The sequence below is a fragment of the Pikeienuella sp. genome (assembly GCF_046290545.1).
Classification (GTDB): Bacteria; Pseudomonadota; Alphaproteobacteria; order Rhodobacterales; family Rhodobacteraceae; genus Pikeienuella.
Genome location: NZ_JBKAGV010000013.1, coordinates 56,001 through 108,065 on the forward strand (window position 1 = coordinate 56,001; position 52,065 = coordinate 108,065).

At 69.8% G+C, this 52,065-nt stretch carries 55 protein-coding genes and 3 pseudogenes (1 of these 58 cut by a window edge); 28 read left to right on the plus strand and 30 right to left on the minus strand.

Features of this window, described 5'->3' with window-relative positions; genetic code table 11:
• Window positions 1-241 carry the 5' portion of a hypothetical protein gene (locus ACE37J_RS11225; RefSeq protein WP_409711340.1) on the minus strand. Its footprint begins 182 nt before the window's first position, so the window shows 241 of its 423 coding nt (coding positions 1-241); its start codon is at window positions 239-241; its stop codon lies off the left edge, out of view.
• A 253-nt stretch (window positions 242-494) separates the two neighbouring features.
• Between ACE37J_RS11225 and ACE37J_RS11230 the strand changes: the two genes are divergently transcribed.
• Window positions 495-725 carry an alpha-hydroxy-acid oxidizing protein gene (locus tag ACE37J_RS11230; protein WP_409711341.1) on the plus strand — a complete coding sequence of 77 codons (231 nt, stop codon included), beginning with the start codon at window positions 495-497 and terminating at the stop codon, window positions 723-725.
• 267 nt (window positions 726-992) lie between these two features.
• Complete coding sequence (locus ACE37J_RS11235) at window positions 993-1,877, plus strand: ParB/RepB/Spo0J family partition protein (RefSeq protein WP_409711342.1); 885 nt, start codon at window positions 993-995, stop codon at window positions 1,875-1,877.
• Between the two features lie 113 nt (window positions 1,878-1,990).
• On the opposite strand, the gene ACE37J_RS11240 is transcribed toward ACE37J_RS11235, so the two are convergent.
• From ACE37J_RS11240 to ACE37J_RS11255, 4 genes are read right to left on the minus strand one after another with little or no spacing between them, the layout of a single operon-like run.
• The gene (locus tag ACE37J_RS11240; protein ID WP_409711343.1) at window positions 1,991-2,737 is read right to left on the minus strand and encodes an HAD family hydrolase; all 747 of its coding nucleotides are present in this window, start codon (window positions 2,735-2,737) and stop codon (window positions 1,991-1,993) included.
• On the minus strand, window positions 2,730-3,665 hold the full coding sequence (locus ACE37J_RS11245; protein ID WP_409711344.1) for an aminotransferase class IV: 936 nt from the start codon (window positions 3,663-3,665) through the stop codon (window positions 2,730-2,732). Before ACE37J_RS11245 ends, ACE37J_RS11240 begins: the two co-directional genes overlap by 8 nt.
• Complete coding sequence (gene maiA, locus ACE37J_RS11250; protein WP_409711345.1) at window positions 3,662-4,294, minus strand: maleylacetoacetate isomerase; 633 nt, start codon at window positions 4,292-4,294, stop codon at window positions 3,662-3,664. The genes ACE37J_RS11245 and maiA overlap by 4 nt, the downstream gene beginning before the upstream one ends.
• 59 nt (window positions 4,295-4,353) lie before the next feature.
• Window positions 4,354-5,571, minus strand: a complete 1,218-nt coding sequence (locus ACE37J_RS11255) for a divergent polysaccharide deacetylase family protein (RefSeq protein ID WP_409711346.1) — start codon at window positions 5,569-5,571, stop codon at window positions 4,354-4,356.
• A gap of 150 nt (window positions 5,572-5,721) precedes the next feature.
• Here ACE37J_RS11255 and ACE37J_RS11260 point away from each other — a divergent pair, with 150 nt between their 5' ends.
• Both ACE37J_RS11260 and trpD read left to right on the plus strand, forming a co-directional pair.
• Window positions 5,722-6,312, plus strand: coding sequence for an anthranilate synthase component II (locus ACE37J_RS11260; protein WP_409711347.1), 591 nt, complete (start codon window positions 5,722-5,724; stop codon window positions 6,310-6,312).
• Window positions 6,312-7,328, plus strand: a complete 1,017-nt coding sequence (gene trpD / locus ACE37J_RS11265) for an anthranilate phosphoribosyltransferase (RefSeq protein WP_409711348.1) — start codon at window positions 6,312-6,314, stop codon at window positions 7,326-7,328. The genes ACE37J_RS11260 and trpD overlap by 1 nt, the downstream gene beginning before the upstream one ends.
• A gap of 7 nt (window positions 7,329-7,335) precedes the next feature.
• On the opposite strand, the gene ACE37J_RS11270 is transcribed toward trpD, so the two are convergent.
• Complete coding sequence (locus ACE37J_RS11270; RefSeq protein WP_409711349.1) at window positions 7,336-8,112, minus strand: hypothetical protein; 777 nt, start codon at window positions 8,110-8,112, stop codon at window positions 7,336-7,338.
• 52 nt (window positions 8,113-8,164) lie between these two features.
• Here ACE37J_RS11270 and ACE37J_RS11275 point away from each other — a divergent pair, with 52 nt between their 5' ends.
• On the plus strand, window positions 8,165-8,581 hold the full coding sequence (locus ACE37J_RS11275; RefSeq protein ID WP_409711350.1) for a DUF4864 domain-containing protein: 417 nt from the start codon (window positions 8,165-8,167) through the stop codon (window positions 8,579-8,581).
• A 22-nt stretch (window positions 8,582-8,603) separates the two neighbouring features.
• Here ACE37J_RS11275 and ACE37J_RS11280 read toward each other — a convergent pair whose 3' ends face one another.
• From ACE37J_RS11280 to ACE37J_RS11305, 6 genes are all read right to left on the minus strand, one after another.
• Complete coding sequence (locus ACE37J_RS11280) at window positions 8,604-9,092, minus strand: peroxiredoxin (RefSeq protein ID WP_409711351.1); 489 nt, start codon at window positions 9,090-9,092, stop codon at window positions 8,604-8,606.
• Window positions 9,093-9,155: 63 nt separating this feature from the next.
• Entirely contained in the window at window positions 9,156-10,778 is a 1,623-nt protein-coding gene (locus tag ACE37J_RS11285) for a DM9 repeat-containing protein (protein WP_409711352.1), read from the minus strand.
• Window positions 10,779-10,832: 54 nt separating this feature from the next.
• A complete protein-coding gene (gene rsmD / locus ACE37J_RS11290; RefSeq protein ID WP_409711353.1) occupies window positions 10,833-11,402 on the minus strand; it encodes a 16S rRNA (guanine(966)-N(2))-methyltransferase RsmD in 570 nt (189 codons plus the stop codon).
• Window positions 11,403-11,479: 77 nt separating this feature from the next.
• The gene (locus ACE37J_RS11295; protein ID WP_409711354.1) at window positions 11,480-12,142 is read right to left on the minus strand and encodes a VPLPA-CTERM sorting domain-containing protein; all 663 of its coding nucleotides are present in this window, start codon (window positions 12,140-12,142) and stop codon (window positions 11,480-11,482) included.
• A 160-nt stretch (window positions 12,143-12,302) separates the two neighbouring features.
• Window positions 12,303-13,295 (minus strand): MDR family oxidoreductase, encoded by a 993-nt coding sequence (locus tag ACE37J_RS11300; protein WP_409711355.1) that lies wholly within the window; start codon window positions 13,293-13,295, stop codon window positions 12,303-12,305.
• A gap of 99 nt (window positions 13,296-13,394) precedes the next feature.
• The gene (locus tag ACE37J_RS11305; RefSeq protein WP_409711356.1) at window positions 13,395-13,703 is read right to left on the minus strand and encodes a hypothetical protein; all 309 of its coding nucleotides are present in this window, start codon (window positions 13,701-13,703) and stop codon (window positions 13,395-13,397) included.
• An 87-nt stretch (window positions 13,704-13,790) separates the two neighbouring features.
• Between ACE37J_RS11305 and ACE37J_RS11310 the strand changes: the two genes are divergently transcribed.
• From ACE37J_RS11310 to ACE37J_RS11380, 15 genes are all read left to right on the plus strand, one after another.
• Complete coding sequence (locus ACE37J_RS11310) at window positions 13,791-14,459, plus strand: carbonic anhydrase (protein ID WP_409711357.1); 669 nt, start codon at window positions 13,791-13,793, stop codon at window positions 14,457-14,459.
• Window positions 14,456-15,292 carry a LytTR family DNA-binding domain-containing protein gene (locus ACE37J_RS11315; protein ID WP_409711358.1) on the plus strand — a complete coding sequence of 279 codons (837 nt, stop codon included), beginning with the start codon at window positions 14,456-14,458 and terminating at the stop codon, window positions 15,290-15,292. Before ACE37J_RS11310 ends, ACE37J_RS11315 begins: the two co-directional genes overlap by 4 nt.
• 108 nt (window positions 15,293-15,400) lie before the next feature.
• Entirely contained in the window at window positions 15,401-16,057 is a 657-nt protein-coding gene (locus ACE37J_RS11320; protein WP_409711359.1) for an outer membrane beta-barrel protein, read from the plus strand.
• Between the two features lie 156 nt (window positions 16,058-16,213).
• Window positions 16,214-17,002 (plus strand): 30S ribosomal protein S2, encoded by a 789-nt coding sequence (gene rpsB / locus ACE37J_RS11325; protein ID WP_409711360.1) that lies wholly within the window; start codon window positions 16,214-16,216, stop codon window positions 17,000-17,002.
• A gap of 99 nt (window positions 17,003-17,101) precedes the next feature.
• A complete protein-coding gene (gene tsf, locus ACE37J_RS11330) occupies window positions 17,102-17,992 on the plus strand; it encodes a translation elongation factor Ts (protein WP_409711361.1) in 891 nt (296 codons plus the stop codon).
• 112 nt (window positions 17,993-18,104) lie between these two features.
• Window positions 18,105-18,869: a UMP kinase gene (pyrH, locus tag ACE37J_RS11335; protein ID WP_409711362.1), complete on the plus strand. Its 765-nt coding sequence runs from the start codon at window positions 18,105-18,107 to the stop codon at window positions 18,867-18,869.
• Between the two features lie 45 nt (window positions 18,870-18,914).
• Window positions 18,915-19,481 carry a ribosome recycling factor gene (gene frr, locus ACE37J_RS11340; RefSeq protein WP_409711363.1) on the plus strand — a complete coding sequence of 189 codons (567 nt, stop codon included), beginning with the start codon at window positions 18,915-18,917 and terminating at the stop codon, window positions 19,479-19,481.
• Window positions 19,482-19,521: 40 nt separating this feature from the next.
• Window positions 19,522-20,268: a polyprenyl diphosphate synthase gene (gene uppS, locus ACE37J_RS11345; protein ID WP_409711364.1), complete on the plus strand. Its 747-nt coding sequence runs from the start codon at window positions 19,522-19,524 to the stop codon at window positions 20,266-20,268.
• A gap of 7 nt (window positions 20,269-20,275) precedes the next feature.
• Window positions 20,276-21,100: a phosphatidate cytidylyltransferase gene (locus ACE37J_RS11350; RefSeq protein WP_409711365.1), complete on the plus strand. Its 825-nt coding sequence runs from the start codon at window positions 20,276-20,278 to the stop codon at window positions 21,098-21,100.
• Window positions 21,100-22,266, plus strand: a complete 1,167-nt coding sequence (gene dxr, locus ACE37J_RS11355) for a 1-deoxy-D-xylulose-5-phosphate reductoisomerase (protein ID WP_409711366.1) — start codon at window positions 21,100-21,102, stop codon at window positions 22,264-22,266. Before ACE37J_RS11350 ends, dxr begins: the two co-directional genes overlap by 1 nt.
• A 29-nt stretch (window positions 22,267-22,295) precedes the next feature.
• On the plus strand, window positions 22,296-23,624 hold the full coding sequence (rseP, locus tag ACE37J_RS11360) for an RIP metalloprotease RseP (protein ID WP_409711367.1): 1,329 nt from the start codon (window positions 22,296-22,298) through the stop codon (window positions 23,622-23,624).
• A 73-nt stretch (window positions 23,625-23,697) separates the two neighbouring features.
• On the plus strand, window positions 23,698-26,097 hold the full coding sequence (gene bamA, locus ACE37J_RS11365; RefSeq protein ID WP_409711368.1) for an outer membrane protein assembly factor BamA: 2,400 nt from the start codon (window positions 23,698-23,700) through the stop codon (window positions 26,095-26,097).
• On the plus strand, window positions 26,098-26,646 hold the full coding sequence (locus tag ACE37J_RS11370; RefSeq protein WP_409711369.1) for an OmpH family outer membrane protein: 549 nt from the start codon (window positions 26,098-26,100) through the stop codon (window positions 26,644-26,646).
• Between the two features lie 84 nt (window positions 26,647-26,730).
• On the plus strand, window positions 26,731-27,204 hold the full coding sequence (gene fabZ / locus ACE37J_RS11375) for a 3-hydroxyacyl-ACP dehydratase FabZ (protein ID WP_409711370.1): 474 nt from the start codon (window positions 26,731-26,733) through the stop codon (window positions 27,202-27,204).
• A 75-nt stretch (window positions 27,205-27,279) separates the two neighbouring features.
• Window positions 27,280-28,791 (plus strand): YifB family Mg chelatase-like AAA ATPase, encoded by a 1,512-nt coding sequence (locus tag ACE37J_RS11380; protein ID WP_409711371.1) that lies wholly within the window; start codon window positions 27,280-27,282, stop codon window positions 28,789-28,791.
• A gap of 4 nt (window positions 28,792-28,795) precedes the next feature.
• On the opposite strand, the gene ACE37J_RS11385 is transcribed toward ACE37J_RS11380, so the two are convergent.
• Together ACE37J_RS11385 and ACE37J_RS11390 are read right to left on the minus strand one after the other, a co-directional pair.
• Window positions 28,796-29,716 carry a TatD family hydrolase gene (locus ACE37J_RS11385; protein ID WP_409711372.1) on the minus strand — a complete coding sequence of 307 codons (921 nt, stop codon included), beginning with the start codon at window positions 29,714-29,716 and terminating at the stop codon, window positions 28,796-28,798.
• A complete protein-coding gene (locus ACE37J_RS11390; RefSeq protein WP_409711373.1) occupies window positions 29,713-30,432 on the minus strand; it encodes an EboA domain-containing protein in 720 nt (239 codons plus the stop codon). The genes ACE37J_RS11385 and ACE37J_RS11390 overlap by 4 nt, the downstream gene beginning before the upstream one ends.
• Before the next feature lie 120 nt (window positions 30,433-30,552).
• Here ACE37J_RS11390 and ACE37J_RS11395 point away from each other — a divergent pair, with 120 nt between their 5' ends.
• From ACE37J_RS11395 to ACE37J_RS11405, 3 genes are all read left to right on the plus strand, one after another.
• Entirely contained in the window at window positions 30,553-31,938 is a 1,386-nt protein-coding gene (locus ACE37J_RS11395; protein WP_409711374.1) for an alkaline phosphatase family protein, read from the plus strand.
• Window positions 31,935-32,300, plus strand: coding sequence for a hypothetical protein (locus tag ACE37J_RS11400; protein ID WP_409711375.1), 366 nt, complete (start codon window positions 31,935-31,937; stop codon window positions 32,298-32,300). The genes ACE37J_RS11395 and ACE37J_RS11400 overlap by 4 nt, the downstream gene beginning before the upstream one ends.
• A 397-nt stretch (window positions 32,301-32,697) precedes the next feature.
• Complete coding sequence (locus ACE37J_RS11405) at window positions 32,698-33,567, plus strand: bile acid:sodium symporter family protein (protein WP_409711376.1); 870 nt, start codon at window positions 32,698-32,700, stop codon at window positions 33,565-33,567.
• A gap of 160 nt (window positions 33,568-33,727) precedes the next feature.
• On the opposite strand, the gene ACE37J_RS11410 is transcribed toward ACE37J_RS11405, so the two are convergent.
• The 5 genes from ACE37J_RS11410 to ACE37J_RS11430 all read right to left on the minus strand — a co-directional run bounded on the left by ACE37J_RS11410 (window position 33,728) and on the right by ACE37J_RS11430 (window position 38,526).
• On the minus strand, window positions 33,728-35,020 hold the full coding sequence (locus tag ACE37J_RS11410) for a homoserine dehydrogenase (protein WP_409711377.1): 1,293 nt from the start codon (window positions 35,018-35,020) through the stop codon (window positions 33,728-33,730).
• Window positions 35,017-36,261, minus strand: a complete 1,245-nt coding sequence (locus ACE37J_RS11415; protein WP_409711378.1) for an LL-diaminopimelate aminotransferase — start codon at window positions 36,259-36,261, stop codon at window positions 35,017-35,019. The genes ACE37J_RS11410 and ACE37J_RS11415 overlap by 4 nt, the downstream gene beginning before the upstream one ends.
• Before the next feature lie 56 nt (window positions 36,262-36,317).
• Window positions 36,318-37,307, minus strand: coding sequence for a VPLPA-CTERM sorting domain-containing protein (locus tag ACE37J_RS11420; RefSeq protein WP_409711379.1), 990 nt, complete (start codon window positions 37,305-37,307; stop codon window positions 36,318-36,320).
• Window positions 37,308-37,463: 156 nt separating this feature from the next.
• The gene (locus ACE37J_RS11425; RefSeq protein WP_409711380.1) at window positions 37,464-38,081 is read right to left on the minus strand and encodes a VPLPA-CTERM sorting domain-containing protein; all 618 of its coding nucleotides are present in this window, start codon (window positions 38,079-38,081) and stop codon (window positions 37,464-37,466) included.
• Window positions 38,082-38,217: 136 nt separating this feature from the next.
• The gene (locus tag ACE37J_RS11430; protein ID WP_409711381.1) at window positions 38,218-38,526 is read right to left on the minus strand and encodes a hypothetical protein; all 309 of its coding nucleotides are present in this window, start codon (window positions 38,524-38,526) and stop codon (window positions 38,218-38,220) included.
• Window positions 38,527-38,626: 100 nt separating this feature from the next.
• Here ACE37J_RS11430 and ACE37J_RS11435 point away from each other — a divergent pair, with 100 nt between their 5' ends.
• Complete coding sequence (locus tag ACE37J_RS11435) at window positions 38,627-40,450, plus strand: PHA/PHB synthase family protein (protein ID WP_409711382.1); 1,824 nt, start codon at window positions 38,627-38,629, stop codon at window positions 40,448-40,450.
• Window positions 40,451-41,035: 585 nt separating this feature from the next.
• On the opposite strand, the gene ACE37J_RS11440 is transcribed toward ACE37J_RS11435, so the two are convergent.
• A complete protein-coding gene (locus tag ACE37J_RS11440; RefSeq protein ID WP_409711383.1) occupies window positions 41,036-41,263 on the minus strand; it encodes a hypothetical protein in 228 nt (75 codons plus the stop codon).
• Between the two features lie 450 nt (window positions 41,264-41,713).
• Between ACE37J_RS11440 and ACE37J_RS11445 the strand changes: the two genes are divergently transcribed.
• On the plus strand, window positions 41,714-42,667 hold the full coding sequence (locus tag ACE37J_RS11445; RefSeq protein WP_409711384.1) for a D-2-hydroxyacid dehydrogenase: 954 nt from the start codon (window positions 41,714-41,716) through the stop codon (window positions 42,665-42,667).
• A gap of 314 nt (window positions 42,668-42,981) precedes the next feature.
• Here the strand turns inward: ACE37J_RS11445 and ACE37J_RS11450 are convergent, their stop codons facing one another.
• A complete protein-coding gene (locus ACE37J_RS11450; protein WP_409711385.1) occupies window positions 42,982-44,658 on the minus strand; it encodes a DEAD/DEAH box helicase in 1,677 nt (558 codons plus the stop codon).
• Between the two features lie 233 nt (window positions 44,659-44,891).
• Between ACE37J_RS11450 and ACE37J_RS11455 the strand changes: the two are divergent.
• Window positions 44,892-45,044: pseudogene (locus tag ACE37J_RS11455) on the plus strand (peptidase M15); the annotation flags it as partial.
• A gap of 385 nt (window positions 45,045-45,429) precedes the next feature.
• Here the strand turns inward: ACE37J_RS11455 and ACE37J_RS11460 are convergent.
• Genes ACE37J_RS11460 through ACE37J_RS11470 form a run of 3 tightly spaced genes read right to left on the minus strand, consistent with a single transcriptional unit; the run spans window position 45,430 to window position 47,212 of the window.
• Window positions 45,430-46,053, minus strand: a complete 624-nt coding sequence (locus tag ACE37J_RS11460) for a transmembrane anchor protein (RefSeq protein ID WP_409711386.1) — start codon at window positions 46,051-46,053, stop codon at window positions 45,430-45,432.
• Between the two features lie 18 nt (window positions 46,054-46,071).
• The gene (locus tag ACE37J_RS11465; RefSeq protein ID WP_409711387.1) at window positions 46,072-46,800 is read right to left on the minus strand and encodes a HupE/UreJ family protein; all 729 of its coding nucleotides are present in this window, start codon (window positions 46,798-46,800) and stop codon (window positions 46,072-46,074) included.
• 58 nt (window positions 46,801-46,858) lie between these two features.
• Window positions 46,859-47,212: a hypothetical protein gene (locus tag ACE37J_RS11470; RefSeq protein ID WP_409711388.1), complete on the minus strand. Its 354-nt coding sequence runs from the start codon at window positions 47,210-47,212 to the stop codon at window positions 46,859-46,861.
• An 87-nt stretch (window positions 47,213-47,299) separates the two neighbouring features.
• Between ACE37J_RS11470 and ACE37J_RS11475 the strand changes: the two genes are divergently transcribed.
• Window positions 47,300-47,560, plus strand: coding sequence for a metal-sensing transcriptional repressor (locus ACE37J_RS11475; RefSeq protein ID WP_409711389.1), 261 nt, complete (start codon window positions 47,300-47,302; stop codon window positions 47,558-47,560).
• Window positions 47,561-47,570: 10 nt separating this feature from the next.
• The gene (locus ACE37J_RS11480; protein ID WP_409711390.1) at window positions 47,571-48,890 is read left to right on the plus strand and encodes an MFS transporter; all 1,320 of its coding nucleotides are present in this window, start codon (window positions 47,571-47,573) and stop codon (window positions 48,888-48,890) included.
• Window positions 48,891-48,903: 13 nt separating this feature from the next.
• Here ACE37J_RS11480 and ACE37J_RS11485 read toward each other — a convergent pair whose 3' ends face one another.
• From ACE37J_RS11485 to ACE37J_RS11510, 6 genes and pseudogenes are all read right to left on the minus strand, one after another.
• Window positions 48,904-49,377: a DUF411 domain-containing protein gene (locus ACE37J_RS11485; RefSeq protein WP_409711391.1), complete on the minus strand. Its 474-nt coding sequence runs from the start codon at window positions 49,375-49,377 to the stop codon at window positions 48,904-48,906.
• A gap of 32 nt (window positions 49,378-49,409) precedes the next feature.
• Window positions 49,410-50,255: a permease gene (locus tag ACE37J_RS11490; RefSeq protein WP_409711392.1), complete on the minus strand. Its 846-nt coding sequence runs from the start codon at window positions 50,253-50,255 to the stop codon at window positions 49,410-49,412.
• 15 nt (window positions 50,256-50,270) lie between these two features.
• On the minus strand, window positions 50,271-50,606 hold the full coding sequence (locus ACE37J_RS11495; protein ID WP_409711393.1) for a hypothetical protein: 336 nt from the start codon (window positions 50,604-50,606) through the stop codon (window positions 50,271-50,273).
• Between the two features lie 88 nt (window positions 50,607-50,694).
• Window positions 50,695-51,036, minus strand: a pseudogene (locus ACE37J_RS11500) (SCO family protein); the annotation flags it as partial.
• A 78-nt stretch (window positions 51,037-51,114) separates the two neighbouring features.
• Window positions 51,115-51,726, minus strand: coding sequence for a tyrosine-type recombinase/integrase (locus tag ACE37J_RS11505; protein ID WP_409711394.1), 612 nt, complete (start codon window positions 51,724-51,726; stop codon window positions 51,115-51,117).
• A pseudogene (locus ACE37J_RS11510) lies at window positions 51,716-52,015 on the minus strand (Arm DNA-binding domain-containing protein); the annotation flags it as partial. The gene ACE37J_RS11505 and the pseudogene ACE37J_RS11510, both read right to left, overlap by 11 nt.
• Between the last annotated feature and the right edge of the window lie 50 nt (window positions 52,016-52,065).

The window sequence follows — 52,065 nt, forward strand, 5'->3', positions numbered from 1 at the left end:
GCTCCACCGCGAGGCGCCGCGCGATCACGCCCTCAGGGTCCATCATCACGAGATCGACGTTGAGGCTTTCCATGGCCCCCGCGCCGTTCTCGATCAGCACGAAGGCCTGGCAGCCGCCCGCCTCTCCCGCCGGCTCAAGCTTGTTCAGCTCCAGCACCACGGGCCCGCCCGCCGCCGCGGCTCCGAACGGGCAGATCGCAATTGCGGCGAGCGCCGCGAGGCATAGCGTCGGTTTCGTCATGGAGCAGTCCTGCCCTGCGTCGGTTGGTAGCGGTCGGGCTTCCCGAGGCTCAGGTGGCTGGACGGGCTTATTCCTACTGATTCACTAAGGATTGTCAATCGACGCTCGGAACCGGGCGCTCGCGACAAGGCCGACCGTCAGAGGCTCGCCGACGCGGAGCCGCCGTGCTCGGCTCGCAGGGCGGGCTGCGCGTGCCCGCCTGCGTCGCCAGAAAGCACGCCGTGATCGGGCTGACGCGGGCGCTCTGCAACGAATGAACGTCATGCTCGACAGCGGCGTGCGTCGCGGCTCCGATGTTCTGAAGGCGCGGGCGCTCGGCGCCGATTTCGTCCTGGCCGGGCGGGCGCTGGCGTTCGCCGTCGGCGCCGGAGGCGCGGCCGGCGCGCAGCGCGCCATGGATATCCTGAAGCCGGAGCTGACCCGCGCCTCGGGTCAGGTCGGCGCGCCGTCTGCGGAAGCGCTCCTTTCGCGCGCCGCCGGCTGAGCGTCGCTCCTCCCCTCCATCCGATATATATTACAAATCATACAAACCGACTTCGCCGTCCCGGTCGTCCCCGTTCCAGCCCCGGCCCAGCCCCGGCCCAGCCCCGCCGCCGCCTGCACGAACGCCCGAACATCTCCGCGCCCTCTCCCCCTGCGGGCGCGGGAGGGGGCGAGGGCGCCGCGCAACGCCCAGCGCGCGCCCGTCTCACCCGATCCTAACCTGCTTCGGGGATGGTCGCGCCCATCGAAACCCGCCCCTGGAGAGCCCATGCCCGTCGCCGCCCCGCCCCGCGAGGAAGCCGTGATCCTCGTCCCGCTCGAAGAGATCGAGGCGGACAGCCTCCTCCTCCGTGACCGCATCGGAAAGGATGCGCCGGGGATGGAGGAGCTGATCAACTCGATCCTCGCCTCCGGCCTCCGGATCCCGGTGGAGCTTTTCCCGCTCGTCACGCCCCGGCCGCCCTGCCGCTACGGCCTCGTCTCCGGCTTCCGGCGGCTGGAGGCGTTCCGGCTCCTGAAGGCGCGGAGCGGCGCCGCGACCTGGGATCGTATCCCCGCCCTCCTCCGCGACCCCGTCTCCGATGATGCGATCCTCGTCGGCATGGTGGAGGAAAACGACGTGCGGCGGGACATTTCGCCCTGGGAGAAGGCGCGCATCGCCGTCGCGGCGGCGGAGCGCGGCTGGTTCGCAAACACCGAGGCCGCGATTGCGGCGCTCTACGCTTCCGCCTCGCCGATGAAGCGGAGCCGTATCCGCGCCGTGGCCCGCGCCGTCGAACTTCTCGAAGGCCTGATCGTGGAGCCCTGGCGGCTGACGGAGCGGCAATGCGTGCGCATCGCCGCCGCCGCGGAGCGGGAGCGTTACGGGGAGGCGATGCAGGTCGCGCTGGAGGAATCCGAATCCCGGGCCTTCGAGGCGCAATGGGCGCTCCTCGAACCCGTCATCGTCGAGGCCGAACGCACGGGAGAGCCGGAGGCCCCGGCGCGCGGCGAGGGCCGGCCCCGGATCGTGCTGCGCCCCCGCAAGGGCCTCGTGATCCGGCGGGAGCGGACGCGGGAGGGATGGCGGCTGCACTTCACCGGCCCGCTCGCCCGCGAGGGCCTGATCGAGGACGTGCTGGACGATATCGAGCGAACCTTCGCGCCGGCCTAGGGTCCGCGCATTCGCAGCCCGTTTTGGCGCTGAAACAATTCGATCACGACTTTTTTATAACGATATCAATGCTCCGAGGCCGATAACCATGGTTATGGGCCTCGGAGACCCCTTCAGGCCGCGCCGACGGGCCCCAGTTTCCGCGCCCTCAGCCGCTCGAAGGAGGGCCGCGCCGCCTCCACCACGGGCCGAAGCGCAGGCCGGAGCGCCGGCTCCTCCCGCGGCGGCGGCGCGAAGCCGGTGGAGGCTTCGACCGCCCGGTACCAGTGCGGGGCCCAGACCCCGTCCGTCTCCCGCCGCCCTGTCTCCCAGCGAAGCATCCCGGCATCCCACGGGATCTCCAGCGCGGCGCAGAGCGCCCGGAGCATCCCCTCCGGGTTCGCGCGGATATCCTCCGCCTCCACCACCGGCGGCTCCCGCCCCGTCATGGCGACGATATCCGCGATCACCCCGTCCATCTGCGGCGCGCCGAGGTCCTCGACCGTCGGGTCGGGCCGCCCGGCGTCGAAGCTCGCCGCCACCCGCTCGGGCGCGCGGATCAGGATGAAGTGCCGGCAGGCGGCGAACCAGCCGCGCGGGAAGCCCGGCAGCATGTGGTGCGGCATGTGCTTCTGATGCCAGAGCGGCCGTCCCCCGGGAACCGGCCCGATCACGCATCGCTCCACTTCATCCGGGTCGGTCGGCTGGGCGCGCAGCACCTCCGCCTTCATCGGATGCTCGATCCCCGAATGATGCAGGTAGGCGGCGTAGAACGGCTCGTCGAGCACGGCGCAATCCGCCCGCCCCCCGAAGCTCCGCATCATCGCCGTGGAAAGGTTCCGCGGCCCCGACCACATGGCGATCCTGATGGGCTCACCCATCGCGCCCCTCCGCATGCGCCGCCTGATGCGCCGCATAGAGCTGGCGGAGCCGCGCCACCATCGGCCCCGGAACCGCTGGCGGCCCTTCGAGCGCGGGGCCGAGCACGCGCCCGTCCACCTCCCTGACCGGCGTGAGCCCCGCGAAGGTCCCGGTCACGAACGCCTCTTCGGCGGTGTAGACGTCATGGAGCGAGAACGCCTTCTCATGCACCGCGATCCCCGCCCCCCGCGCGCATTCCATCACCGCCCGCCGCGTGATCCCGCCGAGGCAGTACATCCCGGTCGAGGTCCAGACCTCGCCTTCCCGCACGATGAAGAAATGCGTGGAGTTGCAGGTCGCGACGGCTCCGGAGGGATCGAGCATCAGCGCCTCGTCCGCCCCCGCCTTCGCCGCCTGGATGCAGGCCTGGATGCAGTTGAGCTTGGAATGGGAATTCAGCTTCTGGTCCTGCGCGTCCGGCGCCGTGCGCCGGATCGTGGAGGTGAAGAGCCCGAGCCCCGCATCGTTGGTCTTCGCCGCCTTGTATTCCGGGATGATGACGACCGTAGGCGGCGTCACCGTCACCCGCGGGTCCTGATAGGGCGTAGCCCTGATCCCGCGGCTGACCATGAGGCGGATATGCACGCCATCCTCCATCCCGTTCGCCTCCAGCGCGTCGAAGATGCGGGCGCGCATGGCGGCGGGCGGGATCATGTTCTCGAAGTCCAGCACCCGCGCGCCGCCATAGAGCCGCTCGAGATGCCGCGTGAGGAACGGGATCTTCCCCGCCTTCAGCCGCAATCCCTCCCACACCCCGTCCCCCAGCATGAAGTTGGAGTCGAAGACGGAGACGACGGCCCGCTCCCGCGGGACCATCTCCCCGTTGACCGAGACAAGGACGGAGGCGTTCCGCGGGTCCGCCTCGTAGGAATGCGCGCCATAGCTCATGCGGGTCTCACTGCGTCGGGATGGGCGGCCGCGAAGGCGTTGAGCGAAGCGCAGTGCGCCTCGACCTCGCGAAGGACCGGGAATGGCGAAAGGTCCGCCTCCCAGCGGCGGGCGTTGTAGAGCTGCGGCATGAGGCAGAGATCGGCGAGCCCCGGCGCGTCGCCGAAGCAGAACCCCCCGGTCCGGATCGCCGCCACCATCTTTTCCACCCCGGCGAGCCCGCGCGGGATGAAATGGCGCATCCACACGCCCATCGCCTCCGGCGACCCGCCCGTCGCATGCCGGGCGACGGACATGTTGCAGACCGGATGGATCTCCATGGCGATCGCCGCCGCAACCGCCCGCACCTGCTGGCGCGAGACGGGATCGGCGGGAAGGAAGGGCTGCTCCGGCCGCGTCTCGTCAAGATATTCGAGGATCGGGAGCGACTGCGTGAGCGTCAGCCCGTCGATCTCCAGCGTCGGCACGAGCCCCTGCGGGTTCCGGGCGAGGTTCTCCGGCCCCGCATGTTCCCCCTTGAGAAGGTCCACGGGCCGCGCCTGATAGCGAACGCCCTTCAGGTTGAGCGCGATCCTCACCCGGTAGGCGGCGGAGGACCGCCAGTAATCCCAGAGAATGACCTCGCCCATGCCCGCTCCCGCCGTTTCGGGCGAGAGTGCGGCTTTCGCGCGCCCGCTTCAAGCCGGGTTCAGCGCGCCGGCGTCCGGTCGATGGCGGCGGAAAGCGGGGCGAGGTCGATGGTCTTGCCCGCCTTCACGCTCATCCAGCGGCGGAGCCCCGCGAGCACCGCCTGGTTCGCCTCGCCCACCGCGATGAAGACCCCGCGCTTGCGGGCTTCAAGCGCGGCGCGCTCCAGCGACTGATAGACGATCTCGCTGTTCGCGATCTCGTCGATCCGGAGGCCGAGCGCCGCCGCCTGCAGCCCGGCCGCCCGCGCCATCCGGAACTCGGCCGAACCGCCCGGCGCCGAGATGTCGAGGAGCGCGAGGTCGCGCGCCGCCAGCGCGGCGAAGAACGCCGCCCGGTCCGCCGGCGCCTCTGACAACGCCACGCCGATGACGGGCCCCGCAACGTCGCCCGGCGCGGAGGGGCTGACGGTTTCGAGCCCCGCCGCCTGCGCCGCCGCCGCGAGCCTCGCGCCCGCCTCGCCCTCGACCGAAAGCAGGAGCGTGACGGGAAAAGGCAGCCGCATCGCATCCTCCAACGCCGCCTCGTCCACGCCAGAAAGCGCGACCACGAGAATCGGCGCGTCCGCTTCGCCGTCAAACGGCGCCCGGTTGAGCGCGAGCCCGGGCGGCCCTGGCTCGACCTCCGCCGCATCGGCCTCGGTCGCAGCCTCGACGTCAGGCGCGGGCGACTCTGCCGCCGCCGGCGCCTCGGCGAGAGCGTCTGTCGCGGCCGGCGCGGGCGTCGCAGGCTCTTCCGGCTCCTCCGGAGAGACGGGCGGCGCCTCCTCGAGCGCCCCGACGGTCGCCGCCGGGGGCGCGGCCGCCTCGCCAAGCGCCGGCGCCGCAGGTTCGGGCTCCGCCGGCGGCGGGGGCGCCCCGGGGGCGGCCGCCACGGGGCTGGCGTCCGCCTCTGGCGCCGGGTCCGCCTCGGCGGAAACCGGCGGCGGCGCGTCACCCGCCGCCGCCGGAGTCGGCGCGGCCGGTTCAGGCGCGGGGCCGGGCTCCGGGGCGGCTTCCGACACCGGCGTCTCGGCAGGCTCAGCTACGGGGGCTGGATCAGCGGCCGCGTCCGATGCATCCGGTTCCGGCGCCGGCGCGGCGGCCATTTCGACGGGCTGCCCCGGCGCGCCGGTCTGCGGCGCCCAGATCGAGAGCGCGGCGCCGACTGCGGCCGAAAACACGAGGCCGGTGAACGCGCCGAGCCAGTAGGCCCCGCGCCCGGACATCCCTTCCGCCATACCTGCCTCCTCGTCGCGGCCCGCCCCTCCGGACGGGCCGGGCGCCGTCTTCTTCTCCGGCCTCGCTTGACCTTGGCGCGGGCTCCGGTGATCTATAGCGCCAAGCGCCCCGCCGGGGCAAACGCCCCGAAGCCGCGCGATGGCCTCCCCATGCTGCTCCTGATCGACAATTACGACAGCTTCACCTGGAACGTCGTCCACTATCTCGGCGAGCTCGGGGCGAAGACCGAGGTGCGCCGGAACGACGCGCTCGGCGTGGAGGAGGCGCTGGCCTTCGGAGCCGAGGCCATCGTCATCTCGCCCGGCCCCGCCACGCCTGACGAAGCCGGAATCTGCCTCGACCTCGTGCGCCGCGCGCCGGAAGATCTCCCGATCCTTGGCATCTGCCTCGGCCACCAGACGATCGGGCAGGCCTTCGGCGGCCGCGTCGTCCGCGCCCCCTCGATCATGCACGGCAAGCTGAGCGCGATCCGCCATAGCGGGCTCGGCGTCTTCGAAGGCGCGGTGGAGCCGATGGAGGCGACGCGCTATCACTCGCTCATCGTCGAGCGGGAGAGCCTGCCGGGCTGTCTCGAAATCACCGCCGAGACGGATGACGGGATCATCATGGGCCTCCGGCATCGGACGCGCCCGGTCCATGGCGTGCAGTTCCACCCCGAGAGCATCCGGACGGGGGAGGGCAAGCGCCTTCTCGCCAATTTCCTGCGGCTCGCCGGAACCGGCCTGCCGGCGGCGGCCTGATGTCGGATGCGCTGAAGCCGCTGATCGGCAAGGCGGCCGCGGGCCCGCTCAGCCGCGCAGAGGCGGAGGCCGCCTTCGGCGCGATCATGGCGGGGGACGCGACGCCTGCGCAGATCGGCGGCTTCCTCATGGCGCTCCGCACCCGCGGGGAGAGCGTGGACGAATACGCCGCCGCCGCCGCCGCCATGCGCGCCCGCGCAACCAGGGTCGCGGGCGGCGAACTGGCGATGGACATCGTCGGCACCGGGGGAGACGGGAAGGGGACGCTCAACATCTCGACCGCGACGGCCTTCGTCGTCGCCGGCGCGGGCGTGAAGGTGGCCAAGCACGGCAACCGCGCCCTCTCCTCCCGCTCCGGCGCGTCGGACGCGCTTTCCGAGATGGGGGTCGAGGTGATGGTGGAGGCGCCCGTGGCGGAGCGGGCGCTCCGGGAGGCGGGCATCTGCTTCATGATGGCGCCGATGCACCACCCGGCGATGCGCTTCGTCGGCCCGGCGCGGGCGGAACTCGGCACGCGGACGATCTTCAACATCCTCGGCCCGCTGACCAATCCCGCCGGCGTAAAGCGGCAGCTCACCGGCGCCTTCTCACCGGCCCTCCTCCGCCCTATGGCGGAGACGCTGGCCGCGCTTGGCTCGGAGCGCGCCTGGCTCGTGCATGGCGGGGACGGGACGGACGAGCTTTCCATCGCGCTTCCCTCGAAGGTCGTGGCGCTTGAGAACGGGCTGATCGAGGAGCGGGAGATCGCGCCGGAGGACGCCGGGCTGAAGCGCTGGCCCTTCGCCGCCATCCTCGGCGGCGCGGCGAAGGAGAACGCGCTGGCCATGCGCCGGCTCTTCGCGGGCGAGCCCGGGGCCTATCGCGACGCCGTGCTCCTCAACGCCGCGGCGGCGCTGGTGATCGCGGAGGCGGCGCCTGACCTCAAGGCGGGCGCGGCGCTGGCGGCGGAGAGCATCGATTCCGGAGCCGCGAAAGCGAAGATCGAGGCGCTGGCGCGGATCACCAAGGCCGGGTGAGGCCCATTCAGAACCGCGTCCAGAGCGCCAGCGAAACCTCGTATCCGTCCGACGTTCCCCTTGTGAGCACATCTCTTGCGAAGCCGAGGAGGATCGTTCGCGTCTCTCCAATCTCGTAGCCGAGCGAGAGCTGGACCTTGGCGAGGTCGAAATCCGGCCCGCCGAACGCCTGGTTCCGGAGCCCCTTCGTGGCGAAGAGCTGAGCCATCGCAAGGAAGCCCGGCGCGGGGCGGAGGCCGAAGGTCAGGTCGAGCTTGATCTCGTCCGCCCGGTCCCCGACGAATTTCGCATAGCTAAGGATTCCATCGGCCCAGCCGGGCCCGAGCGGGCTGTCCAGTCCCCTTCCGTAGAGGGCCGAGAGGCGGATCTCGTAGCTCTCGTCGCCGCCCGGCGCCGCGGGCGAGGTGAAGCCCGAGAGGGGGATGGAGCCGCCGGCCTCGACCGAGGCTACATCTCCGGCCTCGCCCGTCCAGAGCCTCACGCGCGCGAAGCCTCGCAGCCGCCCGTCCTGCGCGCCGAAGCCGCCGTCGTCGAGCCGCATTCCCTGGTCCGCCTCGCCGCCGAGCGTCAGGCCCTCGATCAGCCCGTATTCGGCATAAAGGCCGAGCGAGGCGCGGGCGAAATCGACGTCCCGGCTCGTGGTCGGCTCGGTCGCGAAATAGCGCATCGTCTGGGAGACGAAGCCTTCGCCCGGCGCGCGGGTCCAGGCGCCGGCCGTCGCCTCGCCGGCTATGGATGCGAGAATTCCGGCGCAGAGCCCCGCCCGGCGCGTGATGCTTTTCACTTGCCTCCCGAGGGCGACGACGCATCTGATAAAGAAGTGAAAGGAGGCCCCGATGCGCCGCACAGCCCTTGCTCTCGCCGCCCTGCTCGCCCTTTCCCCGCTCGCCGCCCCTGCGCAGGGCGCGCCGGATGCGGCGGGGATCGAGACCGTGATTCGATCGCAGGTCGAGGCCATGCGGGCGGACGACTGGTCCCGCGCCTTCACCTTCGCCTCTCCGACCATCCAGGGGATCTTCCGCGACCCCGAGACGTTCAGCCGGATGGTCACCTCCGGCTATCCGATGGTCTGGAAGCCGCGGTCGGTCCGCGCCGGCGCCCTGAGCGAGACCCCGCGCGGCCTCAGCCAGGCGATGATCTTCGAGGATGCAGAGGGCCGCTTCTTCATCGCGGACTACCTGATGATCGAGGTGGGGGGCGAATGGCGCATCAACGGCGTCTCCATCCGCCCTGCGCCGGCGGAGAGCGCCTGAGGCGCCCCCCGCGCGGACGGCTTCAGATCTGGTCGACCAGGACTTCGCCGAGCGAACAGGTCGCCTGGCCGGGGCCGTCCTCGATGTTGAGGACCTTCACCTTCCCGTCCTCCACCAACATGGAGTAACGACGTGAGCGGGCATGGAGACCGGCCGGCGGGGCTGAAAAGTCGAGCCCCACGGCCTTCGTGAAGGAGCTGTCGGGATCGGCCAGCATGCGGATGCCCGCAGCCTTCGCGCCCGTCGCCTCGCCCCAGGCCTTCATCACGAAGGGGTCGTTGACGGAGACGCAGACGATCTCGTCCACGCCCTTTTCCGACAGCGCCTTCGCGGCGTTCACGAAGCTCGGAACATGCTTGTTGTGGCAGGTCGGCGTGAAGGCGCCCGGCACGGCGAAGAGCGCGACGCGGCGGCCCTTGGTCAGCGCCTCGACGGTGACGGCGGCCGGGCCTTCCGCCCCGAGTTCGACGAATGAAGCGGCGGGCAACGTCTCTCCGACGGCGATGGTCATGCGATCCTCCTGAATGATGAGCCGCGCGGACTATAGCGCGGCGCGCCGTCCTGTCACGGTCTCTCAGAGACCGAGGCGTTCGAGCGTCCTCGGCCCGACGATGCCGTCTTCCCGGAGCCGTTCGGCGCGCTGGAAGGCGCGAAGCGCCGCCTCGGTGCGCGGGCCGAAGAACCCGTCCGCCCGGACCGGCCAGCCTGCGTCACGCAAGGCGAGCTGCACGGTGAGCACGTCCGCCCCGAAGAGCGGCGGGCTTTCGGCGCGGAGAAGGCGGGAGACGAGGCGCGGCTTCATTGCGCCGCTTTCCGGCTCTGCAACGGCGAAGACCTCGCCCTCGATGGCTTCCGGAGCGTCGCCGGAGGCTGCTGGCGCCGGGTTCGAGCGCGCCGCGAGCGTTCCCGCCCCTTGCGACGCTGGCCGGCGCTCCAGCGAGGCGGTCAGCGGCGCCGCCTGCGAGAGCACCGGCTGCGGCGTGAAGCCGCCGCCGCAGAAGGCCGGGTCCACCGGGCGCTCCTCGCCGAAGACGATGAGCGGGTTGGAGGCGCGCACGCCGTCCAGTTCCCCCTCGATCCGGACCAGGCGCTGCTCCCGCGTCAGATAGGTCGCGAGGTCCACGGTGGTCGTCCGCGCGTCGTTCCGCACAAGCACATCATAGTCGCCGCGTTCGATCTCGTCGCCGCCCCAGCCGAACATGCAGTCGTTGATGACGATCTTGCCGGGATGGACGCCATCCCGATACGGCGCGCGGCAGACGAGGAGGCGGCCGCCATAGCGATCGTCCCGTCTCTCCGTCCCGGCCTGGACGCCGGGGCTCTCCCCCGCCTTGACGGTCGCCTCGCCATGCGCCGCCTCGAAATCCCGGCGGCTCATCCAGCGGGTCGCGCCCCTCGGGGCGACCAGCACCTCGAAGCTCGTGGAGACCCGCTCTTCCCCGCCGAATGACCAGTTGCAGCGCCCGCCGACGATCTTGCCCGGATGCGCGCCGGACCGGCAAATCGCGAGGCTCCGCCGCCCTCCGCGCCCGTCCGGCTCGTCCCCGGAGGTCACGGCTCCGGCGGGGAGCGCGCCGGCCCAGCGCCGCCATTCGAGGGCGGGGCGCCAGGTGATCTCCGCCGCGCCGGTCCGCTCCGCGTCCATGCGGAAGCGTTGCCCGTCCAGCTTGTTCTCGATCACCTGAAGCTCGACCGTGAACTCCGTGCGCGGCAGGGCGACGGCGTTGTAGCTGTGCGAGGCGGTGGAGACTTCCCCCACTGTCCGGGCCGATCCCCGCGACAGGGAGACCTCGTAATCCACCGTCCCGCTCGCGCCGCCGCCCGGCCAGTCCGCCTCGACGGTGAGGGAGCCGCCGGCGGAATCCGTGCGCGTCGTCGTCAGGGTCCGGCTTTCGGAAACCTCCTCAGACAGGGTGCTAGACTGTGCATGGGTGGCGCGGAAGGAGCAGTTGCGGACGATGGCCGTCACCAGCCCGCGGGGCCTGAGCGTCTCCGCCTGCGGCCCGCCCTCGAAGATCAGGCGGCCCGGAACGATCCCGCCCATGAACCGGAGCGCGGCGGGTTCGAACCCGGCGGGGGCGAGGCGGAGGAAGGCGGGGTTTCGTTTCAGCGCGGCGAGAGTCGCCGTCTCGTCGGCGGCGAAGGGGGCGGCGGGAAGCAGCGCGGCCAGCGCCGCGGCGGCGAGGGCGGCTCTCATGCTGCCTCCTGGTCCGTGCGGGTTCCCGAACGTAACCGCCCCGGCTTCCCGTGGCTACCCTGGCGCCGCCCGCCCGATCAGCACCCGCGTCTCGCCATAGGTCCGGTCGTCGAGGACCGAGAGCGCTTCGGGCGGCTCGGCGCCCTTCTCCTGCTCGAGGACGATGAGGGCGCCGGGGGCGAGCCAGCCGCCCTCAGCGGCCGAGGCGAGGGCGGGCGCGGCGAGGCCGGCGCCATAGGGCGGATCGAGAAAGACAAGGTCGAAAGGCTCGCCCCGGCAGGGGCCGAGCCTCGTCGCATCCCGCCGCCAGATCTTCGTGACGCCGTTGAGGCCGAGATGCTCCGCCGTCTCGCGCATCAGCGCCCGCGCCGGGCCGCCGTCATCCACGAAGACGGCGCGGAGCGCGCCCCGGCTCAGCGCCTCGAAGCCGAGCGCGCCGGAGCCGGCGAAGAGGTCGAGCACCCGCATCCCTTCCGGCGCGCCGCCGTAGTCGCCATGCGCGAGGAGGTTGAAGATCGCCTCCCGCACCCGGTCCGAGGTCGGGCGCAGATGCGCCGTCCCGCCCCAGTCGGCCCCCGGCGCGGCTATGGCGCGGCCGCGGAACCGGCCCCCGACGATTCTCATGGCTCCGCTCCCTGCCTTCCGCCCCGGCGCCGACCATGCGCCGGGGCGGAGGAAGGCTTCAAGCCGGGCCGAACCCTTCAGGCCCGGGCGCGCCGCCTGAAGAGGCCGAGCGCGCCGAGCGAACTGAGGAGAAGCAGCCCCGCCGCGGGCAGCGGAACCGCCTGCACGTTCAGATTGTCGAGCCCGCCGGAGCCGCCGAAAGCGAAGGTGAGCGACTGGATCCCGAGGAGCGGCGTGGAGAAGGAGCCGTACTGCCCGTCCCCGGCCACCAGCGCCGTGGAGAGGAATCCGAGATCCGTCGAGACGAAGAGCTCGTTGCCGTTCCCTTCCGTATCGAGATAGTCGAAGCCGAGAACGTTGACCTTGCGGTCAAAGGTGAAGGTGATCGTCCCGCCCTGCGCATCGTCGTCCGGCAGGCTGAGATTGCCGTTCTGCGGCCCCGCGATGATCAGGATCTTGCTCGCGTTGAGCGGCCCCGAGAACCCCGGCGCCGGCGCGAAGGGCGACGCGAGGTCGTTGTCGTTGCCGGTCGGATTAAGGGTGTCGAAGACAACCGCCTGATTCGTGCCGCCATTGGCGACGGCGCGGTTGCTGTCGGTGACGACGGTGGCGGTGAGTCCGCCGCCCGTGATCGAGTTGATCGCCGTGTTGGTGGCGAATGCCTCGAAATCGAAAACGGCGGCGCGCGCCGCACCCGTAGAAAAGCCGATCGCAAGCGCGATCGCCAAGATCTGTTTCATGGTAGCCCCACATCGACAAGATTGACGAAGGGGACTTTAGCTATATTCGACGCGAGTTTCTTGCCAAATCCGGGCGATTTCGTTCACAATTCGCTCATATACAAACGCCAAGGCGGAGCGGCGCGTGGGCCGCTCCGCCTTGGGTTGAAGAACGCCGTGTTCAGGCGTTCACGTCCACGACGACGCGCCCCTGCACGCCGCCCTTGAGAATCGCAGCGCCAAGCGCCGGAAGGTCCTTGAGCGCAGCGGGGCGGACCATCTCTTCGAGCTTGTCCATCGGAAGGTCGGCCGCGATCCGCTTCCAGGCGGCGACGCGAGGCTCGTAGGGCTGCATCACGCTGTCGATGCCGAGGAGATTCACCCCGCGGAGGAGGAAGGGCACCACCGTCGCCGGCAGCGCGGCCCCGCCGGCGAGGCCGACGGCCGCGACCGATCCGCCGTATTTCAGCTGCGTCAGCACGCGGGCGAGCATCGACCCGCCCACCGCGTCCACGCAGCCGGCCCAGGTCTCCTTCTCCAGCGGCTTCGCCGGGGCCTCCGCGATCTCCTCCCGCGCGACGATCTGGGTCGCGCCGAGGGACTTGAGGTAATCCGAAGTCTCCGGCCGCCCCGTCACCGCGGCGACCTCGTGGCCGAGCTTCGCCAGGATCGCGACCGCGACGGAGCCGACGCCGCCGGCCGCGCCCGTGACCAGCACCGGCCCCGCGCCCGGCTTCAGCCCGTGCGCCTCCAGCGCCATCACCGACAGCATCGCGGTGAAGCCGGCGGTGCCGACCGCCATGGCCTGCCGCGTCGTGAGCCCGGCGGGCAGCGGCACGAGCCAGTCCGCCTTCGCGCGCGCCTTCTGCGCATAGCCGCCCCAGACGACCTCGCCGACGCGCCAGCCGGTCAGCACGACCTTGTCGCCCGGCTTGTAGCGCGCGTCCGCGCTTTCCGAGACGGTTCCCGCATAGTCGATGCCGGGGACATGGGGATAATTTCGAACGAGGCCGCCCTTGCCCGTGAGGCAGAGACCGTCCTTGTAGTTCAGCGTCGAGTATTCGACGTCCACCACCACCTCGCCCTCGGGCAGGTCGGAGATCTCGAGCGGCTTGATGGACTGGCTGATGGCGCCGTCCTCGGCTTTCTCGACGACAAGGGCGTTGAAGGGCATGGCGGTCTCCGCTGCTTCAGGGGTCGCGGGGGCGCCCGCGGCGGCGGAATAAAGCGGGGCGGGCGCCCGCTTGTCAAACCGGCTCTCGCCGGTCGCCCGTCAGCGCCCTTCGAGCCGGTCGGCCACGCAGCGGTCGATCAGGGAATAGTCGGGGGACCAGAGGGCGCGGCACTCCTCATAGACCGCGATCAGGGTCGAAGCCGCGTCCGGCCGGCCCCGGACCGAGGCGAGAAGGCGCGCGACATTCTGGGCCGCTGCGATCTGGCCGGATACGCATGTCTCGAAGGCGGGCCCGGAGGGACCCTCCGTCATCCGGCAGAATTCATGCGCCGGGCTTTGCTGCGCGGAGCCGGGGGCCGCCGCGACAAGCGAAGCCGCTGCGGCGGCGAGAAGCCCGATCCTCCGCATGCCCGCCTCCGCCCTTTACCCGCCGCGTCGAGTCTGTCATGCGCGTTTCGGTTTGTCACGCCCGGGGCGGGAGGTGAGGAGGACGACATGGGGCTTCTGGCGCATCCGATCCCCAACTATCTCATCGACCGGTTCCGCTCCTGGAGGAGCGTGCGGTTCGCCGACTCGAAGGTCTGGTATGCGCGGCTGATGGCCGAAGGGCAGCATCCGCGCGCGATGATCATCTCCTGCTGCGACAGCCGGCTCGACACCGTGAACATGTTCGGGGCGGAGCCGGGGGACCTCTTCGTCGTCCGCAACGTGGCGAATCTGGTTCCGCCCTATGCGCCGGACCGGGAGCGCCACGGCACCTCCGCGGCGGTGGAGTATGCCGTGACGACGCTCAGGGTCGCGCATATCGTCGTCGTCGGCCACTCGCATTGCGGCGGGGTCGAGGCCTGCCACGACATGTGTTCCGGCGCCGCGCCGGAACTCGAAAAGGCCACGAGCTTCGTCGGCCGGTGGATGGACATTCTCCGCCCCGGATTCGAGACGGTCAGCGCGCTCGGGCTCGAGGGCCGCGCGGCGCTGACGGCGCTGGAGCACGAGGCGGTGCGCGCCTCCCTCGCCAACCTCGCGACATTTCCCTTCGTGCGCGAGGCCGTGGAGCGGGGGCTGCTCACGCTCCACGGCGTCTGGGTGAACATCGCGGAAGGCGAGATGTTCGGCCTCGATGCCGAGAGCGACGAGTTCCGGCGGCTCGAAGCCGGCGCATGAGTCCGGCCTACGGCTTCTGGCTCGGCTACCTCGCCGCGGCCGGGGCGGCGCTGACGCTTGCGCTCGCGGCGCTGGCGCCCGCGGCCTCGGAGGGGCTCGGCCCTGCGGCGCGGCTGCTCTTCTGGGCGTTGCATGTCTATGGCGCGCTCGCCTGCCTCAGCCTCGCGCAGCTCGCGCTCGGGCTCGTGCCCGGCATCGAGCGAAGGACGCCCGTTCTTCTCGTCGCGGCTGCGGCGGCGCTGGGCGCCGCGGCTTTCACCCCGGTCGCGCTCGCGCTCGACGCCGGGTTCGACGGGCTCGCGATCCAGGATGACGAGGGCTCCCTGTTCGCCAGGACGGTCGATGAGTTCCAGGCCTTCGCCGCGCCCGTGGGGCTGTTCTGGCTCCTCCTGAACGCGCCGCGGCTGCTCCCCCTCGAAGCGAGCGAGGCGCCGCGGGACGGCGCGGCGGCGGCGGAGGCGGCGCCCGCGGGCGAGGGCGCCGACGATGCGGCGCTGCGCGCGCTCTGGGAAAAGGCGCCGCGCCGCATCGGGCGGGACCTCGTGGCGATGAGCGCGGAGCTCCATTATCTCCGCCTCCGGACGACGAAGGGGGAGGCCCTGATCCTCCATCCGATCGGCCGCGCGGTCGCCGCGCTTGAGGCGGCGGGCGGGCCGCCCGGCCTGACGATCCACCGCTCGCACTGGGTCGCGGCGCGCCATGTCGTCGATCTCGAAACGGAGGGGGAGCGGATGGTCTGCGTGCTGACGGGCGGCCTCCGCCTGCCCGTCGCCCGGCCCCGCCGCGCGGCCCTGCGCGCGGCCCTCGCCGCGACTGCGCCGGGAGAGGGCTGAAGGCGCGGCATTCGGCGCCGGATCGGCGGCGTTTCGTGCAAAACGGGTGGAGCCGGGCCGCCAGCCCCTTCATCGACCGGGCATGGACAACGAACCCGGAGCTTCACGATGCGCCTCGCCTTCCTGCCCCCCGCCGCCCCGATTCTCTTCGCGCTTGCCGCCGCCCTACCGGTTGGCGCCGCCGCCGAGGGGCCCTATCTCAAGGCCCTCGGCGGCGCCTCCTTTCTCCTCGACCAGACCGCGAGGCGCGCGGGCGGCGGCGCCGCGGAGGCCTCGTTCGACGCCGGATACGGCTTCGGCCTCGCCGCGGGATGGGAGTTCACGCCGAACCTCGCGGCGGAGATCGAATATCTCTACCGGACCGGAGACGCCGGCTCCTTCGCGCCGGGAGGTTTCGGCGCCGGGGGCGACCTGGCCTCGGTGATCGTCTCCGGCCATCTCCTCTACACGCTCGACGGCTGGGAGGCGCCTGGCGGCGTCGGCCGCCTCCGGCCCTTCGGCGGCGTCGGCGTCGGCATCGTGCAGGAAGTGGATTTCGACATATCGGGCGGGGCCGCCGCCGGCGAATACAGCGACAGCGGCGCCATCGCCCTGCAGGCCCGGGCCGGTCTCCGCTGGGACATCGACGCGAACTGGGGCCTCGGGCTCGAAGCGCGCTACCTGAACGCCGGGAGCCCGACGCTGAAGCGGAGCGGCGGCGGCGAGAGCCTGAAGGTCCGCTACGAGACGATCGACGCCTTCGTCTCCCTCTCCTACCGCTTCTGACGCGGCCCCTTGCCTGCGGCGGCGCGGCGGTCTATAGGCCGCGCCACCAAACCACATGCGGGGATTGGGCCGGGCGGGGAGACATCCCGTACGGTCCGCCGGTTGGGCGAGAGCCCTGACCCCGCAGCGGCGAAACCGGAAAGGACAACGCGGATCATGGCTCTGCCTGAATTCTCCCTGCGCCAGCTTCTCGAAGCGGGCGTTCACTTCGGACACCAGACGCATCGCTGGAACCCCAAGATGGGGCCCTACATCTATGGCGACCGCAACGGGATCCACATTCTCGACCTGACGCAGACCGTCCCCCTGCTCGACGCCGCGCTCAACGCGCTGCGCGAGACGGTGGCGCGCGGCGGGCGCATCCTCTTCGTCGGCACGAAGCGGCAGGCGCAGAAGGCGGTTCACGAGGCCGCGGAGCGCTCCGCGCAGTATTACATGAACCACCGCTGGCTCGGCGGCACGCTCACCAACTGGAAGACCGTGTCCAACTCCATCTCCCGGCTCAAGAAGCTGGACGAGATGCTGGACGGCGGCGGCGCCGCGGCGCTGACCAAGAAAGAGCGGCTGAACCTCGACCGCGAGCGCACCAAGCTCACCATGTCGCTTGGCGGCATCCGGGAGATGGGCGGCGTGCCGGACATCCTGTTCGTGATCGACACGAACAAGGAGGCGCTGGCGATTCTCGAGGCGAACAAGCTCGGCATCCCCGTCGTCGCCGTGCTCGACTCGAATTCGAGCCCCGAGGGCGTGACCTATCCGATCCCCGGCAATGACGACGCGGCGCGGGCGATCAAGCTCTATTGCGACCTCGCCTCCGACGCCGCGCTCGACGGCATGGCGGCGCAGATGGGCGCGGCGGGCTTCGACCTCGGCGAGATCGAGGAGCCGATGGTGGACGACCTGCCGGCCGAGGAGACTCCGGCGGAAGAAGCGCCCGCCTCCTGACCCCCTTCTTCGCCGGGCGTCACGAAACCGTCGCCCGGCGGACCTATCGCATCGGCGGCCCCGCACGGCGGGGCCGTCTCCGAGACCGAGGAGCATGACATGGCGATCACGGCCAGCGACGTTAAGAACCTGCGCGACATGACCGGCGCGGGCATGATGGACGCCAAGAAGGCGCTGACCGAGACGGACGGCGACATCGAGGCGGCGGTGGACTGGCTGCGCGCCAAGGGCCTCGCAAAGGCGGCGAAGAAATCGGGCCGCGTCGCGGCGGAGGGCCTCGTTGCGGTCGCGTCGAAGCCCGGCGTCGGTGTCGCCGTCGAGATCAACTCCGAGACGGACTTCGTGGCGCGCAACGCCGAATTCCAGACTATGTGCGGAGCCGTCGCCACGGCGGCGCTCGACGCGGCGGACCTGCCCGCGCTCCTCGCCGCCTCCATCGGCGGCAAGACGGTGGCCGACACGGTGACCGAGAAGATCACCACGATCGGCGAGAACATGACTGTCCGCCGCATGGCGCGGATCGAGGCGGATCACGTCGCCACCTATGTCCACAACGCCGCGGCGGAGGGCATGGGCAAGATCGGCGTGCTTGTCGGCGTGAAGGGCGGCGAGGCCGAGGCCGCGCTCGCCATCGGCCGGCAGGTCGCCATGCATGTCGCCGCGACGTCGCCCGCCTCGCTCTCCGAGGCAGATCTCGACCCGGCGCTGATCGAGCGCGAGAAGCAGGTGCTGACGGAGCAGGCGCGCGAGAGCGGCAAGCCCGAGGCGGTGATCGAAAAGATGATCGTCGGCCGGATGCAGAAGTTCTTCTCCGAGGTCTGCCTCCTGAAGCAGGCCTTCGTCATCAACCCGGACCTCACCGTCGAAAAGGCGGTGGCGGCGGCCGGGCCCTTCACGATCACCGCCTTCGCCCGCGTTCAGGTCGGCGAGGGGATCGAGAAGGAGGAGGAGGATTTCGCCGCCGAGGTGGCGAAGACGATGGGCGGCTGAGGCCGCCCGACCCTCTCCTCCGCAGGGGAAGCGCGCGCCGCGGCGCGCTTCCGCGCCTTGCGATTGAACGCGAATTCGGACAGGTTCGGGCCGCGCTGGGAAGGAGCACGCCATGCAGGATGAGGGTTCGGACGGAGGCGCCGCAGCCGGCTCGCCGGCGCCGGGACCGACCCATTCCCGCGTCCTGCTGAAGATCTCGGGCGAGGCGCTGATGGGCGACCAGGGCTTCGGCCTCCACCCCCCAACCGTTTCCCGCATCGCCGCAGAGGTGAAGAAGGTTCACGAGATGGGCGTCGAGCTCTGCCTCGTGATCGGCGGCGGCAACATCTTCCGCGGGCTGTCGGGCTCCGCGCAGGGGATGGAGCGCGCCTCGGCGGATTACATGGGCATGTTGGCGACGATCATGAACGCGCTCGGCATGCAGTCCGCGCTGGAGGCGCTCGGGCTCCACACCCGCGTCATCTCCGCCATCCCGATGGACCAGATCTGCGAGCCCTATATCCGCCGCCGCGCGGTGCGGCATCTGGAGAAGAAGCGCATCTGCATCTTCGCCGCCGGCACCGGGAACCCGTATTTCACCACCGATACGGCCGCGACCCTGCGGGCGATGGAGATGAATTGCGGCGCGATCTACAAGGGCACCCAGGTCGACGGCGTCTATGACAGCGACCCGAAGAAGAACCCGGGGGCGACGCATTTCCCGCGGATCAGCTTCGACGAAGTGCTGACCCGCAACCTGAAGGTGATGGACGCCTCCGCGATCGCGATGGCGCGGGACAACAACCTGCCCATCGTCGTCTTCTCCCTCTATCACGAGGGCGGATTCGCCGCGGTCTTGAGAGGCGAGGGAAAATTCACCATTGTCGATCAGGGTTGAGCGGCGCCTGAAGGCGCCCTCGCCGCGAAGGGGGATTCGGACAGGATGTCTGAGGAAGAGCTGGAAATCGATCTCGACGCGCTCGAGAAGCGCATGAACGGCGCGCTTGCGAACCTGCGGCTGGAGTTCCAGTCCCTCCGCACGGGGCGCGCCTCCGCCTCCATGGTCGAGCCGATCCAGGTGGACGCCTACGGCGCGATGACGCCGATCAACCAGGTGGCGACGGTCAACGTGCCGGAGCCGCGCATGCTGACCCTGAACGTCTGGGACAAGAGCCTCGTCGGCAAGGTCGAGAAGGCGATCCGCTCTTCGGGCCTCGGCATCAACCCGGTCGTGGACGGGACGATCCTGCGCCTGCCGATTCCCGAACTGAACGAGGAGCGGCGCCGCGAACTCGCCAAACTCGCGGGCAAATATGCCGAGGACGCCCGCATCGCCGTGCGCAATGTGCGGCGGGACGGAATGGACCAGGTGAAGAAGGCCAAGGCGGCGGGGATGAGCGAGGACGACCAGAAGCTCTGGTCCGACGAAGTGCAATCCCTCACAGACGCGGGCATCCGGAAGATAGACGAGGCGTTGAGCGCGAAGCAGGACGAGATCATGCAGGTCTGACGCCCGCGGGCGGCCAGCGAGCGAGAGGACCGGCGGCGACATGGGACGGCCAGAGAATTTCGACGAGACGCCGCGCGCCGAGCCGCGCAGGCCGCGCCATGTCGCGATCATAATGGACGGCAACGGCCGCTGGGCGACCCGCAGGGGCCTGCCGCGCCTCGCCGGGCACAGGAAGGGCGCCGACGCGGTGCGCGCCGTGGTCGAATCCTGCCCCGATTTCGGGATCGAGGTTCTCACCCTTTTCGCCTTCTCGACCGAAAACTGGAAGCGCTCGACAGAGGAAGTCTCGGGCCTGATGAATCTCTTCCGCCGCTACATGCGGCGGGAATCCGCGGAGCTTTCCCGCCGCGGCGCGAAAGTGCGCTTCATCGGCGACCGGGAGGGCCTCGCCCCCGACATCCGGGAGATGATGGCCGGACTGGAGGCGCAGACCGCGGGGAATGACAGGCTGACCCTCGTCATCGCGATCAACTACGGCGGCCGGGCGGAGATCGCCGCCGCCGCCCGCCGCCTCGCGCGCCGCGTCGCGGCGGGGGAGATCGACGCGGAGGCCCTGACGGAGAGCGCGCTGACGGATGCGCTCGACACCGGCGGCCTGCCGCCGCCCGACCTCCTGATCCGCACATCGGGAGAGCAGCGCATCTCCAACTTCCTGCTCTGGCAATGCGCCTATGCCGAGTTCGTGTTCGTGGACGATCTCTGGCCGGATTTCGACCGGGCGGCGCTGGCGCGGGCGTTGGCGCAATACGGCGCGCGCGAGCGGCGCTTCGGCGCAGTGGCGACCTGAGGCGGCCATGGCGGGGGCGGGAACGGGGAAGTTTTCCGACCTTGCGGTCCGCTCCGTCATCGCCGTCGCCTTCGCCGCGCTTGGTTTCGGCGCGATCTGGGCGGGGGGGGCCTGGGGGCTCGCCTTCGTGATGGCGGCGGGCGGGATCATGGCCTGGGAATGGCGCCGGATCGCGGCGCGGGACGAGGTGCGGGTCCTCGCCGGTTTTCAGGCGCTCGCGGTCGCCGGCGCGGCCTTCGTCGCCTTCGGAGGGCGGCTGGCGGAGGCGATCTTCTTCCTTGTCGCGGTCGCCGCGCTCGGCGTGCTCTTCGACCTCGCGCGCGGGCGCTCGCCCTGGTGGAGCCTGCTCGGCGCGCTCTATCTCGGCGTCGCGCTTTCGTTCTTTGTCTTTCTTCTCGGCGCGCCGGCGCACGGGCTGCAGGCCGTGGTCTGGCTCGTGCTCGTCGTCGTCGCCACGGATATCGGGGCCTATTTCTCGGGGCGGCTGATCGGCGGCCCGAAGCTCTGGCCGCGCGTCTCCCCGAACAAGACCTGGGCCGGCGCGATCGGCGGGGTGACGCTCGCCGCGCTGGCGGCCTTCCTGATCGGGCTCGGCGCCGGGCGGCCCTTCGGCGGCGGGGCGGAGATCGCCGCCGTCTTCGTCTCCGCCGTCGCACAGGCGGGCGACCTTGGAGAGAGCGCCTTCAAGAGGCGGTTCGGGAAGAAGGACAGCGGGCGCATCCTGCCCGGCCATGGCGGCCTTCTCGACCGGCTGGACGGGCTCATCGCGGCGACCGTGGCGGTCGGCGCGCTTTCGCTCGTGCGGCCCGACCAGCCGATCTGGGCCTGGTGATGCGGCGCGTCTCCGTTCTTGGCGCGACGGGCTCGATCGGGCGAAACACGCTGGACGTGATCCGGACGCTCGGCGGGCGGCGCGCCTTTCGCGTCGTGGCGCTGACCGGCGCCGGCAATGTCGAGGCGCTGGCGGCGAGCGCGCTCGAATTCGCGGCCGAGATCGCGGTGACGGCGGACCCGGCGCGGCTCGACGACCTTCGCGAGGCGCTGGCGGGCTCCGGCGTCGAGGCGGCGGCGGGGCCGGCGGCGCTCGTGGAGGCCGCCTCGCGGCCCGCGGACTGGGTGATGGCCGCCATCGTCGGCTCCGCCGGCCTCGCCCCGACCCTCGCCGCGGCGGGAACGGGCGCGACCATCGCGCTCGCCAACAAGGAATGCCTCGTCTCCGCCGGCGGGCTCTTCCTTTCGACCGCGAGGGCCGCCGGCGCCCGCGTGATCCCGGTGGACAGCGAGCACAGCGCGATCTTCCAGTGCCTCGACGCAAACGCCGGCGTCGCACCCGTCCGCTTCATCCTCACAGCCTCGGGCGGCCCGTTCCGCGACTGGCCGCTGGAGAAGATGCGGGACGTGACGCCGAAGGCGGCCGCGGCGCATCCGAACTGGGACATGGGCCTCAAGATCTCCATCGATTCCGCCTCCATGTTCAACAAGGCGCTGGAGATGATCGAGGCGCGCTGGCTGTTCGGCGCGACGGCCGAGACGCTGGAGGTGGTCGTCCATCCGCAATCGGTGATCCATTCCGCGGTGGCCTATGCCGACGGCTCGATGCTCGCGCAGCTCGGCGCGCCGGACATGCGCACGGCCATCGGCTATGCGCTGACCTTCCCGGAGCGGAGCGAGCTGCCCGTCGCCCCGCTCGACCTCGTGGCGCTGGGCCGGCTCGACTTCTCCGCGCCGGACGAGACGCGCTTTCCCGCGCTGAGGCTGGCGCGCGCGGCGATGGACCGCTCGGAACTCGCGGGGGCCGCGCTCAACGCCGCGAAGGAGGCCGCGCTCGGCGCATTCATCGCAGGCCGGATCGGGTTTCTCGACATGGCGCGGGTGGTCGAGATCGTGCTAGATCGTCTCGCGACGGGAGAGCCTGCGCGCGACCTCGAGGACGTCTTCGCGATGGACCGGGAGGCGCGGCGGCTCGCCGAAGCGGAAATGGCCGAAAGCGCCGCCTGAGCGGCGCGGCCCGGAAGAGACGGAGCCGGATGTCGTATATCGCCGAACTTCCCTATGTGGGCTGGGTGCTGCCCTTCCTGATCGTGCTGGGCGTCGTCGTCTTCGTGCACGAATACGGGCATTACATCGTCGGCCGCTGGGTCGGCATCCGGGCCGAGGTGTTCTCCATCGGCTTCGGGCCGGAGCTTTTCGCCTGGACGGACAAGCGGGGGATGCGCTGGCGCGTCGGCGCCCTGCCGCTCGGCGGCTATGTGAAATTCGCGGGCGACATGAACGCCGCCTCCGCGGGGATGGACCGCGCGGCGATCGCGCGGATGAGCGCGGAGGAACGGGCGGGCGCCTTCCACCTCGCGCCGGTCTGGCGGCGGGCGGTTACGGTGCTCGCGGGGCCGTTGGCGAATTTCCTCCTCTCCATCCTCGTCTTCGCCGCGGTCGCCATGGTCGCGGGGCGGGAGCTGAACGAGCCGGTGGTCGGCTCCGTCCGGGCCGACGCGAACGCCGATCTCGGCCTCCTGGCGGGGGACAGGGTGATTGCGGTCGAGGGCGTCCATGTCGAGACATTCTCCGAGCTGCTGGAGGAACTGGCGAAGGTGGACGGCGTGCCCGCCCGCGCGCTGGTGAACCGCGGCGCGGGGGAGGAGCTGGTGGACATCCTCTATCTCCGCCCCGCGCGGGTGGACGAGGTGATCCCCGGCGGCGCGGCGGCGGAGGCGGGGCTGAAATCCGGCGACGTGATCGAGGCGGTGGACGGCGTTCCCACCCCGAATTTCGACGCGCTGCGCGCCCGGGTCGAAGCCTCGGGCGGCGCCGCGCTCACGCTCGACGTGGCGCGGGGGGAGGAGCGGCTGGCGCTCAGCCTCACGCCGCAGATGGTGGACATGGCGGCGCCCGGAGGCGGGACGGAGCGGCGCGCCATGATCGGCGTGCGCAACGCCTCCTTCGGCGGGATCGAGCCGCTTACGGAGGCGGCGAACCCGGCGGACGCGCTGCTCCACGGCGTCTCCCGCACCTGGGCGATCATCACCGGGACGCTCGGCTATATCGGGGGCATGATCGGGGGGACGGCGGATTCGAGCCAGCTCGGCGGGCCGATCCAGATCGCGAAGGTTTCCGGCCAGGCGGCGGAGCAGGGGATCGGGACGCTGGCGCTGATGATCGCGCTCATCTCCACCTCGATCGGGCTCATCAACCTCTTCCCGATTCCGGTGCTGGACGGCGGGCATCTCGTCTTCTACGCGCTGGAGGCGCTGCGCGGGAAACCGCTGCGCGCACGGTGGCAGGAAATCGGAAATGGAGTAGGCTTCGCGGCCATAATGCTGTTAATGGTCTTCGCGACATACAACGACCTGCTGCGCTGAGGCGGCGGGCGAGGCGGAACGAGGGCCGCGCGGGCGGAACCGCGCCCGGCGGCGAGCGGTGAGAGAGGTGGCGATGGCGATCCTCCGTGGGATGACGCTTCGGCTGCATGCAATGAAAGCCGCCCGGATCGCGGCGATGGCCGCGGCGCTTCTTGCGGGGGCGCCTTCGCTATTGACGCCGGCTGCGGCGCAGACGGCCGCGCCGACGGCGGGCGGAACCGTGTCCGAGATCGTCGTGATCGGCAACCAGCGCATCGAGCCGGTGACGATCGCCTCCTATCTCGCGCTCCGGGTCGGGGACCCGATCACCGAGGCGGCGCTGAACCAGTCCGTCCGCCAGCTTTTCGACACCGGCCTCTTCCGCGATGCGGCGGTGGCGGCGGATGGCGGGCGCCTCCTCGTGCAGGTGGCGGAGAACCCCTCCATCAACCGCATCAATTTCGAGGGGAACGACCTCATCACGGACGAGCAGATGCTCTCCATCGTCTCCTCCCGCCCGCGCCGCCCCTTCACCCGCGCGCAGGCGGAGGCGGACGCGCAGGCGCTGATCGACAATTACCGGGCGACGGGGCGCTATGGCGCCGTGGTCGAGCCCGTGATCATCGAGTTGCCGGACAACCGCGTGGACCTCGTCTTCGAGATCGCCGAGGGCGAGGTGACCGAGATCTACCGGATCGATTTCGTCGGCAACGAGCAGTTCTCGGACGGGCGGCTCCGCGGCGTGATCGACACGAGCGAATCCGGGCTGCTCGGCTTCCTGCTCTCTTCCGACGTCTATGATGCGGAGCGGCTGGAATTCGACAAGCAGCTCCTCCGCCGCTTCTATCTCAGCCAGGGCTACGCCGACTTCACCGTGCTCTCCGCCGTCGCCGAGCTGGCGCCGGACCGGGGCGGCTTCTTCATCACCTTCACGGTCGAGGAAGGGCCGCTCTATTCGTTCGGGGAGCTTACCGTCCAGTCCTCCGCGCCGGCGCTCGCGCCCGAGGATTTCGAGGTGCTGATCCCCGCGGGGCTGAGCGGGCAGACCTATGACGCGACGCTGGTCGAAGAGATCATCGCCGACATGGTGTTCCTCGCCGGGCAGCAGGGCTTCGCCTTCATGGACGTCCGCCCGCTCGCCCGCCGCAACGAGGAGGAGCGGACGATCGACGTCGGCTTCGAGCTGGTGGAGGGGCCGCGCGTCTATGTCGACCGGATCGACATCGAGGGCAACGACTCGACGCTGGACCGCGTGATCCGCCGCCAGTTCCGCCTCGTGGAGGGCGACGCCTTCAACGCGCGGGAGGTGGAGCGCGCCCGCGGCCGCATCCGCGCGCTCGGCTTCTTCGCCAATGTGGACGTGCGGACGGAGCAGGGCGCGACGGAGGACCGCGCGCTCATCAAGGTCGAGGTCGAGGAGCAATCCACCGGCTCGATCAATTTCGGCGTCGGCTTCTCTTCCGCCTCCGGGCCGACCGGCGAGGTCTCGATCCAAGAGGCGAACTTCCTCGGCCGCGGCCAGTTCGCCCGCGCCCGCGTCCGCGTCTCGGGCGACAGCCGCGTCTTCGACCTGACCTTCGAGGAGCCGGCCTTCCTCGACCGCGACCTCCGGGCGGGGCTCAACGTCTTCTACCGCGACGAGGATCTGGACAGCGAGAGCTCCTTCGAGATCTCCAGCATCGGCTTCATCCCGTCGATGACCTTCCCGATCAGCGAGCCCGGGCGGCTGCGGCTCTTCTACGAGATCTCGCAGGACGATATCCGCGATTTCGGCCTCAACGTCTCGCCGCTGATCCGGATCGACGAGGGCAAGCAGATCACCTCCGCAATCGGCTTCCGCTACACCCATGACATGCGGAACGATCCGATCGAGCCGACCGACGGCTATTTCCTCGCCTGGACCCAGACCTTCGCCGGCCTCGGCGGCGAGGCGCGCTATTCGCGGACCGTCGCCAGCGCCAAGGGCTGGACGTCCTTCTTCGCGGACGACGTGATCCTCAGCCAGGAATTCGAGGGCGGCGCGCTCTTCGGGCTCGGCCGCGACCTGAAGATCAACGACCGTTTCTTCCTCGGCGGAGACAGTTTCCGCGGCTTCGCCTTCTCCGGCATCGGACCGCGAGACAGTTCGCTCGGCTTCAACGGCATCGAGCGGGACGACGCGCTCGGCGGCAACTTCTACGCCATCAGCCGGACGGAGCTGACCTTCCCGCTCGGCCTGCCGGACGAGTTCGGCATCTTCGGCGGGGTGTTCGCCGATGTCGGCACGCTCTGGAGCCTCGACGACAGTTCTGCGGTCGATACGGACCCGAGCAGCGCCTCGAACGGCCTCGTCGTCGGCGTGAACGATTCCGCGGAGCTTCGCGCCTCGGTCGGCGCCAGCATCTTCTGGGATTCGGGCTTCGGCCCGCTCCGGCTGAACTTCGCCGTTCCGGTCAAGAAACAGTCCGGCGACGAGACCGAGTTCTTCCGGCTCACGGTCGGAACGCGGTTCTGAATGCGGGTCGTCGCGGCGAGGCTCGCCGCCGCCTGCCTCTTCGCGCTCGCCTGCGCGGCGGCCGCGCAGGAGGCGCCGCCGATCCTGATCGTCGATCGCGAGCGCGTCCTGCGCGACAGCGTTCCAGCGCGGAGCCTCGCGGAAAGCGAGCGGGAGGCGCGCGTCGCGCTCGGCGAGGAGCTTGAGGCGCTGCGGCGCGCGCTCGAAGCCGAAGAGGCGGAGATCGCGGCCCTTCGCGACGAAGGGGACAAGGCCGCCTTCGAGGCGCGGGTGCGCGCCTTCGACATCCGGGTGCGCGAGGCGCGGCGCGACAGCCAGGCGAAGGGCGAGGCGCTTCAGGCCCGCTTCATCGGCGCCCGGCGCGACCTTGCGGCGGCGCTGGAGCCGGTGCTGCAGTCGGTTCTGGAGGAAAGCGGCGCAACGCTGATCCTCGATGCGAGAACGGTGCTCGCCGCGAGGCCGGGCGCCGACGTGACCGAAGAGGTCATCCGCCGCTTCGACGCCGCGCCGCCGATTCCCCTGCCGCCGGCGCAACCGGCGGAGGAATGAGGGTCGCCCGCCCGCTTGACCCTAGCGCGCGGCGCGGTATGACGGACAGGAACCAAGAACAAGAGATCGGCTGGCATGGACGGAATGGCGAGCGAAGACCTGAAACATGCCGATGTCGAGCGCATCAAGCGGATGATCCCGCATCGCTATCCGTTTCTTCTCATCGACGCGGTGGAGGCGATACGCGTCAATGACAGCGCGGTCGGCATCAAGAACGTCTCCGTCAACGAGCCGCATTTCCAGGGCCATTTCCCGGAAAAGCCGGTCATGCCCGGCGTCCTCATTGTCGAGGCGATGGCGCAGACCGCCGCAGTTCTCGTCGTCGAGACGCTGGAGATGATCGACAAGGGGCTCCTCGTCTATTTCATGACGCTGGACAAGACGCGCTTCCGCAAGATCGTCGCGCCGGGGGACCGGCTGGAGCTGCATGTGAAGATCCTCCGTGGCCGCGGCAAGATCTGGAAGTTCTGGGCCGAGGGCAAGGTCGGCGGGGAGATCGCGGCCGAGGCCGAATTCTCCGCCATGATCATCACGCCGGACGATTCCCGCCGTCGCTAGGCGCGCGGCGCCCGACCCATTGACGCGCCGGCGCCTGCAGGCCACGCTTCCATCCTGTTTCGAAGGGGGGCGGGCATGGTCGTGGCGCATACCGTCGCCTTTCAGGGGATGGAGGCGCGGCCCGTGGAGGTGCAGGTGCATCTCGCCCCCGGCATCCCCGCCTTCACCCTCGTCGGCCTGCCGGACAAGGCGGTGGCGGAATCGAAGGAGCGGGTGCGCGCGGCGCTGAACGCCATCGGCCTCGCCCTGCCGCCGCGGCGCATCACCGTGAACCTCGCGCCCGCCGACCTGCCGAAGGAGGGGGCGCATTACGACCTCCCCATCGCGCTCGGCCTTCTCGCCGCGCTGGAAGTCGCGCCGGCGGAGGAGGTCTCCCGCTGCCTCGCGATGGGGGAGCTTTCGCTCGACGGGCGGATCGGGCGGGTGAGCGGGGTGCTGCCCGCCGCGCTCGCCGCGGCGGAGGCGGAGATGAGCCTCGTCTGCCCGGAAGCCTGCGGCGCGGAGGCCGCGCTTGTCGGCGCGGCGCATGTGATCGCGGCGGGGAGCCTGACGGCGCTGATCAACCATTTCGCGGGGCGGCAGAGCCTGCCGGCGCCGGAGCCGGCGGGACCGGGCAACGAGGGGCCGGTGAAGGACCTCGCCGACGTGCGCGGGCAGGAGGGGGCGCGCCGCGCGCTCGAAGTCGCGGCGGCGGGCGGGCACAACATGTTGATGATCGGGCCGCCGGGCGCGGGGAAGTCGATGCTCGCGGAACGGCTCCCCGGCATCCTGCCGCCGATGGATGCGGCGGAGGCGCTCGAAGTCTCGATGATCCACTCGGTGGCGGGATTGCTCAGGGACGGGCGGGCGCCGCGCCGCCGCCCCTTCCTCGACCCGCATTACGGCGCCTCGATGGCCGCGATGGTGGGCGGCGGGCGCTCCGCGGCGCCGGGGCAGATCAGCCTTGCGCATAACGGCGTGCTGTTCCTCGACGAATTGCCGGAATTCGCGCGGCCCGTGCTGGAGAGCCTGCGCCAGCCGCTGGAGACGGGGGAGACGTTCATCGCCCGCGCCAACGCCCATGTGCGCTATCCGGCGCGGTTCCAGCTCGTCGCGGCGATGAACCCGTGCCGCTGCGGGCACATGGCGGACCCGGCGCTCGCCTGTTCCCGGGCGCCGGGCTGCGGGCTCGATTATCAGGCGCGGATCTCGGGGCCGCTGCTGGACCGGATGGACGTGCAGATCGAGCTGCCCGGCGTCTCCCCCGCCGATCTCTCCGCCGCGCCGAAGGGCGAGCCTTCCGCCCCCGTCGCGTCCCGCGTGGCGCGGGCGCGGGCGCGGCAGAAGGCGCGGTTCGAGGAGCGGGGATTGAAGCTCCGCACCAATGCGGAGCTTTCGGGGGAGTTGCTGGAGGAGATCGCGGCGCCCGACGGGCCGGGGCGGGAGCTCTTGGACCGGGCGGCGGAGCGGCTGCGGCTCACGGGGCGGGGCTATCACCGCGTCATGCGCCTCGCCCGCACCATCGCCGACCTTGACGGGGCGGAGCGGGTGGGGCGGGCGCATGTGGCGGAGGCGGCGGGATACCGGCGGGCGGCGCTGAAGCGGTAGGGGCCTATTCGATCAGCAGGCCCCGCCGCTTCGCCCCGCTCTCCTCGATCACCGGGTCGCGGCCGCCGCGGAGGATGGAGTTGCCCTCGTAGAGCGTGCGCTGGTCGATGGCGGGCGGGTCCAGCCAGTCCGCCTCGTTCATCTGGCCGGACTGGCCGTAGGCCTCCAGCGCGTTGCGGTAGCAGACGCGCTCCACCGTTTCGGGGGCGATGCCGCTCTCCAGCGCCAGTTTCGCCGTCTTGGCGACGCCGAGCGGGTCCGAGATGCCCCAGTCGCAGGCGCTGTCCACGATGATGCGTTCGCCGCCATAGCGCTTCAGGATCTCCACCATGCGGGCGTTGCCCATCTTGGTGGAGGGATAGATCGAGAAGCCGGCCCAGTAGCCGCGCTGGAGCGTCTCCGCCACCGTCTCCTCGTTGTTGTGGTCGATCACGACCATGGAGGGGTCCACCCCCATCTCCTCGCACACGTCCATCGAGCGGGAGGTGCCGCGCTTCTTGTCCCGGTGCGGGGTGTGGACCATGACGGGGAGGTGAAGCTCCTTCGCCAGGGCGAGCTGGAGGCGGAAATACTTGTCCTCCAGCGGGGTCTGCTCGTCATAGCCGATCTCCCCGATGGCGACGACGCCCTCCTTCAGCGCGAAGCGGGGGAGCCATTCCATCACGCCCTCGGCCAGCTCCTCGTTGTTCGCCTCCTTCGAGTTGAGGCCGACGGTGCAATAGTGGCGGATGCCGAACTGCCCGGCGCGGAACCGCTCCCACCCGACGATGGTGGAGAGATAGTCCACATAGGTGCCGACGAAGGTGCGCGGCTGGCCGAGCCAGAAGGCGGGCTCGATCAGCGCCACGACGCCGGCGGCGGCCATCGCCTCGTAATCGTCCGTCGTGCGGGAGATCATGTGGGCGTGGGGGTCGATGAACATCATGCCGTGGTCTCCTCCGCGCGGGCGAGCGCCGCGTCGATCTTCGGGTCCCCGGCGAAGGGGCGGACGGGAATCCAGAGTTCCGGCGTCACGGGCCGGCCGGCGGCCCAGCGCTCGTCCGCATAGTCGCAGAGGATGCGCGCCAGCTCCGGATTCGCCCGCGCCTCCAGCCCGACGATGGGGGCGAGGCGGGCGCCGACGAAGAGCGCCTTCAGGATCATGTGGTTCCAGCGATGCTCGTCGAAATGGTCGCGCGGCCAGGGGTTGCGGTGGGCGATGGCCTCGAAGACCGGGCGGAGATTGGAGCGGAGCCCCTCCCCGACCTCGAAATCCAGCGCCTCCGGCTCGGGATAGAGCGGCAGGCCGCGATAGAGGGCGATCATCTCCGCGGCGTCCGCCGTGCGGCGGAGATCCTTGAACGTCTCCGCGAAGGGGCGCGCGCCGCGATAGACGAGGAGGGCGAGGACGCGGGCGGCGCCGTCAAGGCTCCAGTCCGACGGGTCCCATCCCGGCCGCGCCGCGTCCGCCGCCCTGAGATCGGCGGGCGAGAGGGCGAGGTCCGCCTTGCCGAGCCGCCGCGGCGCGAGGCCGAGAACGACGTGCAGCGCCTTTTCCGGCGCGCCGTCCGCGAGATTGGCGAGCGTGTCCCCGAGCCACATCGCCTCCTTCCCCGCGCGGGCCATGACCCATCCGCGCAAGAGCTCCACCGGCGCCGCCATGTCGTCTCCTCCCTGTTTTTCGGAGAGAGTAGGGCAAGGCGCGGGAGCGCTCCAGAGGCGGGCTTCCTTGCGGGGCGAGATTCCGCGATAGTCGCGAAAAAGAAGAACGGGGAGGGGCGGATGACTCCGACACTGGTGATACTCGCGGTCGGGCTCGCGCCCGACCTGATCGGGCCGCATACGCCGCGGCTCGCGGCGCTGGCCGCGAAGGGCGCGATGCGGCCGCTGGAGACGGTGACGCCCGCCGTCACCTGCACGGCTCAATCGACGCTGCTGACCGGGCTGCCGCCCTCCGGCCACGGGGCGGTGGCGAACGGGTGGTTCTTCCGCGACCTTTCCGAAGTGCTGCTCTGGCGCCAGCCGAACCAGCTCGTCTCGGGCGAGAAGGTCTGGGAGGCGGGGCGGGCGCGGAATCCGGGCTTCACCTGCGCCAAGATGTTCTGGTGGTACAACATGTATGCGACCGCGGACTGGTCCGCGACGCCGCGGCCCATGTACCCCGCCGACGGGCGGAAGCTGCCCGACCATTACGCGGAACCGCCCGCGCTCCATGACGAGCTGGACGCGAAGCTCGGGACCTTCCCGCTCTTCAAGTTCTGGGGGCCGCTGGCGGACATCACGTCTTCCGACTGGATCGCGAAGGCGACACTGCATGTGATGGAGACGCGGGACCCGACGCTGACGCTCACCTATCTCCCGCATCTCGACTACAACCTGCAGCGGCTCGGGCCGGACCTTTCGCATCCGCGGCTCCAGGCGGATTTGCGGGAGATCGACGCGCTCTGCGGCGACCTGATCGACTTCGCGGAGGCGACGGGGCGGCGCGTGCTCGTCGTCTCCGAATACGGGATCACGAAGGCGACGGATGCGGTCCATATCAACCGGGCGCTGCGCGAGGCGGGGCTGATCCGGGTCAGGCCGGAGGAATTCGGGCGGGAGATCCTCGATTGCGGGGCCTCGGCGGCCTTCGCGATGGCGGACCATCAGATCGCCCATGTCTATGTGAAGGACGAGGCGCTGATCCCGCAGGTGCGGGCGCTGATCGAGGGGCTCGACGGGGTCGAGGGCGTATGGGCCGGGGCGGAGCGGGCCGCGCTCGGGCTCGACCATCCGCGCTCGGGCGAGATCGTGGCGATCACGAAGGCGGACCGGTGGTTCAGCTATTACTACTGGCTCGACGAGCGGAAGGCGCCGGATTTCGCGCGCACGGTCGATATTCACCGCAAGCCCGGCTATGACCCGGTGGAGCTGTTCTTCGATCCGGCGCTCTCCGCGCCGAAGCTGAAGGCGGGCTGGACGCTGGCGAAGCGGAAGATGGGGTTCCGGAGCCTGCTCGACGTCATCTCCCCCTCCGCCACGCATCTGGTGAAGGGGACGCACGGGCGGATCACGGACGACCCTTCCGCGGGGCCGCTGGTCATTTCCTCCGAGGCAGGGCTGATGCCGGCGGGGGCGGTGAAGGCGACCGACTTCAAGGCGCTGACGCTCGACCACGTGTTCCGGTGAGGCTGGCGGCGGCGCTTCTCCTCGCCGCGGGCGCGGCTTCGGCGGAGGAGGGATTGCGCTGCGCGCCGGATCATCCCGTTCTCTGCGAGAACATCCACGTTTCCTGCGCCGGGCGAAGCCGCGTTCCGGCGCCGGGCTTCACCGTGCTCTTCTCCGGCCAGCGCGCCGCGGTCGCCTTCGCGGGCGGGGAGGTTTGGGATGCGGGGGTGAGCCGCAGCCATTCGGGCGTCGTGCTCCGCCCGGAGGCGGGGCGGGACTGGGTGCGGCTGGCGCCGGACGGGCGGTTCAGCCTCCGGCGCTATCGGGACGGGCGGGCGCTGATGGCGGCGGGGGCGTGCCGGGAGGCGGGCTGGCTGAGATGACGCGCAACGCGAGCGTTGCGTGAAGGCTGTTGCTTTCGGGGCAAGGCGCTGACTTCAAAGGGAAAAGCGGGGCCGCGCGCTGCTTCGCTCCGGGCCCGGGAGACGCGAATTCCCGGGGTCGCCCTTCAAGCGCCTGTAATCGCTCACAAAAATCGGCTCTTTTGGTGTAAGAAAGCGTATTACAAACGTATTACAACCGTATTGCAGATTTCGGCGGAAACGCGATCTTCATCTCTTTCATGCAGCATGGTCGGAAGCGGTATTCATTCGCCTTACCCGAAAATCGTGAACATCCGGTATCCGGATCGTATCCCGGCCCGGCGCCTTCGGTTGGCGTGATTCCGGCTTGCGCGCCGGCGAGGCGGATGGGAGCAATCCCGAACTCCGGGAGGTTCCGATGCTGCTCGACATTTTCCTGCCGCTCTCGCTGGCCTTCATCATGTTCTCGCTCGGGCTGGGGCTGACGCCGGCGGATTTCGCGCGCGTCGGGGCGAAGCCAATGGCCTTCGCCGTGGGGGCCGCGACGCAGATGCTGCTCCTGCCGGCGGTCGCGCTCGGGCTCGTCCTCCTCTTCGCGCCGCCGCCGGAACTGGCGCTCGGCGTGATGATCCTCTCCTTCTGCCCCGGCGGCGTGACCTCCAACATCCTGACGCGGCTGGCGGGCGGGGCGGTCGCGCTTTCGGTCACGCTGACGGCGGCGGCGAGCCTCCTTTCCGTCGTCACCGTGCCGTTCCTCGTCGCCTGGGCCGCAATGGGCCTGATGGGCGAGGCGGCGCCGGCGGTGGATGTCGGCGCGCTCGGGCTCGCCATGTTCGCGATCACGGCGGCGCCGGTGGCGCTCGGCGTCGCGATCCGGGCATGGGCGCGGGGCTTCGCGGACCGGTTCGAGCCGTGGGCGGCGCGGGCGGCGACGGCGCTCTTCGTCCTCATCGTCGCCGGCGCGCTCGCCGCGAACTGGGGGCTTTTCGTGGAAAACCTGCCGGTGCTCGGCCCGCTGCTCGTTCTTCTGAACGTCGTCATGCTGGCGCTCGGCGTCGCCTTCGCGCGGCTGATGCGGCTTTCCCGCGGGGAGGGGCTCGCCATCGCGCTGGAGGCGGGGGTGCAGAACGCGACGCTCGGCATCGCGGTGAGCGGGCTGATCGCCGCCGCGGCGACGGGCGTGCCGGCGATGGCGCTGCCCTCCGGCGTCTACGGCATCACGATGTATCTCGTGACGCTGCCCTTCATCCTCTGGGCGCGGCGGGGGATCGGCGCGGCGCGGGCCTGAAGCGGGGCGAACTGGAGCAGAGGCCGACCGCTGGAATCGGCCGGTCGGAGGCGCAGCGCTCCCCCCGCGGCCCTTGGCCCGCGCGTCCAGCCCGGGCCGCGTCCTCCCGAGGGAGGTCGCGGCCCTCCCCGCTCCGTTCGCAGGCCGACCGGCCTTGGTGCTAGACCGGCTCGATCCGGATCGCGACGGGGGCGCCCATCGAGACGTCGCTCGCGGCGACCACGGCGAGGGCGGAATCGAGCCGCTCCCTCGTCGTCTCGTGCGTGACGATGAGCACCGTCGCCTCCCCGCCCTCGGCCTCGTCCGCGCTCTGCACCATGCGGTGGATGGAGACGCCGACGGCGCCGAGCGCGGCGGCGACGCGGCCGAGCGCGCCCGGCCGGTCGGCGAGCGCGAGGCGGATGTAATAGGCGGCGGGCGCGCCCGATTCGGCGCGCGGCGCGGCGCGGAGCAGGGCGGCGGGGACGCCGAAGGCCGGGCTATGGGCCCCGCGGGCGATGTCGATCACGTCAGCGACGATGGCCGAGGCGGTCGGCCCCCCGCCGGCGCCCGGGCCCTCCATCACGATGCGGCCGACCGCATCCCCCTCCACGACCACCATGTTCGTGACGCCTTCGAGCTTGCCGAAGGGCGAGGCGGCGGGGACGAGGCAGGGGCGCATCCGCTGCTCCAGCGCCTCGCCCTGCATCCGCGCGACGCCGAGTAGCTTGATGCGGAAACCGAGTTCGGCGGCGTGGGCGATGTCCGCCAGCGAGAGCTTGTCGATCCCCTCCGTCATCACGCCGTCGAAATCGACGCGGGTTCCGAAGGCGAGGGCGGCGAGGAGGGCGAGCTTGTGCGCCGCGTCCGTCCCGCCCACGTCGAAGGAGGGGTCGGCCTCGGCGTAGCCGAGGCGCTGCGCGTCGGCCAGCACATCGGCATAGGCGAGCCCTTCCGCCTCCATCCGCGTCAGGATGTAGTTGCAGGTGCCGTTGAGGACGCCCATGACGCGGGCGACGCGGTTGCCGGCGAGCCCCTCGCCCAGAGCCTTCACGCAAGGGATGCCGCCGGCCACCGCAGCCTCGAACCGCAGTTCCGCCCCCGCCCGTTCCGCCGCCGCGGCGAGCGCGGCCCCGTGATGGGCGAGGAGCGCCTTGTTGGCGGTCACGACATGCGCGCCGCGGGCCAGCGCCGCCTCCGTCGCCGCCTTCGCCGGCCCGCTCTCCCCGCCCATCGCCTCGACCAAGAGGTCGACATCGGCGCGGCCTGCGAGGGCGACAGGGTCCTCCTCCCAGGCGAGGCCCGCAAGGTCCACGCCCCGGTCCTTCGCCCGGTCGCGGGCGGAGACGGCGACGACGCGGACCTCCCGCCCTGCGCGCGCCGCGATCAGGTCGGCGTTCGCGGCGAGGAGCCGGGCGACGCCGGCGCCGACGGTGCCGAGGCCGGCGAGGCCGATGCGGAGGGGTTCTGTCATGCTCTCTTCCCGTTCTGGCGCGCGGCCTCATCCTCCGCGATCAGCTCCGCCGCGCGGGCGATCACGCGCTTCACGCCGCGCGCCGCCTGGCGGATGCGCTGTTCGTTCTCGACGAGGCCGAGGCGGACGTAACCCTCGCCGTACTCCCCGAAGCCGACGCCTGGCGAGACGGCGACGCCGGCCTCCTTCAGCAGGATGCGGGAGAAGCCCATCGAGCCCAAAGCCTCGAAGGCGGGCGGGACCGGGGCCCAGGCGAACATCGTGGCGGGGGGCGAGGGGATGGTCCAGCCTGCGGCGGCCATCGAGGAGACCAGCGTGTCCCGCCGGGAGCGGTAGATTCCGCGGATCTCCTCCACGCAGTCCTGCGGGCCGTTCAGCGCCGCCGCGGCGGCGACCTGGACCGGCGTGAAGGCGCCGTAATCGAGATAGGACTTGATCCGCGTCAGCGCGCCGACGAGGCGGGCGTTGCCTTGTGCGAAGCCCATGCGCCAGCCGGGCATGGCGTAGGTCTTGGAGAGGGAGGTGAACTCCACCGCCACCTCCTTCGCGCCCTCGACCTGGAGGATGGAGGGCGGCGGGTTCCCGTCGAAATAGATCTCCGAATAGGCGAGGTCGGAGAGCACCCAGATCTCGTGCTTCTTCGCGAAGGCCACGACCTCCCCGTAGAAGTCGAGATCGCAGACCTGCGCGGTCGGGTTCGAGGGGAAGGAGACGATGAGCGCGGCGGGCTTCGGCACGGAGTGCATCACCGCGCGGTCGAGGCTGCGCATATAGGCCTCGGGGTCGAACCGCCCCTCGTGCAGCGCGGGAATGTGGCGGAGCGCTGCGCCGGCGATCATGAAGCCGTAGGGGTGGATCGGGTAGGAGGGGTTGGGGGAGAGGATCACGTCGCCCGGCGCGGTGATGGCCATGGCGAGGTTCGCCAGCCCCTCCTTCGATCCGAGCGTGGCGATGACCTCCGTCTCGGGGTCGAGCTTCACGCCGAAGCGGCGCTCGTAATAGCCGGCCTCGGCGCGGCGGAGGCCGGCGACGCCCTTGGAGGCGGAATAGCGGTGGGTGCGCGGCTTCCGCACCGTCTCGATCAGCTTCTCGACGATGTGGGAGGGCGTGTCCATGTCCGGGTTGCCCATCCCGAAATCGATGATGTCGACCCCGGCGGCGCGATATTCGGCCTTCAGCCGGTTCACCTCCGCGAAGACATAGGGCGGGAGGCGCTTGATGCGGTGGAACTCTTCTTTCATGGCGGGCCCCGTTCCGGCGGAGAGGCGTGTCTACCGCCGGAGGGCCCGCCCCGCAATCAGGCTTTCGGGCGGCGCCTGAGAAGGCCGAGCGCGCCGAGGCCGCCGAGGAGCAGCCAGGCCGTCGCCGGCAGGGGGATGGCGGAGGGCGCGCCGAAGGTCGCGGCGGCGAAGAGGGCGCCGCCGGGCGCGGCGGTGGAGAGGGTGACGCCGCTCACCCTGCCGAAGAGCGCCGGGTCGAGCGTCACCGTCGTCAGCGTTCCGAGGTCGAGGTCGAGCGCGGTGAGGAGGCGGGAGCCGCCGGGGCCCGAGACGAGGACGGTGGCGGCGGAGGCGAGGGCGAGGGCCTTCTTCTCCAGCTCCTTGCGCTCCTTTTCCTTCAGGATCGCGAGCTTCTCCTTCTCCAGGAGGTCCTTCTCGATCTCCTGCTTCTTCTTTTCCGCCTCGATCCGCTTCTGTTCGGCGAGGTCGGCCTTCTGCTTCGCCAGATCGGCCTTGTCCTTCGCCTCCTTCGCCTTCTTCTCGGCGAGGTCCTTCTCCTTCTCGCCGATGCCGGGGGGCAGGCCGTCCTTCTCGTCCTTCGCCTGCTTTTCCTTCTCCTTGGCGGCCTTTTCCTCGTCCTTCGCGATCTTCTCGTCTTCCTTCGCCTTGAGCGCCTCCTTCTCCTTCAGCGTCTTCTCGGCCTCGGCGGCTTCCTTCGCCTTCTTCGCGGCGAGTTCGTCCTCCTTCGATTTCTTCAGCTCCTCCTTCGCCGTCTTCGTCGCCTCGTCCTCCACGCCGGGGAGGAGGAGGGTGAGCGAGGAGAGGGAGAAGAGGCCGCCATCGGCGCGGCGGAGGCTGACGGGCGCGCCCTCCGCGAGCCCGGCGCAGGCGCCGGCGGGGCAGGCGGCGGGCGTGAAGGGCGAGACGAGAAAGCCGCCGGCGGCGTAGCCGCCCGCGCCGTCCGCCGAGCCCGAGAGGAAGTCTATCGTGGCGGCTTCGGCTGCGGGCGCCGCCGCGAGGAGAGCGGCGGAGAGGAATAGTGGTTGAAGGCTGAACCGGATGGTCATCATGACGTCCCCTGATTGAATCGGGAGCCTCCCGGCCCCCGCGTCTTCAGGGAAAATTTACCAGTCGCCGCCGGATTCGGACAATCGGGATTCGCGGCGGGCGTGCGCGGCCTGTGCAGGCTTGCAAGCCGAACGTGCAGGACTGCACGACCCCGATCAGGCGCGGCGGCGACGGAGGAAGCCGAGCGCGCCGAGGCCGCCGAGGAGGAGCCATGCCGTCGCGGGCAGCGGCACCGCCGGCGCCTGGGCGCCCGAAGCGGCGGCGGAGGCGGCGAAGAAATTGTCGAGCCGCACGTTCCCGCCCCCGCCGGTCGAAAAAGCGATGGAGCGGAGCCCGGTGAAGAGCTTCGGGTCGAGCGAGACGACGTGGTCCTTGTTGTGCTTGAACTCCGAAGTCGAGAACGAGACGCTGACGGCCTGATCGGTGGTGAGCGTCAGGGTGTTGCCGCCCGCCTGCGACGGCGTCTTGTCCCGCGCGCGGATCACCTTCCCCTCGCCGAGCAGCGAGAAGCCGATTTCCGAGAGGTCGAAGAGCGCGCCGTCGGCCCGGCTCATCGTGAACGACTCGTTGTCGTTCAGCGCGGCGCAGGAGCCGGCGAGGCAGTTTCCGTTCACGATGCGGATCTCGCCGAAGAGGAAGCCGCCCTCGGCATAGGCTTCCCCCTTCTTCGGCTTGTCGCCGTCGAAGCCGATCGTCGCGGCGGACGCCGCGCCCGAGAGAAGAACGAATGCGAGCGCAGCGCGCGCCGCAGTCCTGATCGCCGAGAAACCCATGACGCCACCCGTTTGCACCACGACGCCGCGCGCCGTTCCGTTGAGCGGGCAGATGGGCCCCGATCAAGGCGAAACGGCGCCCGATTCGCGCCGGGTCCAAGGTATTTACCTTAACGTAAGGGTAAGCTGCCGGATTTCAGCGAACCGGGCCGGAGACCGCGGCGCGCCGGCGCTCCGCATCGACCAGCGCGGCGGCGAGGTCGCGCTGGACGGCCTCCCCCCGCTCCGGGTCCGGCGCGGCTTCGGTATAGACGCCCTGCGGCGGGGCGGGCGGCGTGTCCGCGAGGCGCGGCCAGTCCGCCGCCGCGGCGCCGGAAGGCGGCAGCCGGTCGAAAATCTCCGGCCCCGTCCCCGTGCAACCCGGGAGCGCTGCGACGAGAGGACCGCTCGCCAGAAGCGCGAAGCTGAGATACGCGCCGCGCGCGCCGTTCTTGAGATGCGCCATCCGGGCCTCGTGTTATGCTCGGAAAAAGACTAACGGGCCACGAGCGACGCCGCCAGAGCGGCGCGGCAAAGGGCGCGAAGCGCCAAAGGGAGAGACGAGCATGAGCCAGAGCCCGGTGAAGACCCCGCCGCATTCGCCCGCCGACCTTCCCGGCGTGGAGGAGAGCGCCGAATTCGCCGCGAACATGGCGGTCGTGATGCAGCGGAGCCAGGAAGTCTGGGCGCGGATGGTCGAGGCCTCCGCCAAGGACGAGAGCCGCCCGCATGCCGACCCGCTGAACGTCACGCCCGTCTTCGTCGGGCTGACCAAGGAAATGCTCAACCATCCGCGGGAGCTCGCGGAGAAATCCCTCGAGCTGTGGATCCAGCAGGCCGAGCTCTGGCGGCGGACGATGATGGGCTGGGTCGGCGGCGAGAAGGCCGAGCCGCTGGTGGAGCCCGACAAGGGCGACAAGCGCTTCGCGGACCGGGAATGGAGCGAGAACCAGGTCTTCAACTACATGAAGCAGGCCTATCTCCTCACCTCCCGCTGGGCGCGGGACGTGGCGCACGAGATCGGCGACATGCCGGAGCGGGACCGGCGGAAGCTCGACTTCTACATGCGCAACATCATGGAGGCGATGAGCCCCTCCAACTTCGCCAGCACCAACCCCGAGGTGCTGCGCGCCACGATCGAGGAGAAGGGCGCCAACCTCGTCCGCGGGGTCGAGGCGCTGGCCAAGGACGTGGCGCGCGGCAAGGGCAAGCTCATCATCAGCCAGACCGACATGAAGGCCTTCAAGGTCGGCGAGAACATGGCGCTGACCGAGGGCGCCGTCGTCTGGCGCAACAACGTCCTCGAACTCATCCAGTATGCGCCGAAGACGGAAACCGTCTGGTCCCGCCCGCTGCTCTTCGTGCCGCCCTGGATCAACAAGTACTACGTGCTCGACCTCAACCCCAAGAAGTCGATGATGCAGTGGCTGGTGGAGCAGGGGCACAACGTCTTCATCATCTCCTGGGTCAATCCCGGCGAGGCGCAGAAGGACGAGACCTGGGACAGCTACATGAACGCCATCATGGAGGCGATCGACAAGGTGCGGGAGGAGACCGGGCAGGAGCAGATCAACATCGGCTCCTACTGCATCGGCGCGACGATGACGGGCACGATGCTCGCCCACATGGCGAAGGTGGGGGATCAGCGCGTCGCCTCCGCCACGATGTTCACCGGGCAGCTCGAATTTTCCTCCGCCGGCGACCTTCAGGTGCTGGTGGACGACAAGACCATCGAGCTCGTCGACGAGAAGATGGAGAAGGGCTGGCTGCCGGCGGACACGATGGCCACCGCCTTCAACATGCTCCGCTCTTCGGACCTCATCTGGTCCTATGTCGTGCAGAACTACATGCTGGGGAAGGACCCGTTCCCGTTCGACCTCCTGTACTGGAACGCGGATTCGACCTCGATGCCGGCCAAGGTCCATCACTTCTATCTGGAGAAGTTCTACAAGGACGACGCGCTGGCGAAGGGCGCGCTTGTGGTGCAGGGCCACAAGGTCGACGTGGGCGACATCCGCATCCCGGTCTATCACCTCGCCAGCCGGGAGGATCACATCGCCCCCGCCGCCTCCGCCTATCGCGCGGCGCGGCTCCTGAAGAATGCGGAGAACCGCTTCGTCGTCGCCGGTTCGGGCCATATCGCCGGGGTGGTGAACCCGCCCGCGCTCGGCAAGTACCAGCACTGGGTGCGCGAGGGCGTGGAGCCGCCGACGCTGGAGGCCTGGCTCGACGGCGCGGAGGAGCGCCCCGGCTCCTGGTGGCCGGACTGGGACCGCTGGCTCTCGGAGCGCTCGGGCGAGCGCGCGCCCGCGCGGGCCCCGGGCGAGCGGCTCGGCGTGATCGAGCCGGCGCCCGGCTCCTTTGTCCGCGTGCGGTTCGACGAGGGGTGAGCGCGCGGCCGGGGCGTGCTCCCGCGCCCCCGGCGGGACCGGGGCGAAGGCGGGCAGGCCCGGCGGCGGGACCGGGGCCCCCCGCCTCCGGATGCGACGCCGCCCCGGCGCAAACCGAAGCGTTCCTTGCGTTTCCGCGATGTCGGGCGATGGGGTGCGAGGGGCGGGTGGTGGAGGGGGCTGGATACCACCCTGGCCGAACTACTGCGAGAATGGGCGAACGATAGCGAAAATTCGAATCCTGCACACTGCGCCACTTGCCCCCGCGAAAGCGTTCTCCCGATCCGGCCGCGGCAGGATTTTTCATTTTTTTCGGTGGTTTATGCGGGGTGGGTTGAGCACTGACCCCGTCTCGGGGAGGCCCGGAAGCGGTTTCTCAGGGCCTATATTCTCTGGACCTCATGACTGCGCCGATTTGGTGAATAGGTTACAAGCCTCGGAAATCAAATGACTTTGCGGAGTTCCCGGCTAAACACTTCGACGCCAGTGGCGTTCGCGAGAAGGAACACAAGGCGAACTTACTCCGCCGACCATGAGAGAAGAGACATCGGCCGGAAGTCCCGATCAAGACGCCGTGGCAGGCTGTCAGTTATGCTGGGCGTGTCTGATGTGAGACATCTTCGAGGAAGGCAAGTAGCAGCGCCTCAAGGCGGCGCAGATCCGCTCGGCGGCGAAACCGCGTGAGGGGAGCGCGCCGACCACCTTCGTCGCCGCGCCGCCTCGGAGCGATCTGGGGAGCGGGAGGCCGTTGAGGTCGGATCGTGCGGCGGCGTTGGATAGGATCACGAGCTGCGTGTCGGAACGCTTGGTCATGGGTTCGTCCTTCGCATCGGGCCGGGCGGGATACCGGGCCTGCTACGAGGTCAAGCCCGCGGCAAAGCGGGCGAAACGGCGGGCGCCGCGGTGGATGAAGGCGCCGCGTCGAGGAGGCGTTCGCTTGGCTCCGGGCGACGATCAAATGGATAAGATCCTGAGAAGAATAAGTCTTGCACCTTGGTGCGACCAAGCCGCCTTGGCGCTGCGCACTGTTCCGACGTGATTGGCCAGCCCCGATTAATCTGGGGATCGGCTGCCCTGACCAACCCCGTCTCGCGTTCTATCGTGGTCCCGGCGCTTTGGCGCATGAACCGCGTCGGCGAGGCGCGCGACGTTGGCCGCTGCTCGCTGTTCCTCAAACGTCTATTCTGAACCTGCTGCATCGGGCAGAGATTGACTTGAACGCCGGCGCGCTGATCCACTGGTCAGGGAAGCATGGAGCAGCTCATGACGCGCATCGTCTTTCTCGACCGCGGAACCATCGGACCTTCGGTGCGCCTGACGGGTCCAGCTGCGCCACACGAACTGGTGCTGTATGAGCGGACCTCGCCCGGCGAAGTGATTGAGCGTCTCGCCGGCGCCGAGATCGCAATCACCAACAAGGTTCCGCTGCGCCGGGAAACGCTGGAGCGGCTGCCCGAACTGAGGTTCATCACGGTCGCGGCGACCGGCTACGACGTGATCGATGTGGAAACCTGCCGGGCTCGCGGCGTCACGGTTTCAAACGTGCGTGGCTACGCCGTGAACACAGTGCCGGAGCATACGATCGCGCTGATGCTCGCGCTCCGCCGCGGCTTGCCTGGATACCGCCAGGACGTGCTCAACGGCGAATGGGCGCGCTCGGGCCAATTCTGTTTCTTCACCCATCCGATCAACGACCTGGCAGGCTCACGTCTCGGAATCATCGGTGAGGGCTCCATCGGCCAAGCGGTGGCGCGGCTGGCGCAGGCCTTCGGCATGGAGACGATGTTCGCAGCGCACAAGGGCGTGGACGGCCTTGGACCGCTCTACACGCCCTTCGACGAGGTGCTGGAGCGCGCTGACGTGATCACGCTGCACGCGCCGTTGACGCCGCGGACAAGAGACACGCTGGCGATGCCTGAGTTCCGCCGCATGAAACGGCGCCCGATCATCATCAACACTGCGCGCGGCGGGCTGGTGAACGAGGCTGACGCCGTCGCCGCACTGGAGACCGGGCTGATCTCTGGCCTTGGCTTCGACGTTCTCACCACGGAGCCGCCGGCGGCTGACAACCCCATCCAGAGGGTTGCTTCGCGGCCCGACGTCATCCTTACCCCGCATGTCGCCTGGGCCAGCGCCGAAGCCCAGGAGGCCGTCTGGAAGCAGGTCGTCGATAGCATCGACGCCTACCTCGCGGGCGAGCCCGTTCGGGTTCTGTAGACGATCGAGCGCGGATCGGCGACTTGGAGCGCCCGCTCCGTCATCGAATTTCGCCTGTGGCGGATTGATGGATCATCGCCCCAGATTGGGGATTGCGCCGCGTTGAGACCTAGAACTGGTCACTGTTGACCGCGAATTTTCAGGCACACACCCGAAACGAGAGGGGTGCCCGGATGCTGAAGAAACGGTCCCCGAACGACGCGGGCAGCCCGGAGGCCCCCACTTCCGGAAGGATGGGGTACATGGAGACGAGGAAACCTGCGCAGCCGTATTCTTCGGCTAGGGGCCAGGCGGCAGCCGCCACCGAGCCGACGTCAGTGCCGAGATTCCTTCGACCTTTCGCGCCGCGGCTTGCCGTTGCGCTTCACGGCGTCGCCCCGGCGGGGGGCGCCCTGCTGTCGCCTGTCAAGAGGCGGCTCCCCATCGAGCCGACGCATCGCTACGCCGTCTTCGAATTCCCCGCCGGCGCCGAAGGCCTCGGCGGCGGCCTTTGCGATCTGGACGAATGTTTCCTCCTGCTGCACGCGAATCGCGCCAATCGCGTCTCGCGTGATTTCACCCGCCTCGCAGAGTCGGGGCAGCAGCCAGCGGGCTTCGGCGCGGTCCTTGTGGCCCACTGATACGGTGTACCAGACGGCGTCTCCGAACGCTCCGAGGTCGCGCGCAGGGCGGGTGGCGGACGGCGGGGCCTCGTCGATCTCCTCCGGCGCCGCCCGGCCGTCCCGCCAGAGACGCACGAAGGCTGCGGCCACCTGCTCGGGGCCGAAGCGCTCCAGCAGCGCCGCCGCCGCCGGCGCGGCGTCGTCATCAATGGCGGCCAGCGCGGGATGCTCCATGATCCGGGCGTCGTCCCGCGCCTGCACAGCCTCGGCGGAGGGAGCCGCGCCCCATTGAGCCTCGACGCGCGCGCCCTGGAGCAGACGTTCCGCCTTGCGGCGCTCGGCGGGCGTGACCAGCAGCGCCGAAATCCCCTTGGCGCCGGCCCGCCCCGTGCGGCCCGACCGGTGCAGCAACGTCTCCGAATTCGTCGGCAGGTCGGCGTGGATCACGAGGTCGAGCCCCGGCAGGTCGATGCCGCGCGCCGCTACGTCTGTGGCGATGCAGACCCGCGCGCGCCCGTCGCGCAGGGCCTGCAGCGCGTGGGTTCGCTCCTGCTGGCTCAGCTCGCCCGAGAGCGCCACAACCTGAAAGCTGCGGTTGCCCATGCGGGCGAGCAGATGGTTCACGTTCGCCCGCGTCTTGCAGAACACGATTGCCGCCCGCGCCTCATGATAGCGCAGGAGGTTGAAGATCGCCGGCTCACGGTCTCGGGGCGCGACGGTCACGGCATGATATTCGATGTCGGCGTGCTGGCTCGCCTCGCCCGCGGTCTGAATGCGCAATGCGTCGCGCTGGAAGGCCCGGGCCAGCTCCGCGATGGCCTTGGGCACGGTGGCGGAGAACATCAGGGTTCGCCGCTCTTCGGGGGCCGCGCCGAGGATGAACTCCAGATCCTCGCGGAATCCAAGGTCCAGCATTTCGTCCGCCTCGTCGAGCACACAGGCGCGGAGGCCGGAGAGATCGAGGGAGCGGCGCTCGATATGGTCGCGCAGCCGGCCGGGGGTGCCGACCACGACATGCGCTCCGCGCTCCAGCGCCCGGCGCTCTGTGCGAAAGTCCATGCCGCCCACGCAGGTGGCGATCCTTGTATCGGTCTGGCCGTAGAGCCAGCCGAGCTCCCGCGCAACCTGCAAGGCGAGTTCCCGGGTCGGCGCGATCACCAGCGCCCGCGGAGCGTCGACCGGGCCCATCGTTTCGGCTCCTGCAAGCAGCTCAGCGGCGATCGCCAGCCCGAAGGCGACCGTTTTGCCCGAGCCGGTCTGCGCCGAAACCAGCGCGTCGCGCCCGGCGGTCGCGCCCTCCAGCACCGCCTGCTGCACCGGCGTCAGGCTGTCATAGCCCTTCGCCGCCAGCGCCGCGGCCAGAGGCGCAGGGATCTCGATGGTCGCCATCGGCATATCACTCGCTCGGAAGACGAAGGCGGCGCGCGAAACACAACCGGCGTATGCGCCCTTCCTTCGAACGCCCTGACGGCTAGGCCTTGTGGAGCGCAGAGTCAAAACCTTGCGCCACCCTCATCAGAGCGCAGGACCTCAAGCCAGTCGCCGGAAGTGTCGGCAGCCTCGCGGACAAGTTGCTGATCTGAGCAAGGATGTGACGCCGGCCACTAAACCCGGGGGTGATCGAGCGGTTCCCGGTTCGGGCGACCGCATTTGCAGGCGAGACATCGCCCGCCCGCGAAGTGCTGGCCGAGAGACGCACCATGAAGGGCGGCGGTGCGGCGGGCGTCGCGACGCTGGGCGCAGCCGGGGTCAAGGTGGCGCAGAGCGTCCTCGCGGTGATCCTGTTCCTGCTTTCGCTTCGGCACTCCGGCGAACGTACGGGCCGCCTCGCCGAACGCCTTGAAACCACGGAGAAGGCCCATGATGTCCAACGTCGGATGCCGGAAGCGGCGACTCGCCGTCCTTGCGATCGCAACGAGCGTGCTGAGCGGCTGCGCGACGGTCGGTTCGGACGGCAGCGGGACAGGGGCGTGTCCGCCCGCGGTGGAGTACGGCCGACAGTTCCGGCTGTGAGCCGCAGAGGAAGTGGCACTTCCGCCGGAGCGTTCGGCGGTCGTCGAGATGCTGAGCGACTACGCGGTGACGCGGGATCAAGCACGAGCTTGCGACTGACCCTTCCGAAAATCTGCGCCTGCGGCGATCCGCAGGCGCAGTCAGGTCTCAGTAGGTCTCAATGACGTCGCTGTATTCGCCACGCAACCGGATCGTCATCGTGATCGGCGTGCTGTCCCGGTTGCGCCAGAACCAGCCATGGTCGCCGGCGAAGGGCGCTTCGATGCTGCCTTCGCCCGAAGTCTTTCCGGCGCCGCGTTCATAATCGACCGATTTACCGCCGCTATGGGCGTGCAGGTCGAAGTTGACCCGCCCTCCGGTCGCGGTCCATGCGTAGTCGACCACATTTCCGGCTTCCATCGTCATCTTGATCTCGGCGGTGGCCCCGGGCTCGAGGGTGAACGTCACCTCGTCCCGCCAGGCTTCCTGCGCGTGGGCCGTGCCGACGAACAGACCGAAGACGGCGTCGAGAACGCTTGAGGACTGATCCCGGGCGCGCTGCTCGTCCAGCAGGCGATCCGCCTCGGCTTCCTCGGCAAGCTGGACCTTGATCTCGCCCATTTCCGTCAGCCCGAGCACCCGGCCGACGCCGGTGGGGTCGATGGCATGTTCCGCCGGCAGGTAGACGGTGACCAGGATCACGACGGCGCCGACGCCCGCGATGATGCTGGAGCGGAACAGTTGCGCCTTGGTCGGCAGATCTTCGATGTTGGGTTTGGGTGCGTTGTTCATGTCAGTGTCCAGTCTTGACTAGGTTGAAGCGATGAAACCGGCGATCTGATAGCCGGTCAGCCAGATGCCGAGGCCCATCATCACCAGGTTCGCGACGGTGGCCTGCCGCATGAAGTCGGGGTGGCGGCGCCAGTAGCCCATGACGATCAGGATCACGGCGAGAGCGAGCAGCTGGCCCACTTCGACGCCGACGTTGAAGGCCAGCAGGTTGGCCAGAAGGCCGTCCTGCGGGATGTCATACTCGAGGATCTTGGTGGCGAGGCCCGTGCCGTGGAACAGCCCGAAGATCAGTGTGGCCGCCTTGGTATTGGGCTGGAAGCCGAACCACTTCTGATAGTAGCCGAGGTTGTCGAGCGCCTTGTAGACCACCGACAGGCCGATGATCGCGTCGATGATGTAGGCATTGATGCCCCAGCCATACCAGACGCCCAGAAGCATCGTGATCGAATGGCCGATGGCGAAGAGGCTGACATAGATGCCGACGTCCTTCATCTTGTAGAGGAAGAACACGACGCCGAGCAGGAACAGGATGTGGTCGTAGCCCGTCACCATGTGCTTGGCGCCGAGATAGATGAAGGGGATGATCTTCACCCCCCAGATTTCCTGGATATAGCCCGCGTCGCCTGCGGTGACGTTGTGGGCCAGGGCCTGGCTGACGGTCAGCGTGAAAGCCGCCAGCAGTAGAAGGGTCAGCGTGCCCGTCTGGCATGGCGCGAGGGCTCGCAGGACCCGTGAAGTCAGAGTCATGGATGGATCTCCGGTGTGTGATGGACTGATCGGTCAGGCCGCGGGAGCGCGGCGCCGCTCAGGCCCGCGGAGGTCGCTCGATCCGCAGATTGCGTGATGGCCCGGCTCGCGAGGGCGGAAGGCGCCGGACGTCCCCATACCCGAAAACCGTGTTGCGTCCGTCAGCGAGCGCTTGCATCGCTTCACTGTGGTCGTGGTCGGCGGAATCGTGGCTGTGCCCGTGAAGCACGCGGAACAGCTCTTCCTCTTCCCCGTGGGAATGACCGTGCTCGGCGATCGTCGTCGCATGTTCCTGCAAGGTCTCGAAGACCGCCGAGGCATGGCTCACGGCCGGAACGACCGACCAGACCGCAAGCGACAGGCAGAGAAGCGCCGCAAACGCACTCCGTCCGAGTCTCTGCAACTGCTTCACCGGTTTGGCCTGTCCGCTCGTTCTCAGTTCGCGTCACGCTGATCGCGCCATCTTGCTCTATCCTCCGGGGGAGGATAGCGTCCTTCTATGACGAAGCCCCTTGTGCATGCAACCCATCCCGCCCTCATCGCACGGTTGAAGCGCGCCGATGGGCATCTTCGCGCCGTGATCGAGATGATCGAGGCGGGCAAGCCGTGCCTCGAGATCGCGCAGCAGCTTCAGGCGGTCGAGAAGGCGGTGGCGAACGCCAAGCGCGCGCTGATCCACGATCACCTGGACCATTGCCTCGATGCCGATCACTCGCCCGCGGACCGCGATGAACTGAAAGCCATCTCCCGATACCTCTGAGGTCGCCCCAGTGCTGGACGTGCTTGCCGACCGTACCTATCGCCACCTGTTCGCCGCGCAGGTCGTGGCGCTTCTGGGCACGGGGCTTGCCACGGTCGCGCTGGGGCTTCTGGCCTATGACCTGTCGGGCGACAACGCGGCGATGGTGCTGGGCACGGTCTTCACCATCAAGATGGTGGCCTATGTCGGCATCGCCCCCATTGCGGGGGCCTTTGCCGACCGGGCGCCGCGCCGGGCGCTTCTGGTGACGCTCGATCTGGTCCGGGCGGGGGTGGCGCTGTGCCTGCCCTTCGTGACCGAAGTCTGGCAGGTCTATGTTCTGATCTTCCTGCTGCAATCGGCCTCGGCGGCGTTCACGCCGACCTTCCAGGCGACGATCCCCGACGTGCTGCCCGACGAGGCGCGCTACACAAGGGCGCTGTCGCTGTCGCGACTGGCCTACGATCTGGAGAACATCGTCAGCCCGATGCTGGCCGGGCTTCTGCTCGCTGTTGTGAGCTACAATTCGCTGTTCCTTGGAACGGTGGTGGGGTTTGCCGCCTCGGCGGCTCTGGTCGTTTCGGTCCTGCTGCCCAGCCCGAAGGCGTCCGAGCCGCGTGGCATCTACGACCGCACGACCCGCGGCATCCGCATCTACCTCGCCACGCCGCGGCTGCGCGGGTTGCTGGCGCTGAACATGGCCGCCGCATCGGCGGGCGCGATGGTGCTGGTCAATTCGGTGGTGCTGGTGCGCAGCACGCTGGGGCTGGATGCCGCGGCGCTGGCCTGGACGATGTTCGCCTTTGGCGCGGGCTCGATGCTCGCGGCGCTGGCGCTGCCACGGCTTCTGGATCGCGTTCCGGACCGCCCCGTGATGGTCGGGGGCGCCTTGCTGATGGTTCTGACGCTTCTGGCGCTGGCCGGAGAGGTCGCGGCCCTCGGACTCGAGTGGTCCTACCTGCTCGGCGCATGGCTGCTGGTGGGTCTGGGCTATTCCGCCGTCCTCACGCCCTCGGGGCGCCTCCTGCGCCGGTCGGCGCACGCCGCGGATCGCCCCGCGCTCTTCGCCGCGCAATTCGCGCTCAGCCACGCCTGCTGGCTGGTGACCTATCCGCTCTCGGGCTGGCTGATGACGCGGTTCGGGCCAGTCGCAGCGTTGGTGCTGCTGGCGGCACTGGCAGGCATCGGCGCGCTGACCGCCTTGCGCCTCTGGCCATCGGGCGATCCCAACACCTTCGAGCACACGCACGGGAACTTGCCGCTGGATCACCCGCACCTGCACGGCGCCCGGCGCCATGCGCATCCCTTCGTCGTGGACGAAGAGCATCCGCGTTGGGCGTCACAGCTCTGAGCGGCTACTCAGGTCAGGCAGCCGCCTCGTAGCTTGTGAACACCTCGGCGCCGCCGTCATGCCGGATCAGGAACACGTCGTAGGCTTCGCGCCGGTCCTCGGGTCCCATCCCGGGCGAGCCGTAGGGCATGCCCGGCACGGCGAGGCCGACCGCATCGGGACGCTCGGACAGCAGCCTGCGGATGTCGGCGGGCGGGACGTGACCTTCGATGAAATAGCCGTCGATCTCGCCCGTGTGACAGGAGATCATCGCCTCTGGGATCCCGTTGTCGAGCTTGTGGCGGACAAGCAGTCCGGCAGCGAGGTTTTCAAAAGCGACAACAAATCCATCGCCTTCAAGGACGCGGCCCCAAGCTGTACAGCAAGCGCAGGTCGAAGTCTTGCGGATATGGATGGTCGGCGCGCCTTGGGCGGCGCTCAGACGCGGTGCGAGGGCGGCGAAGCTTGCAGCGCCCACAAGCAGGGTGCGGCGGGTCAGTACTGGCATGATCTATCCTCCGGTCTCGATTTCATGCGTTGTCATCCCGCGGCGTTCAAGGCCCAGCCGATCACAAGAACCTGAGGGACGGTCAGGAGCGGAAGCAGGAGCGCAGCCCTGAGGCGCCCCGTGACCTCCCTCAGAACAAGGATCTCGGTGTAGTCGGTCGCCACGCCCGCCATCAGGAAGGTAAAGGCGTTGCCCGGCGCCGCGGCGCGCGTCATCAGGTCGGCGGCGATCGGCACCGATCCTTCCGAGCAGACCTCGATGATCGTGGCGGCGACAAGCGTGGTGAAGAGGCCGAGCAGCGTCGCGCCGAACCATGTCGCGAAGATCTCGGTCGGCACCGTCGTCTGGATCAGTGCGGCCAGAACCACGCCGAAGAACAGCCAGCGCAGGACCATGCGGCTCGCGGTGACGGACCGGCGCGCGATGTCCCGCGCGAAGGCGGCATCGTAGCGGGTGGCGCGCAAGCCGGCCTTCGCTTCCCGCCAGAGGTGGAAGTCCGCCGGCAGGTCCACGCGGTTCGGGTTCGGCTTGACGCGACCGGCGCGTTCCAGGGCCTCGACGACGAGGCCGGTGGCGAAGGCGATGACCAGCGATGCGACCAGAAAGACCGCCATCCATTGCCACCCCATCAGCACGCCGATGATGATCGTCAGCGACAGCGAGTTCCACGGCGAGGCGATCAGGAAGGCGAAGACCTGCCCAAGGCTCGCGCCGCGTTCGTAGAGCTTGGCCCCGACCATCAGCACACCGTGATTGCACAGGTCGAGCAAAACGCCCGCCAGCACCGCGCGCACGAGGCTTGCCGCGCCCTGGTCGCGGCCGATGACGCCGATGACGAATTGCCGGGGCACCCGGTCGATAAGGCCGACGGCGAGCATGCCGACCAGAATGCCTTACCACATCAGGTTCATCATCTCCTGCACGCCGTGAGTGAAGACGCCGAGACCGAGGGGCGCATCGTGCGGAAGGACGAAACCCGCGAGGTAGGAGACCACGATGATCGCCCCCGAGCCCCAGAGCATCCAGTCCACCCGGCGCCATGTGGGTGCATCCACGCCCGCGGACGGACCGCAGCAGGAAGCCGCCGACGTGTCGTCGCTTCCGCCACAGCAGGATGCCGCGGCGGCAGAGGCCAGCCGCAGCGGCGGATCGCCCGGAAGGACGAAGCCGCCCGTGCCGCAGGTGGAGGCTGCGGCGCGGGCTTTCGCGGGCTGGCTGATCTGGTTCATGGCACGGTCTCCGTCATCTGATCGTAACGTACGACCTCCAGCAACTGTAGGTTCAAGAGGGTTTCGGAAATTTCCTGCACGACGTTTCTCACCCCGTCCCGGGCGCGCTGCGCCCCATCGCGCGGCGGATCTTCGGCAGCGCGAACTCGCGCGGTTCGTGATAGTCGATGATGCTGACCAGCGCGTCTGCCGCATCAAAGAGGAAGACGCCGGCGGTGTGGTTCATCGTGTAGTCGCCGCTCTGGAGCGCGACTTTCTCGTAGCGCACCTGGAATCCTTCCGCCGCTTGCGCGATCTGCGCAGGAGTGCCCGTCCAGCCGCGGATCCGAGGATGGAAATAGCCGACATGTTTGGCCATCGCCTCGGCGGTGTCCCGTTCCGGATCGACCGTGATGAGCACGGTGTTGAGCATCTCCGCCTCCGCGCCGAGAGAGGTGGCTCGGGACGGCGGACTTCTGCGTCGAAGCCCTGGAGGAGGCGCTCGCCCGGCACGGCAAGCCGGAGATCTTCAATACCGACAGTCAGAAGATGGTTGCCAGTTTCCGGGCGTCCTGCCCCTCACAGCGATGGACCATGGCAGGCTGGCGCCGCAGGGGGTCTCGTCCCATGTCGCGCCGCGGACCTCGCCGGAGCGGGCGGCGGTGAGGATCGCGAAGCGGAGCGCGGCGGCGCCCATGCCCTCTACGGCGAGGAGGCGCGGCCAGAGCACGGGGAGCTCGTCATAGGGAAGCGCCGCGAAGTGCTTCACCTTGTCCCGCTGCTTGGCGAGGCCCGCTCCGGGCTTCACGCGGTCCACCGGGTTCTCGCCGCTCCGATGGCCGGCTGCCCGCGCCCATTCGAGCACCTGCGCAATGCGCCGGCGGATGCGCCGCGCCGTCTCCGGCGTCTCGTGCCAGATTGGGGAGAGCACCTTGAGCACGTCCGCCTCGTCGATCAGGTTGACCGGCGTCTTGCCCATGGTCGGGAAGGCGGCGCGCTCCAGTGAGCGGAGCCATTCGCCGACATGCCGCCCCGGCTTGGCGACGGGCTCGACCTCCTCGCGGAAAACGGTCTTCGCCGGCTCCTCGAACGTCGGCGCGAAGACGCCGCGCCTCGGCGCGCGCGTCGGCGAGCGAGACATAGGCCGCGCCGCCGAGCCCCAGGTCGATCCGCCGGTTTCCGGCGACGATCCGGAGCAGCCAGCGCCGCGCGCCGGTGGACTCGACGACAAGATGAAGGCCGTTTCCGTCCGCATGTCGGCCCGGTTTCGCGTTCGCGACGGCTTTCGTCGTGAGGCGGTCAACCGGGTGGCGGCCCTTGGACTTGCCGCGTTCTTGTGGGGCAGGCGCGTCGTTCCTCGGAGGCCCTTCCGAAAAACCGTAACCGGCCGCTCGGCGCCCGTCGTCAGGCGGCCTTCGCCTTGGCGTCACGACTGGCCTTCCACATCCATGGGAGAAGCTCCTCGATCCGTCGTGGATCA

Coding starts and splice junctions, on each gene's coding strand:
- ACE37J_RS11445 (WP_409711384.1), top strand. CDS start 41,714: ATGACGCGCATCGTCTTTCTCGACCGCGGAACCATCGGACCTTCGGTG.
- frr (WP_409711363.1), top strand. CDS start 18,915: ATGTCTGAGGAAGAGCTGGAAATCGATCTCGACGCGCTCGAGAAGCGC.
- bamA (WP_409711368.1), top strand. CDS start 23,698: ATGGCGATCCTCCGTGGGATGACGCTTCGGCTGCATGCAATGAAAGCC.
- dxr (WP_409711366.1), top strand. CDS start 21,100: ATGCGGCGCGTCTCCGTTCTTGGCGCGACGGGCTCGATCGGGCGAAAC.
- ACE37J_RS11405 (WP_409711376.1), top strand. CDS start 32,698: ATGCTGCTCGACATTTTCCTGCCGCTCTCGCTGGCCTTCATCATGTTC.
- ACE37J_RS11300 (WP_409711355.1), bottom strand. CDS start 13,295: ATGCCCTTCAACGCCCTTGTCGTCGAGAAAGCCGAGGACGGCGCCATC.
- maiA (WP_409711345.1), bottom strand. CDS start 4,294: ATGGGCGAGGTCATTCTCTGGGATTACTGGCGGTCCTCCGCCGCCTAC.
- ACE37J_RS11485 (WP_409711391.1), bottom strand. CDS start 49,377: ATGCCAGTACTGACCCGCCGCACCCTGCTTGTGGGCGCTGCAAGCTTC.
- ACE37J_RS11415 (WP_409711378.1), bottom strand. CDS start 36,261: ATGAAAGAAGAGTTCCACCGCATCAAGCGCCTCCCGCCCTATGTCTTC.
- ACE37J_RS11295 (WP_409711354.1), bottom strand. CDS start 12,142: ATGAAACAGATCTTGGCGATCGCGCTTGCGATCGGCTTTTCTACGGGT.
- pyrH (WP_409711362.1), top strand. CDS start 18,105: ATGCAGGATGAGGGTTCGGACGGAGGCGCCGCAGCCGGCTCGCCGGCG.
- rsmD (WP_409711353.1), bottom strand. CDS start 11,402: ATGAGAATCGTCGGGGGCCGGTTCCGCGGCCGCGCCATAGCCGCGCCG.
- ACE37J_RS11385 (WP_409711372.1), bottom strand. CDS start 29,716: ATGATGTTCATCGACCCCCACGCCCACATGATCTCCCGCACGACGGAC.
- ACE37J_RS11475 (WP_409711389.1), top strand. CDS start 47,300: ATGACGAAGCCCCTTGTGCATGCAACCCATCCCGCCCTCATCGCACGG.
- ACE37J_RS11350 (WP_409711365.1), top strand. CDS start 20,276: ATGGCGGGGGCGGGAACGGGGAAGTTTTCCGACCTTGCGGTCCGCTCC.
- ACE37J_RS11505 (WP_409711394.1), bottom strand. CDS start 51,726: ATGTCTCGCTCGCCGACGCGCGCGCCGAGGCGCGGCGTCTTCGCGCCG.
- ACE37J_RS11230 (WP_409711341.1), top strand. CDS start 495: ATGAACGTCATGCTCGACAGCGGCGTGCGTCGCGGCTCCGATGTTCTG.
- rseP (WP_409711367.1), top strand. CDS start 22,296: ATGTCGTATATCGCCGAACTTCCCTATGTGGGCTGGGTGCTGCCCTTC.
- ACE37J_RS11420 (WP_409711379.1), bottom strand. CDS start 37,307: ATGACCATCCGGTTCAGCCTTCAACCACTATTCCTCTCCGCCGCTCTC.
- uppS (WP_409711364.1), top strand. CDS start 19,522: ATGGGACGGCCAGAGAATTTCGACGAGACGCCGCGCGCCGAGCCGCGC.
- ACE37J_RS11440 (WP_409711383.1), bottom strand. CDS start 41,263: ATGACCAAGCGTTCCGACACGCAGCTCGTGATCCTATCCAACGCCGCC.
- ACE37J_RS11380 (WP_409711371.1), top strand. CDS start 27,280: ATGGTCGTGGCGCATACCGTCGCCTTTCAGGGGATGGAGGCGCGGCCC.
- fabZ (WP_409711370.1), top strand. CDS start 26,731: ATGGCGAGCGAAGACCTGAAACATGCCGATGTCGAGCGCATCAAGCGG.
- ACE37J_RS11285 (WP_409711352.1), bottom strand. CDS start 10,778: ATGAGAGCCGCCCTCGCCGCCGCGGCGCTGGCCGCGCTGCTTCCCGCC.
- ACE37J_RS11315 (WP_409711358.1), top strand. CDS start 14,456: ATGAGTCCGGCCTACGGCTTCTGGCTCGGCTACCTCGCCGCGGCCGGG.
- ACE37J_RS11240 (WP_409711343.1), bottom strand. CDS start 2,737: ATGGGTGAGCCCATCAGGATCGCCATGTGGTCGGGGCCGCGGAACCTT.
- ACE37J_RS11390 (WP_409711373.1), bottom strand. CDS start 30,432: ATGGCGGCGCCGGTGGAGCTCTTGCGCGGATGGGTCATGGCCCGCGCG.
- ACE37J_RS11305 (WP_409711356.1), bottom strand. CDS start 13,703: ATGCGGAGGATCGGGCTTCTCGCCGCCGCAGCGGCTTCGCTTGTCGCG.
- ACE37J_RS11245 (WP_409711344.1), bottom strand. CDS start 3,665: ATGAGCTATGGCGCGCATTCCTACGAGGCGGACCCGCGGAACGCCTCC.
- ACE37J_RS11320 (WP_409711359.1), top strand. CDS start 15,401: ATGCGCCTCGCCTTCCTGCCCCCCGCCGCCCCGATTCTCTTCGCGCTT.
- tsf (WP_409711361.1), top strand. CDS start 17,102: ATGGCGATCACGGCCAGCGACGTTAAGAACCTGCGCGACATGACCGGC.
- ACE37J_RS11450 (WP_409711385.1), bottom strand. CDS start 44,658: ATGGCGACCATCGAGATCCCTGCGCCTCTGGCCGCGGCGCTGGCGGCG.
- ACE37J_RS11465 (WP_409711387.1), bottom strand. CDS start 46,800: ATGACTCTGACTTCACGGGTCCTGCGAGCCCTCGCGCCATGCCAGACG.
- ACE37J_RS11490 (WP_409711392.1), bottom strand. CDS start 50,255: ATGCTCGCCGTCGGCCTTATCGACCGGGTGCCCCGGCAATTCGTCATC.
- ACE37J_RS11495 (WP_409711393.1), bottom strand. CDS start 50,606: ATGAACCAGATCAGCCAGCCCGCGAAAGCCCGCGCCGCAGCCTCCACC.
- ACE37J_RS11280 (WP_409711351.1), bottom strand. CDS start 9,092: ATGACCATCGCCGTCGGAGAGACGTTGCCCGCCGCTTCATTCGTCGAA.
- ACE37J_RS11275 (WP_409711350.1), top strand. CDS start 8,165: ATGCGCCGCACAGCCCTTGCTCTCGCCGCCCTGCTCGCCCTTTCCCCG.
- ACE37J_RS11460 (WP_409711386.1), bottom strand. CDS start 46,053: ATGAACAACGCACCCAAACCCAACATCGAAGATCTGCCGACCAAGGCG.
- ACE37J_RS11435 (WP_409711382.1), top strand. CDS start 38,627: ATGAGCCAGAGCCCGGTGAAGACCCCGCCGCATTCGCCCGCCGACCTT.
- ACE37J_RS11235 (WP_409711342.1), top strand. CDS start 993: ATGCCCGTCGCCGCCCCGCCCCGCGAGGAAGCCGTGATCCTCGTCCCG.
- ACE37J_RS11425 (WP_409711380.1), bottom strand. CDS start 38,081: ATGGGTTTCTCGGCGATCAGGACTGCGGCGCGCGCTGCGCTCGCATTC.
- ACE37J_RS11370 (WP_409711369.1), top strand. CDS start 26,098: ATGCGGGTCGTCGCGGCGAGGCTCGCCGCCGCCTGCCTCTTCGCGCTC.
- trpD (WP_409711348.1), top strand. CDS start 6,312: ATGTCGGATGCGCTGAAGCCGCTGATCGGCAAGGCGGCCGCGGGCCCG.
- ACE37J_RS11260 (WP_409711347.1), top strand. CDS start 5,722: ATGCTGCTCCTGATCGACAATTACGACAGCTTCACCTGGAACGTCGTC.
- ACE37J_RS11410 (WP_409711377.1), bottom strand. CDS start 35,020: ATGACAGAACCCCTCCGCATCGGCCTCGCCGGCCTCGGCACCGTCGGC.
- rpsB (WP_409711360.1), top strand. CDS start 16,214: ATGGCTCTGCCTGAATTCTCCCTGCGCCAGCTTCTCGAAGCGGGCGTT.
- ACE37J_RS11310 (WP_409711357.1), top strand. CDS start 13,791: ATGGGGCTTCTGGCGCATCCGATCCCCAACTATCTCATCGACCGGTTC.
- ACE37J_RS11430 (WP_409711381.1), bottom strand. CDS start 38,526: ATGGCGCATCTCAAGAACGGCGCGCGCGGCGCGTATCTCAGCTTCGCG.
- ACE37J_RS11255 (WP_409711346.1), bottom strand. CDS start 5,571: ATGGCGGAAGGGATGTCCGGGCGCGGGGCCTACTGGCTCGGCGCGTTC.
- ACE37J_RS11395 (WP_409711374.1), top strand. CDS start 30,553: ATGACTCCGACACTGGTGATACTCGCGGTCGGGCTCGCGCCCGACCTG.